The following is a 57,373-nucleotide window of genomic DNA, read 5'->3' as shown; positions in this document are numbered from 1 at the left end:
GTGCTCGCCCCGTACGGAGCCGCACAACCCGTACGGAGCCGAACAAGCGGCCGGATGTGCCCTCTTTCGGGTGAGATAGGGCTGCACCTGGGCCTGTGCTGTCCGCACTCCCCGCTCCGAAAACCTAGCGTGCCCCATGACCGATCGTCGCCGTCCTCGTTCCGCCGGACGACGGATGGCAGGGAAGCGCCGAGGCGCACCCACATCCGATCAGAACAGGAGGTGTACGCCATGGTGGCCCCGCCGGACAACGACGTGCTCTGGGCGCGTTCCCTGAACCACTCCCACAACGGATCACCCGCCCTCGACGGGATCTCGCTCGGCGTGCGCGAGGGCGAGATCCTCGCCGTGAACGGTCCACGCGGCAGCGGCAAGACGACGCTGCTCCAGTGCCTGTCGGGGCAGCTGGTCCCGCAGGAGGGCGAGGTCTGGTTCAACAGCTCGCCGGTCCACACCATGAGCCCGGTGCTGCGGGAGCGGCTGCGCCGCGACCGCTTCGGCTGGATCGGCCCCGAGCCGGCGCTCGTTCCCGAACTGACCTCGTGGGAGAACGCGGCCCTTCCCCTGCTGATGCGCGGTACGTCGCACCGTGCCGCCAAGACCGCCGCGCTGGAGTGGCTGGAGCGCCTCGATGTCGGCGCTTGCGCCCGCAAGCGGCCGTACGCCCTCTTCCGGGCCCAGCAGCAGCGCGTCGCCGTCGCGCGTGCCCTCGTCACCGAGCCCTCGGTCGTCTTCGCCGACGAGCCGACGGCGCCGCTACACCGTACGGACCGGGCACAGGTGCTGCGTACGCTGACCACTGCGGCGCGTTCGCACCAGATCACCGTTGTCCTCGCCACTCTGGACGCGGAGATCGCGACGGTCGCAGACCGCACGGTCACCCTGATCGACGGCCGGCGCGACAACTCGCCGCGATCGCCCGAGGCGGAAGGCCGGGCGGCGTGCTCGCTCTCCGTCTAGGCCGCGGCACGCACCCCGTCGTCCTGTTCCGGCGGCTGCTGGTCGTCGCGGCGTCGGCAGGGGTCGGCTTCCTGTTGCTGTGCACACTCGGCTGGGCGATGGACCACCCGGCAGGGTCGCCGATCCGGCTGGTCTGGTGTCTGATCCCGCTCGCGGCGGCGGTGCAGTTGGCCGTGGCGGTGGCGCGCGCCGAGCCGCGCACCCGCGTGCGGTCGGGGCTGTCGGCGGTGGGCCTCGGCCCGGCGCGGCTCACGGTACTCGCGGCGACGTCCACAGCGATCTCCTGCACGCTGGGCAGTTCCGTCGCGCTGCTGTTCTTCCTGCACCTGCGCGGCGATCTGACGGGCATGCCCTTCGACGGCGAAGCGGCGGAACTGCTGGCCGCGGGGCGTCCGCTGCCGCTCGGCGCGGTGTTCACCCTGCTGGGGGTCACTCCGGTCGTGGCGGTCGTGGCGACGGCTCTCGCGCTACGGCGCCGCGGATACACCGAGGCGAGGGCCGCAGGGGCCGTACAGGTCGCTCCGAGAGTCCGGGTGGCGGCGAGCGTCGGCGCCGCCAACGGTGCCTCCCTCGTGGCCGTCTCCGTCTCGGACTCACCGAACGCGGAGGGTGTCTCACCCGCCGCGGACGGCTCCGTAGTACTCACGGCCACGGCCTCCCCGGCGCCTGCGCCTGCGCCAGTGGCCGTACCGGCGCCGATGGCGGTGCCCCCGCTCGTCGTCGCGCCCTATCCCGTGACCGCGCCGAGCGGGCTGCCCTGGGGCGTCGCACTCACGGCGGTCGGCCTCGCGGTCGAGACATACGCGAGCCGGGACGGAGGCGGCTCCGCGATGCCACTGCCCGGTCAGTTCGACGGCAGCCCCACCGCGGTGCTGGCAGGCTGGGCGCTGACCGCCGTCGGCCTGGCGCTGGCAGGTCCAGGCGTGATGTACCTCTGCGGCTGGCTGCTCCAGGCCATGCGCCCCGGCGCGCTCCGTCTGCTCGCGGGACGGACTCTGATGACGGAGTCCCGAAGTATCGGCCGCCCACTGGGCGTGCTGTGCGCCGTACTGTCGGGTACGTTCGCCGCGGCGTCCCTGTACGGCCCCGCCGACGATCGCCCCTTCGGTCCGCTCACCGCTCTCGGCGCGACCCTTGTCATCGGGTGTACGGCGGCTACTGTGCTGATCGCGGCTTTGGAAGCACGGCAGGCGCGGGCATCTGTCACGGAGAACCTCCGCCTCTCGGGTACGCCGGCCTCGCTGCTGCGCACGGCGGTGGTAGTGAGGACGGCCACAGTGGTAGCGGTCTTCACGCCCTTGACCTGGGCCGTGGCGGCGCTCGCCGCGATTCCGCTGTCCAGATAGTCGAGCAGGGGCAAGGCCGACGAACACGTCGCGCCACGAGGCATGGGCTGGGCGGGGGAAGTGAGCGGCGCGAGGAAAGTGGGCGGCGAAGGCATCTCAGGCGTGCCCCGGTGGCAGGCGGGCCCCTGCCACCGGGCCCGGTTCGCGGGCGCGAGGCCGCCCGCCGCGGCGTACGGTGCGGCCGAGCGCCCTCTCGACGCCGCCCCGTACTGCGCGCAGGGATCCCACGGCGCGTCACGCTCCCGCCCCGTCCCATCGCACGGCACCGACTCGCTCGGCTCGCCTCGGCAGCCATGTCACCGGCTCCCGGACCGGGCTGGGACGGATCCCCTATCGTGAGCCCATGTCGAACGACGAGCAGCCCGCCGCGTACCGCCAGGACCGCGAGATCGAGTCCCTCGACGAGTTCGACCGCACCGTGCAGTCCGCGGGGACGCTCCGCGGATACCGTGTGCAGTCCGTCGATCTGACGGCCCGTACGCCGGAGCTTCTCCGTACCGACACCACCGATGCAGTCTTCCTCGGCTGCCCGATGGAGCCCGACGCCGCGGAGAAGGTGCGCGCCAACGGTGCCATGGTCTTCCCACCCGTGCCCAACCTGCCGTTCGATCCCTATCGAGGGTTCCTGTACTCCCCCGAACAGCTCTTCGAGGGCCTCACGGAGGGCGGCTACGAGGCCACACCCGACGCGCGTGCCTATGCCTGGTTCCAGCGGACCAAGGCCGACGGCGACATATTCGCCTCCATGCTGCGCTCGGTGCACGACGACGCGATCTCGGACGCCCTGGACGAACTGGTCGCCGGCGCGCGCGTCGTCGGCGTCATGGGAGGCCACGCCATGGCGCGGGGCACCGACGCGTATGCCGGCGCGGCGCGCTTGGGCCGCGCCCTCACCCGTACGGGACTGACCGTGGCCACCGGTGGCGGCCCGGGCGCCATGGAGGCCGCGAACCTCGGCGCGTACGCCGCCTCACACCCGGACGAGATGCTGGACAAGGCCCTCGAAGTGCTCTCCGAGGTGCCGTCGTTCGCTCCCTCCGTCTCGGCGTGGGCACGGGCCGCCTTCGACGTCAGGTCGCGCTGGCCGAAGGGCGAGGACTCCATCGGCATCCCCACCTGGTTCTACGGACACGAGCCGCCGAACGCCTTCGCGGGCCACATCGCGAAGTACTTCGCCAACGCGACCCGGGAGGACGGCCTGCTGGCCCGTTCCAACGCGGGTGTGGTGTTCCTGCCCGGCGCGGCGGGCACCGTCCAGGAGATCTTCGACAACGCGACGCCGAACTACTACGAGTCGCGCGGCGAACCGACCCCGATGGTCCTGGTCGACCGCGCCCACTGGACCGAGCGGTTCCCGACGTGGCCGCTGCTCCAAGCACTGGCGAAGGAACGCCCGATGGAGGCTCGGATCGCCCTCGTCGACTCGGTGGACGAGGCCCCCGCGGCGCTCGCCAGGCTCTCCGCGAGCTGAGGGCAGGGCGCCGCCCGTTCACCCCAGGAAGGCGGCAAGCCGCTCGTACGAACGATCCCAGTCCCACTCCGTACGGACCCAGTCGCGGCCCTTCCGTCCCATCTCACGGGCGGTTTCGCGGTCGCGGAGCAGTCGTACGAGCCGGTCGGCCACTACGTCGACGCGACGGCCGTCCACGACGTGTCCCGTCTCGCCGTCGCGCACCGCGTCGGGCGCGCCGCCCGAGTCTCCGGCGAGCACCGGCAGTCCCGCCGCAGCGGCCTCCAGGTAGACGATGCCCAGGCCCTCGACTTCCAGGCCGCCCTTTCGTGTGCGGCAGGGCATGGCGAAGACATCGGCCGCGGCGTAGAAGCGCGGCATCGCGCCGTGGGGGTGCCCGCCGGCGAAGACGACATAGTCCTGCATCCCCTCCGCCGCCGCGGTACGGCGCAGCGCGCGCTCATAGGGACCCGACCCGACCAGTAGCAGTCGGGTCCCCGGCACTGCTGCGCGCACGCGGGGCAGTGCCTGAATCAGTGTGTCCTGGCCTTTGCGCGCGACGAGCCGCGCGGCGCACAGCACTACGGGCCGGTCGCCCAGTCCGTACCGCTCCCGGAGCGCGTCGCGCTCCCCCGCAGCGGCGCGGGGGTGGAAGGCGGCGGCGTCCACGCCCGGCACGAGGCGCTCCAACCGGGCCGTTCGCCCGGCTGCCGTGACCTTCGGGGCTCCAGGGCCGGGCGTCCCTGGAAAGCGGCCGTGGCCTAGCGCCGCGGCGATCGGCTCGCGGGTGCTCGGACCGAGGTACGTGAGGGTGTCGACGCTCTCGCCGATGCGCCGCAACAGCCCTCGCGCGCCCGGTGTCCAAGCCCACCACACCTCGTGGCCGTGGGTTGTGGCAACCAGTCGCCGTATCCCCGCCTCACGCCGCAGCCGCTGCGCCATCAGTCCCAAGGGCGCGGCGGCGCCGAACCACACGCGATCGCAGTCGTACCGCCGAGCGAGCCGTACGGCGCGGGACGTGGCGCGCGGCGTCGGGAGCAGCATTCCAGCCCGGTCACGGACGACGGGATAGGGCAGCGCGGCGTCGTACGCGGCCCCTCCAGGCTCCGACGAGGTGAACACCACCACTTCGTCCGTGGGACAGCGGTCCGTCATCGCTTGGACGAAGGTTTCGATGCCGCCCTGCCGGGGCGGGAAGTCGTTGGTGATGACGAGCGTACGAGGCATGAGGACCCATTCCTCTGTGGAGCGCGGCGCGCAGGACGGGGCCCGGGAAACAGGCCACCAGCACCAGCGGATGGACGAGATAGCCGAACCGGGTCGTCGGCATGAACGCGATGGCGAGGGTGAGCCCCAGCGCGAGGCGTCGGGCCGCCGCGTCGACGGTGTGCGGTGGGCGCGTCACCAGCGACACGGCGAGCAGAACGGCACTGACCGCGAGCAGCACCATGGCGACGACGGTGCCGCCCGGCGCGTGATCGGCCAGCAGCCGGCCGGGAAACGGTGTGGCGGCGGGCGACGCGGTTGCGGTGAGACCCATGGGAAAGGAGATGACGTTCCGCCGGAACCCATCACCGTCGATGAGAGCGACGGGCGTGACCACGGCCCCGCAGACCGCGAGTGCCAGGCCCCCGCAGGTCAGTGCGCGCCGTGGGCCGCCCCGTACGGCGAGCAGCGTGACGGCCACGGGCAGCGCGGGCCAGGCGGTCCACTTGAGCGCGGCAGCCGCCCCGAGAACCAACCCTGCGCGGCCTGCCCGGCCCTGACCGGCGAGTGCCAGGCCCAGGCACATCAGTCCGGTGACCGGCAGGTCGGCGCTGCCGACGGCCAGAGGCAGCGCCACCAGAGGGCAGGCGGCTATAGCCACCACCATCGGCCCGCGGCGTACGGCGCAGCCCAGAGCCGCGAGAAAGGCGGCCCCGAGCCACCAGCGCACATCCCCTGGGAGGGCTCCGAACAGGGCCATGCCGGGCAGATACGGGTTGTAGTCGGCGAGTTCGCGGGGCTCCGGCACATACGGGTTACCGGTGGCCGTCAGCAGTTCCCCGGAGCGCCGCACGACGTCGGTCTCCAACTGTGCTCGGTCCGTGGCGACAAGGAGGAGAAGCGGCAGTGCCACCGCTCCGGTCGCCGCTACGACGGCGGGTGATATCCGCGCGGCCGGGCGCCCTGCGACCAGCGCGGCTGCCCCGTATCCGAGCGCCGCGGTGATGCCCCACACCCGGTGCGGAGCGGGACCGGAAACCATGCCGAAGATCAGCGCCACCACGCCGCAAGCCGCCGGACCCCGCACGCCGGGACGCACGCCTCGTACGCCAGGACGTACGCCCCGTACGCCGCGACGTACACGCGCCGCGAGGTCCGTTCGCGTCGCCGTCGGCCGGGCCGTCGTCTCATCGCCGGTCATCCTCTCCGCCCCCTCTCCCACCGTGATCAGGAGGCTAGGAAAGGCCGGGCCGCGGTACGTCAACCGTGGCTCCGGTCCTGAAGGTCAATCCGTGGCACGAGGAGCGTGCGGCGTATCAACCCGTGCTCCGACGCGCCGTTCCGCCTCGTGCCGAAGAATCGGCGGCATGAGCGACCATCTCCGGATCCCGTATGTCACGGAAGAACCGCCGGCCACAGGGGCCCTGCGGGCAGGGCTGCGCCGTACGGTGGGCTCCGCCGCCTATCCCTGGGTCACCGGCGCCGTGTTGACGGGGTGCGCGGCGGTGGAGCTGTGGGTGCTGCCCAACGGTCCGACGGTCTCGACCGGGACGACGATCTCCGCAGGGGTGCTGGTCTCCACTGCGACCCTCATGTGGCGCAGGGCACTGCCCGCGGTAGCGATCGTGACCGTGGCGTCGTCTCTGATCAGCTTTGCCGCGAGCGCCCATTCCAATGTCGCCTATACGACGCTGGCGGCTTTCCTGATCGGCTGCTACACCCTCGGCCGGCAACGGGTCCAGCACCCCGTGCTGATCGTCGGGGGCGGAACACTGGCGGCCCTCGCGGTGAATCTGCTCCATATCCGCACCTGGCAGAGCACCGCCCCCGGTGTCATCCCGGCGGTGCGGTCCGACGGCCCGCTCTCCGCCGCGCTCGCTTCCGGTCTCTCTCCCGGTCTGTTCGCCGAGACCTTTGTGGTGACGGCGACCATCCTGGGGGCCGTCAGCGCCGGTGACGCCGTACGCGCCAGGGAGGAGACCCGGCGCGAACGGACCTTCGCGCACGAGCGGCTCATCGCGATGGAACGCCGCCGCGCCGCGGAGGCCGAGCGCGCCGCGATCGCCCGTGAACTGCACGACGTGGTCTCCCACTCGGTCTCGATGATCGCGGTGCAGGCGGAGAGCGCTTCGTACACCACACCGGGGCTCTCTCCTCAAGCCCGGACCGCTTTCCAGGACATCGCGGGGACGGCACGCACCTCGATGGCGGAACTGCGCCGACTGCTCGGTGTGCTGCGTACCCGTCCCGAGGGACAGGCGGCGACCGCCCCGCAGCCGACACTCGACCGGCTGGACGAACTGCTGGAGCAGCACCGTGCGGTGGGCGGCGAGGCGGACCTGCGTGTCACCGGCGCGCGGGGGCACGCCGCTGAACGGGGCGGCCTGCCGGCCTCCTGGGAATTGTCGGCGTATCGCATCGTGCAGGAAGCACTGACCAACGCGCGGCGGCACGCGCCCGGCGCCCGTACGCTGGTCGAAATCGGTTATCTCGCCGACCGGCTGTCGATCCGGGTCAGCGACGACGGCCCCGGTCCCGCCGCGGGCCGTTCCCGAGGGCATGGCCTGGTGGGGATGGAGGAGCGCGCCGCGCTGCTGGGCGGGCGGCTCACGGCCGGGCCAGGGCCTGACGGCGGCTTTCTCGTGGAGGCGGAACTCCCTTGGTGATCAGAGCGATCGTGGCGGACGACCAGACGGTCGTACGGACCGGATTCGTCAATCTGTTGGCCACGCAGGGCGACATCTCCGTCGTGGGCGAGGCCGCGGACGGGGCGGAAGCGGTGCGTGTCGCCGCCGAGCACCGCCCCGACCTGGCGCTGCTCGACATCCGGATGCCACGCAAGAACGGCATCGAAGCGGCCCGGGAGATCCTCTCCGCCTCCGGCGGCGCGACGAAGGTCCTCATGCTGACCACGTTCGACCTCGACGAGTACGTGTACGACGCGCTGGCGGCCGGGGCAGGAGGTTTCCTCCTCAAGGACGCCACGTTTCCCGAACTGCTGCATGCCGTAAGGATCGTGGCGCGGGGGGACGCGCTGCTCGCTCCGGAGGTCACCAAACGACTGATAGCGGAGTTCGCACGCCAGCGGCCCCCTGTCCTGCCGGTACGCACGCTGGACGGGCTGACGGCGCGCGAGGCCGAGGTCCTCGTGCTGATCGCCCGTGGTCTCTCCAACGCCGAGATCGCCGGACGGCTCACCATCTCGGATCACACGGTCAAAACACACATCAACCGTCTGTTCGCGAAGATGCGGCTGCGGGACCGGGCTCAGGCGGTGATCCTGGCCTACGAACTCGGCCTGGTGCGGGCGGGCACGTCCGCGGCTCCGCCCACGGTGCGTCGGCCTGGCCTGTGAGGTGGCCGACGCCGCGGACCCGCGGCAGGCCTTCACGCCCCGCGCCCCGTACGGGGCGCGCCTGCTCTACGCGTGGATCCCTGGTACGGAGCACTTCCCCGGTACGGAGCGCTCCTGCGGTACGGGGTGCTCCTCCCGCCCTTCCAGGACCACCACATCCTCGCGGGTGAAGACGACCCCCACCGTCGCGCCCTCCTCGGGAGCTGCGTGCAGCCCGCACTCGGCTTCCAGGACGGGTCCGTCCCCGCGCCGTTCGGGGCGCAGCAGTACGGCGACGCGGCTGCCCCGGAAGGTACGGGCCTCGACAGTGCAGCGCAGGCCCTGCGCCGCGTCGACCAGTCGTACCCCGGCCGGGCGCACCAGCAGCAGCCGTTCTCCCCGCGCGGATCCGTCCGGCACAGGGATCCTGCCCCACGCCGTGTCCGCGGTCCCGTCGCCCACGGTCGCGTTCACGATGTTGTCGAAGCCGAGGAACCGCGCCACGAACGCGGAGGCGGGCCGCTGCCAGACCTCCAGTGGCGTGCCGCTCTGCGCAATACAACCGTCGCGCATCACCACGACGCGGTCGGCGAGAGCGAATGCCTCTCCCTGGTCATGAGTCACGGCGAGTACGGTCGTCCCCAGCCGTCCGAAGAGGCCACGCAGTTCGACGACGAGACGCTCGCGCAGGCTCCGGTCCAACTGGCCGAGCGGCTCGTCCAGCATCAACAGCCGCGGCCGCGGCGCGAGCGCCCGGGCCAGGGCGACCCGTTGCTGTTCGCCTCCGGAGAGTTCCGCGACGGCCCGGCGTCCGGCCCCTGGCAGGCCCACGAGTTCGAGCAGTTCCTCTACCCGCCGGGCCTGCTCGTCGCGTGACGCGCCGCGCATCCGCAGGCCGAAGGCGATGTTGCCCGCCACGTCGCGCTGCGGGAAGAGCTGGTGGTCCTGGAACATCAGGCCGACGCCACGCCGGTGCACCGGCACGCCGGTCTGGTCGGCACCGTCGAGGGACACTCGCCCGCCGTCCGGTGCCTGGAGACCGGCCACGACGCGCAGCAGGGTCGACTTGCCGCTGCCGCTCGGCCCGAGAACGCAGACGATCTCGTGTTCGGCGATCTCCAGATCGACCGCGTCGAGCGCGGCGTGCGCCGCGTTGCCGAACCGTACCGTGACGTCCGACAGGGTCAGCAGGGACATCAGAACTCTCCCGAGCGGTCGGTACGGATACGTTCCAGCACCAGCAGCGACACGGCGCACACCACCATCAGGACCGTGGACAGAGCCATCGCCTGCCCGTAGTTGAGCTCGCCGGGCCGGCCCAGCAGTCGCGCCACGGCCACCGGGAGTGTCGGCCGGTCGGGGCGCGCGATGAAGACCGTCGCGCCGAACTCACCGAGCGAGACGGCGAAGGCGAACCCTGCCGCCACGAGCGTGGCCCGCCGTACCAACGGCAGATCGACCTCGCGCCAGACCCGCAGCGGGGACGCTCCGAGGACGGCCGCAGCCTCGCGCAGCCGCCCGTCGACCGCACGGAGCACCGGCAGCATGGTCCGTACGACGAAGGGAACGCCCACCAGCGCCTGGGCGAGCGGCACGAGGATCCAGGAGGCCCGCAGATCCAGCGGCGGCTTGTCGAGCGTGATCAGGAAGCCGAAGCCGACGGTCACGGCGGAGACGCCGAGCGGCAGCATCAGCAGCGCGTCGAAGCCCCGTACGAGGCGTCCGGCGCGGCGTGTCAGCGCCGCTGCGGCCAGACCGCCGATCACCACCGCGATGGCCGTGGCGACCAGCGCGTACCGCAGCGAGTTCCAGATGGCCTCCAGCGGCGGCACGAGGAAGCTGCCGCCGCTCGCGTCCACCGAGGCGAGCGCCCAGTAGTAGGCAAAGCCGTAGCCGCCGGGGCCGTCGAGGGAGCGCTCGACGAGCACCCCCAGCGGCAGCAGGATCAGCAGCGCGACGGTCACGAGTACGCCGCCCAGCAGCGCCCACTGCCCGGTACCGCGCGGTCGGCGCGCGGTCTGCTCGGGGTCGACGAGCCTGAGGGCGGTCTCCCGCCTCCGTACGGTCCCGGCGTGTACGGCGAGGATCGCGCCGACCGCCGCGAACTGCACCAGCGTCAGCACGGCGGCGGTGGGCAGGTCGAGGAGTTGCGCGGTCTGCCGGTAGATCTCGACCTCAAGGGTGGCAAAGCCGGGGCCACCGAGAATCTGCACGACGCCGAAAGAGGTGAACGTGAAAAGGAAGACCATCAGCGCGGCGGCCGCGACGGCGGGAGCGAGCGCGGGCAGCGTCACGCGCCACCACGCCGCGAGACGCCCGGCGCCCAGTACGCGCGCAGCCTCCTCCTGGCGGGGGTCGAGTTGCGACCACAGGCCGCCCACGGTGCGTACGACCACCGCGTAGTTGAAGAAGACATGAGCGAGCAGGATCGCCCACACAGTGGTGTCGAGCCGTACGCCCCACAGTTCGTCGAGGAGTCCACCGCGTCCGAGCAGCGCCAGAAAGGCGGTGCCGACGACGACAGTGGGCAGCACGAACGGCACGGTGACCACGGCGCGCAGAAGCTGCTTGCCCGGGAAAGCGAAGCGCGCGAAGACATAGGCACCCGGCAGGGCGATCAGCAGGGTGAGCACGGTGGAGGCGAGCGCCTGCCAGGTGGTGAACCACAGGACGCCGAGGATGTCGGGGCGGCTCAGTACGGCGCCGACGCGGCCGAGCTGCCACGCGCTGCCCGTCGTGAGGCCGCGCCCGACAATCGCGACCACGGGGTAGGCGAAGAACACGCCGAAGAAGGCGAAAGGCCCGGCCATGAGTGCGAGGTGTACGGCGCCCCCGTGCCCACGCCGCAGCCCCCACCGCTCCCGGCACCGCGAAGGGGTCAACAGGCTGCCCCACAGGCCGCTCCGTACGTCGCCCTGTTCGCCCCCCCGTCGTCGCGGGACGCCCCGCCGGGTCCGGCCTTCCTCCACGGCCCGGCCCTCGTCCTCGGCGGTTACTTCACTACGAGTGAGGACCACGACTGGATCCACTGCTCACGGTTGGCGGCGATCCGGTCGGGCGCCACGGTCTCGGGCCGGTCGACCGTCGCGCCGAATTTCGTGAAGAGATCGGGCAGCGCGACGCCCTTGACCACCGGATTGACAAACATGTTCAGCGGCATGTCCGCCTGGAACTTCTCACTGATCAGGAAGTCCAGCAGCGCCTTGCCACCGGCCTCGTTCTTCGCGCCGTCGAGCAGCCCGGCGAACTCGGTCTGCCGGAAGCAGGTCCCGGTGGAGACCCCCGTCGGAGCCTGCTGGGGCTGCGGCTTCGCGTACAGCACCTCGACGGGCGGGCTGGAGGCGTACGAGACGACCAAAGGCCGGTCCCCCTTGGCCTTCTCGCCGCCCGCGGAGCCGGAGAAGCTCTCGTTGTACGCCTGCTCCCAGCCGTCGACGACCTGGACTCCGTTGGCCTTGAGCTTCTTCCAGTAGTCCTGCCAGCCATCGTCCCCGTAGCGCGCGACGGTGCCCAGGAGGAAGCCGAGACCGGGCGAGGACGTCGCGGCGTTCTCGGTGACGAGGAGGTTCTTGTACTGGGGCTTGATCAGGTCGTCGAAAGACTGCGGCGGCGCGAGCCTCTTGTCCGCGAAGTACTTTTTGTCATAGTTGACGCAGATATCACCGGTGTCGACCGGTGTCACCCGGTGCTTCTCCTTGTCGAGCCGCGCGCTCGCGTCGACGCGATCCAGGCCCTTCGCCTCGTACGGCGTGAACAGGCCATTGTCGAGTGCGCGGGAGAGCAGAGTGTTGTCGACCCCGAAGAAAACGTCGCCCTGGGGCGATCCCTTGGTGAGGATCTCCTTGTTGAGCGCTTCGCCGGCGTCACCGCTCTTCAGGACCTTGACGGTGTAGCCGGTCTCCTTGGTGAACTCTTTCAGCACCGCGGGGGAGGCGTTGAACGAGTCGTGGCTGACAAGGGTGACGGTCTTGGACTTCGTACCGCCGCTCCCCTCGTCACCGGACGACGCGGAGCCGTCGGAGCCGCCGCACGCGGCAAGGGTGGCGACGCCGATCGCCGCGGCGATCGCGGCGGACGCCGCGCTTCTGACGCCGGTACGGGTACGCATGGTGCCCACTGGTTTTCCTCCTGGGATGTCCAGGAGAAGACGCGGCCCCGCCCGGGGCGGGCCGTTGGCACGGACCGGCCCCCGGGCAGGGCGCAACAGCTTGAGTGATGTCCGAACTTCCTACCCAGAATGACCTGGGCAAGGTTCAGAGGGTCTGCGACCGCTGCCCGTTCTCACGGACATGTGCCGCACTCTCAGCGCTGTGGCGCTCCCCTGTCGGAAAATATGCAATATGTTTCGGCCCAAGGTTACCCCCAGGCCGCGCTAGCGCTCCGTGGCAGCCAACTGTCCACACGCACCGTCGATCTCCTGGCCCCGTGTGTCACGTACGGTCACCGGTACGCCGTGCGCCGCGATCGCCTCGACGAACTTCTTCTCGTCCTCCGGGCGCGACGCCGTCCACTTCGAGCCGGGAGTGGGGTTGAGCGGGATCAGGTTGACGTGCACCCTCTTGCCCTTGAGGAGCCTGCCGAGCCGGTCACCCCGCCACGCCTGGTCGTTGATGTCGCGGATCAGGGCGTACTCGATGGAGATTCGGCGGCCGGACTTCTCCGCGTACTCCCACGCGGCGTCCAGCACCTCCCGCACCTTCCAGCGCGTGTTGACCGGCACGAGGGTGTCGCGCAGTTCATCGTCGGGAGCGTGCAGGGAGACCGCGAGCCGGCACTTGAAGCCCTCGTCGGCGAAGCGCAGCATCGCGGGCACCAGCCCGACCGTGGAGACGGTGATCCCTCGCTGCGAGATACCCAGACCGTCCGGCTCGGGATCGGTGAGCCGGCGGATCGCGCCGACGACTCGCTTGTAGTTGGCGAGCGGCTCTCCCATGCCCATGAAGACGATGTTGGAAAGTCTCGCGGGACCGCCCGCGACCTCACCGTCGCGCAGGGCACGCATCCCGTCGACGATCTGGTGGACGATCTCCGCGGTGGACAGGTTCCGGTCCAGACCGGCCTGGCCGGTCGCGCAGAAGGGACAGTTCATCCCGCAGCCCGCCTGCGACGAGATGCACATGGTGACCCGGTCGGGATAGCGCATCAGCACGGACTCCACGAGGGTGCCGTCGTGCAGCCGCCAGAGCGTCTTACGGGTCGTGTCGTCGTCGCACGAGATGTGCCGCACCACCGACATCAGGTCGGGCAGCAGTTCCGTCGCGAGTTTCTGCCGCGCGGCGGCCGGGATGTCGGTCCACTGCTCGGGGTCGTGCGCGTACCGCGCGAAGTAGTGCTGTGACAGTTGCTTGGCGCGGAACGCCTTCTCCCCGATGGCGGCGACGGCCTCGCGGCGCTCGGCGGGAGTGAGGTCGGCGAGATGCCGCGGGGGCTTCTTGGCTCCGCGGGGCGCGACGAAAGTGAGTTCTCCGGGTGCAGGCATGGTCCGTCCAGTGTCGCAGACAGCGCCCCGTGGCCCGTTCCCCGTATTGGGTGGCATAAGAAAGGCGGTGGCATGGGAAAGGGGGTCCGCCGCCCCGTAGGCGACGCACCCCCTCCTCTGTTGCGCCCTCCGCGACCGCGCGAGCGCCCGCCCCGTACGGCGCTTGGCGCCCCGTACGGGGCGCCAAGCGCCGTACCGCCCAAGCGCCCGTATGCCTTACTAGGCGCCGTACCGGCCAAGCCGTGTGCCTTGCCTGGAAGCCCCAGTGCCTGCAAGGGCTCCTGCCTGTCAGGACCCCACGAAGAGCACCAGGAGCAGCCAGACCACCGGCGCCGTGGGCAGCAGCGAGTCCAGCCGGTCCATGATCCCGCCATGCCCCGGCAGCAGCGTGCCCATGTCCTTGATCCCGAGGTCGCGCTTGATCATGGACTCGCCGAGGTCACCGAGCGTGGCACTGGCCGCGACGGCCAGGCCGATCAGCAGCCCCTGCCACCAGGCGCCGCCGTCGATCAGGAACTCCATCAGGAGCGCGCCGGCCACCATCGCGAAGGTGACGGCCCCGCCGAGCCCCTCCCAGGTCTTGCCGGGGCTGATGCGCGGCGCGAGCTTGTGCGTACCGAAGCGCCAGCCGACGGCGTACGCGCCGGTGTCGCTGACGACGGTCAGCACGAGGAACATCAGCACGCGCTGCGATCCGTCCCCCGCCGTGAGCATCATCGCGACGAAGGTCGCCAGGAACGGTACGTAGAACGCGGCGAAGACCCCCGCGGTGACGTCCTTGAGGTAACCCTCGGGCGGCTCCGTCATCCGCCAGATCAGCACGGCGAGCGCGGTGAGGGCCATCGCGACCCAGGCGCCCTCCGCGCCGCGCGCGTATCCGGCGACGACCATCGCGGCGCCACCCACCGCCAGCGGCACGAGCGGTGCCTTGATGTCCTTCTTCTCGTCGAGCCGTGAGGTGAGCTCCCACAACCCCACGACCACGGCGATCGCAATGACACCGACGAACACGGCCTTGACGATGAAGAGCGACGCGGCGACCACCGCGCCGAGCCCGACACCGACCCCTATGGCCGCGCGCAGATCACGACCTGCCCGCTTCTTCGGCGGGGACGGCGGGGGGGCGGCCATGGGCTCCTGCGGAGTCTCGTCACGGAACAGGGGACCGCCCGGCCGAGCAGCCCCCCGGTCGTCATTCTGGTCCCCGCCGTTCGCGGGTTCGTCGGGCACGATGGGCATGGGCCGAGTCTGCTGTGCGGGATGCTCATCGTATGCGGGACCCGCCGGGGCAGCCCCCTGGTCGGTCGGTCCCCAGTAACCGGCTGTCGGCGAGGCCCCCCGGGAAGAGTCGTTCATCAGACCTCGAGCAGCTCGGCTTCCTTGTGCTTGAGCAGCTCGTCCACCTGCGCGACGTACTTCGCGGTGGTGTCGTCGAGCTCCTTCTCGGCGCGGCGTCCCTCGTCCTCGCCGACCTCGCCGTCCTTGATCAGCTTGTCGATCGTCTCCTTGGCCTTGCGGCGTACGGCGCGGATCGAGATCCTCGAGTCCTCCGCCTTGGTCTTGGCGACCTTGATGAACTCCTTGCGGCGGTCCTGGGTCAGCTCGGGGAACACCACCCGGATGATGTTGCCGTCGTTGCTCGGGTTGACGCCGAGGTCGGAGTCCCGGATGGCCTGCTCGATATTGCGCAGCGCGCTCTTGTCGAACGGAGTCACCACGGCCATCCGCGCCTCGGGTACGGCGAACGAGGCGAGCTGGTTGATCGGGGTGAGCGCACCGTAGTAGTCCGCCACGATCTTGTTGAACATCGCCGGATGCGCACGCCCGGTGCGGATCGCGGCGAAGTCGTCTTTGGCGACCAGGACGGCCTTCTCCATCTTCTCCTCGGCCTCGAGGAGGGTCTCTTCGATCACCACTTGCTCCTGCGTGTCTTGAGTGGGCCCGGCATGCTTGCCGGCCGGCGGAACCTGCGTCGCGTCTTGTCCTGCACGGTGTCCGACCGGCAGGGCTTTGTCCATCCTCCCCGTGCGGGGCAGCCCGGGATCAGCTCCGGGTGCCCTGGTCGCTCACGAGTGTGCCGATCTTCTCACCCTTGACCGCGCGCGCGATATTGCCTTCCTTCAGCAATTCGAAGACAAGGATCGGCAGCCGGTTGTCCTGGCACAGCGTGATCGCGGTCATGTCGGCGACACGCAGGTCCCCGGCGATGACCTCGCTGTATTCGAGCGCGTCGAACTTGACCGCGTCGGGGTTGGTCTTGGGGTCGGAGTCGTACACCCCGTCCACGCCGTTCTTGCCCATCAGCAGCGCCTGGGCGTCGATCTCCAGGGCTCGCTGGGCGGCTGTGGTGTCGGTGGAGAAGTACGGCATGCCCATACCCGCGCCGAAGATGACCACGCGGCCCTTCTCCAGGTGGCGTACGGCGCGCAGCGGGATGTACGGCTCCGCGACCTGGCCCATGGTGATGGCCGTCTGGACACGGGAGTCGATGCCTTCCTTCTCCAGGAAGTCCTGGAGAGCCAGACAGTTCATGACCGTACCGAGCATGCCCATGTAGTCGGAGCGGGCCCGGTCCATGCCACGCTGCTGGAGCTCGGCGCCTCGGAAGAAGTTTCCGCCGCCCAGGACGACCGCGATCTGGGCGCCGTCGCGGACGACGGCGGCGATCTCGCGGGCGATGGCGTGGACGACGTCGGGGTCGACTCCGAGCGCCCCTCCGCCGGCGAACGCCTCACCGGACAGCTTCAGCATGAAGCGGCGCTTCCTGCCGTCGTCGCTCTTCTCGACGCTCTTGTCGACCTGTTCCATGGAGATCTCCTCGTGCACATACGAAGAAGGCCATTGCCGGGGTCCTTACGGTTCCCTGTGCGGCAATGGCCTCCTCGTCAGATCTGCGGTCGCCCGGCCGCCTGCGAAGTAATGCCGTCAGGCACACGCGAGCGACTGCCTCCGACCCTATCGGGGTCTTTGGTTGATCGCGTACGGACTCAGACGCCGACCTTGATGCGCGAGAAGCGCTTCAGGGTGACGCCGGCCTCGTCCAGGATCTTCTGGACGGACTTCTTGTTGTCCTTCGCGAAAGCCTGCTCCAGAACGACGTTCTCCTTGAAGAAGCCGTTGACGCGACCCTCGATGATCTTCGGAAGGGCGGCCTCGGGCTTGCCCTCCTCGCGCGAGGTGGCCTCGGCGACGCGGCGCTCCTTCTCGACCGTCTCGGCCGGGACCTCGTCGCGGTTGAGGTACTTCGGCGCGAAGGCGGCGATGTGCTGCGCGATGTCCTTGGCGACCTCGGCGTCTTCCTTGTCCAGCTCGACCAGCACGCCGACCTGCGGCGGAAGGTCGGGCATGGTGCGGTGCATGTACGCGGCGACGTAGCCGCCGGTGAACTGCGCGAAGCGGTCCAGGACGATCTTCTCGCCCAGGTTCGCGTTCGCCTCGTCCACGTACGCCTGCACGGTCTTGCCGGCCTCGATCTCGGAGGCGAGCAGCGTGGCCAGGTCGGCCGGGGACGTCGCGGCGACGTGGGCGGCGAGCGTGTTGGCCACGGCCTGGAACTTGTCACCCTTGGCGACGAAGTCCGTCTCGCACTTCAGCTCAAGAAGGACGCCGGAGGTCTTGTCATCGGAGATGAGGGAGATGACGGCGCCGTTCTCAGCCGAACGGCCCTCGCGCTTGGCGACGCCCTTCTGACCCTTGACGCGGAGCGTCTCGACAGCCTTGTCGACACTGCCGTCGGCCTCTTCCAGGGCCTTCTTGCAGTCCATCATGCCGGCGCCGGTGAGCTCGCGGAGCTTCTTGACGTCAGCGGCGGTGAAGTTCGCCATGATCTGTAATTCTCTCTCGAAGGTCTGAAAGATCTACGGGTGAACGGCGGGGGCCGATGGGCCCCCGCCGTCAACTGCCGAACCTGGTGAGGGTCAGGCCTGCTCGGTGTCCGCGGCCGGGGCGTCGGCGGCGGGCGTCTCGGCCGGCTTCTCGGCCTCGGCGGCCGGAGCGGCAGCGGCCTCGGCCGGCTTCTCGGCGTCGTCCTTCTTCTCGCCCTCGAGCAGGTCGCGCTCCCACTCGGCGAGGGGCTCGCCGGCGGCCTTCTCGCCCGGCTTCGAGTCACCGGTGGCGACGCCCGAGCGGGCGATGAGGCCCTCGGCGACGGCGTCGGCGATCACGCGGGTGAGCAGGGTGACGGAGCGGATCGCGTCGTCGTTGCCCGGGATCTTGTAGTCGACCTCGTCGGGGTCGCAGTTGGTGTCGAGGATCGCGACGACCGGGATGTGGAGCTTGCGCGCCTCACCGACGGCGATGTGCTCCTTCTTGGTGTCGACGATCCAGACGGCGCTGGGCACCTTCTGCATCTCGCGGATACCACCGAGGGTCTTCTCCAGCTTGGCCTTCTCGCGGGAGAGAACCAGCAGCTCCTTCTTGGTGAGGCCGGAGGCGGCCACATCCTCGAAGTCGATCTGCTCAAGCTCCTTCAGGCGCTGCAGGCGCTTGTAGACGGTGGAGAAGTTGGTGAGCATGCCGCCCAGCCAGCGCTGGTTGACGTAGGGCATGCCCACGCGCGTCGCCTGCTCGGCGATGGCTTCCTGCGCCTGCTTCTTCGTACCGACGAACATGATGGAACCGCCGTGGGCGACGGTCTCCTTGACGAACTCGTAGGCGCGGTCGATGTACGACAGCGACTGGAGCAGGTCGATGATGTAGATGCCGTTGCGCTCCGTGAAGATGAAACGCTTCATCTTCGGGTTCCAGCGACGGGTCTGGTGACCGAAGTGGACGCCGCTTTCCAGCAGCTCCCGCATCGTGACGACGGCCATGGCCGTACTCCTTGAGGTACTCGGTTGTCGCGTCCGCCGGACGGCAGTCGCGCCTGACGCCCCGATTGCGCTGTGCCACGGGACAGTCCGAGACCGAGAAGCGCTGGCACCGGCGCGAAGAGGCCGATGACGGGGCGTGCGAAGTCGACCCGGTGACCCGGATCGCCACAAGAAGTGTACGGGACCTTCGCACCCTCGGGTGACGGCGTTATCCACAACCGGTCAGTTGTCCACAGATCCGGTTCATGATCAGCACGGTCGGGCTGTTCGGGGCCACCGTGTATCCCATGATCACTCGTCGCGTCACACGCCGTTCGCTGTTCCCGCGCCTCCTCGCCCGCGCCGGCGCGCATGTCCTCAAGCCGTCCTTCGCCCCTGCCCTCACGCTGGCGCTCTCACTCGTCGTGGGGCTGGTCTGGGCCGCTCCCGCCTCACCCGCCTCGACACCCGCTCCGACCGGAACGCCTTCCCCCGCCAAGCCGCCCCCCGATGTTCCGGTCGGCGTTTCCTCCGACTTTCCCGACGGCCGCCGGTTCTGGCCGGTGGGGACGCGCCCCACTGTGCTGCGCGGCTGGCAGCCGCCGGCCACGGGGTACGGGGCCGGACACCGCGGCGTAGACCTCGCGGCGTCCGCGGGTGCCCCGGTACGGGCGGCGGCGTCGGGGCAGGTCTCCTTCGCGGGCCCGGTGGCGGGGCGCGGGGTTGTCTCGATCACCCTGCCGGGCACGGGCGACCCGCCGCTGCGCACCACCTACGAACCGGTGGAGCCGCTGGTCAAGAAGGGCGACCAAGTCGTGGCCGGCCAGGTGGTCGGAGTGCTGGCGGCCGGTCCTTCCCACTGCCCGACGACCTGCCTTCACTGGGGGCTGCTTCGGGGTGAGACCTATCTGGACCCGCTGTCGCTGCTGCCCCCGAGCCTGCTCCGCCGGGGCCCCGCCCGGCTGCTGCCGGTGCTGGGTGTGCCGGAACCGCCCACGTCGACGGTCCGGACCGCTGTCGGGACACCGCGGCCGACGCGGCCCGCGCGGTCGGCCGGGGAGTCGGCCCCGGTCGGTGCGTACAGCGCCTCCTACGGGCCGTACCGGGCGTACGGACTGTACGCGCTGGCCCTACTGGCGGTGGCGGTCAGGGCACGTCGCCGCGAGCGCCACCGGTCGCCCGGCAGCCGAGGTGAGCCCGCGCCCCGTCATGTACGGCTCGCGCGTACGGGGGCAAACATGCGCCGCGCCGTACGGGGGCACCGCGCGCTCGGCAGGTTCAGCCCCGTACTCCTCGCAGCGCCATGGAGACCGCGGCCTCGGCGATCTCCGGGGGCGCTTCGGCCGCGCCGAGTTCGATCCGGCGGACCGCCGCGTCCACCACACCCTGGAGCAGCATCGCAGCCAGCCGGGGCTGCTCATGACCCAGTTCTGCCAGGGCTTCGACGATCATGGCGATCAGACCGCCGTGCGCGGCGCGGATCTTCTCCCGGGCGCCGGCGTCCAGCTCGCTCGCGGAGATGGCGACGACCGCGCGGTGACGCCGGTCACCGACCAGGGCGAGTTGCCGCCGTACGTACGCTTCGATCTTGGCCTCGGGGGTGTCCGCACTGGCCATGGCCGCCTCGACCTCCGCCGCCCAGACCGGGAAATCGACGGCGCACAGTTCCTCGACGACGGCGGCGCGCGAGCGGAAGTACTCGTAGACAGAGGACCTGGCGAGGCCCGTGCGCTCGGCGAGGGCGGGGAAGGTCAGCGCTTCCGTACCGCCTTCGGACAAGAGGGAGCGCGCGGCGTCCAGCAGGGCGCCGCGTTGCATGGTCCGGTGCTCGGCCACGGAGGCCGCTCGAATCCTGGGCACCCCTCCACTTTACGGATGCGGCCGCGGCGAAACAGCCTCAGCGTCCGACGTCGGCCAGCTTGGCCCGCAGCTGGAGGACGGATTTTGTGTGGATCTGGCTGACCCTGCTCTCGGTCACGCCGAGCACGTTGCCGATCTCGGCGAGGGTCAGTCCCTCGTAGTAGTAGAGCGTGACCACGGTTTTCTCCCGGTCGGGGAGGGTGTTGATCGCGCGCGCCAGCAACCGTCTCAGCTCACGGTCCTCGGCGACCTCCACCGGATTGTCAGCGGCGGTGTCCTCCAGGGTGTCCATGAGGCTGAGCCGCTCGCCGCCCTCACCGCCGACGTGGAGCAATTCCTCCAGTGCCACGACGTTCGCCAGGGACAACTGGCTGAAAACCGCATGCAGTTCCTCCAGGGCGATCCCCATCTCGGCGGCCACCTCACCCTCGGATGGGGTACGCCTGAGCTGGGCTTCCAGGGTGGCGTAGGCACGCTCGACGGCTCGCGCCTTCTGCCGCACGGAGCGCGGGATCCAGTCCAGCGCCCGGAGTTCGTCGATCATGGCCCCGCGGATCCGGGTGATCGCGTAGGTCTCGAACTTGATCGACCGCTCGATGTCGAACTTCTCGATCGCGTCGATGAGCCCGAAGACCCCGGAGGAGACGAAGTCCGCCTGCTCGACGTTGGCAGGCAGTCCGACACTGACCCGGCCCGCGACATATTTCACCAGCGGCGAGTAGTGCAGGATGAGCTGCTCGCGCAGCCGGCCGTCGCCCGTGGTCTTGTACGACCGCCACAACTCGTCGAGCGACGCGGGTGCGGGGGAACGCACGGCGCTCCGGGCAGCCGGGGGCGCTGCCGCGCGGTCAGACCCGGAGGTGTGCTGGGGCATGCGTCGCCTTGAGCCGTTCTGCCGTGAAGTGCGGGGGACATCTCGCTGGACCTGATTCCCGGTGAGCGTAGCGTGACTGAAGCGTCGCGCTGTGCGAGGAGCGGACGGCCGGGCCCGCGCCGGTGGATGCCGTAGGCCACGCATTCGATCGGGTGCCGACCCTGCCAGGACCTGTCCGGTTGCCGGCCTGACGGGGGTCACCGAGAGCGGTACGAGGATCATCCCTCTCACCTTTTCACCCGAATGCCCCCGGTCAAGCACCGCCTCGCCGCGCGGCGGTCTCCGGTGTGGACCGGGAGGCCAACTGCCACCGGTCACCGTGCCGTTCGACGAACCCCAACGAGTGGAGTTCGTACAGCCTGCCGAGTGCCTCGTCCGGCGTCGTGCCCGCGTCCCTAGCGATCTCCCGCCCGTAGGCGGCGCTCCGAGCCGGCAACGCCTCCAGGACCCGCGCACTGACCGGATCGAGCAGATCCCTGGGGAGTACCGGGCCCCGGCGCGCCGGGGCCAGCTCCCCGATGTCCCCCACGAGCTCGGCCACTTCGGCGGCGTCCGTGACCAGCACGCCTTCACCGCGCAGCAGTTCGTGCACGCCTGCCGAGAGCCCGCTGGTGACGGGGCCTGGAACCCCCATCGTGAATCGCCCCAGCCGCTGGGCGCAGCGCGCGGTGACCAGCGAGCCGCTGCGGTACTCCGCCTCCACCACGACGGTGCCTCTGGTGAGCGCGGCGATGACGCGGTTGCGCAGCACGAATCTGCTGCGGGTCGGATGGTCGCCCGGTGGCAATTCGCCGATGACCAGGCCCTGTTCCGCGATCCGGCTGACGAGCTCGGCATGGCCCGGCGGGTAGACCACGTCGACGCCGCAGGCGAGGACGGCCACGGTCGCCCCGTCGGCCGATAGGGCGCCGCGGTGGGCCGCGCCATCGACACCGAACGCGGCACCCGAGGTCACCACCCAGCCGCGCTCGGCGAGACCGGAGCCGATACTCGCCGCCATATGTGCCCCGTACGGAGTACACGCGCGGGCGCCGACGACGGCGACGGAGCGCAGGGACCAGATCCGCAGATCCGGTCGGCCGCGGATCCACAGGCCGATGGGCCGGGCCGCGCCGAGGTCGTCGAGCTGGCTGGGCCACTCCGCTTCACCGGGGCAGACGAACCGGCCGCCGGCCGCGGTGATCGCCGAGAGATCGCGCTCGGGGACGGCCCGCGCCGCCCTGGCGCGGTAGCCGTCGAGCCGGCGCTCGGTGGCTCCGGTGAGCTGCCCGCGCGCGCCGTCCCGGGCCCCGGCCGGTGACGACAGCAGGTCGAGCAGCCCTACGGCGCCCCAGGTGCGCAGCCAGCGGCCGCCCTGTTCGTCGCCCGGTTCGAGGATCCGGGTGAGTGCGGCGCGTGCCAGCCGCTCCTGGGTGCTGACGGGCGTCACGAGACGCCTCCCGTCACGGCCCCGGTGCCTCGGGCGACGCCGGTGCGCAGTTCCAGGGCGAGGTCCACGTGGCGGGCCTCCGGCCGGTCGCACCCGGCGAGGTCCGCGACCGTCCAGGCGACTCTCAGGACCCGGTCGATACCGCGTGCGGTGAGCAGTCCGCGCTCCAGATCCCGTTCCGCGGCGGCCAGCGCACCGGCGGAGACCGGCCAGCGGGTTCTCAGCTCATGGCCCGGAACCTCACTGTTGACCGACCAGGGCGTGGTGTCCAGCCGCGCCGCCGACCGCGCTCTGGCCTCCTGCACCCGCGCCGCGACCGCGGCGGTCGACTCGCCCCGGCCGCCCTGCCCCAGCAGATCCGCCCGGGTGACAGGCTGAACGTTCACCCGCAGGTCGACCCGGTCGAGCAGCGGCCCGGAGAGCCGCGACTGATAGCGGCGGATCGCCGAGGGCGGACACTCGCATCCCGCGCCGTTCAGAGTGTGCCGGCCGCAAGGGCACGGGTTGGCCGCGAGCACCATCAGGAAGCGCGCCGGCAACCGCACCACCCCCGCGCTGCGCGCCACGACCACATGGCCCGACTCCAGGGGCTGCCGCAGGGCATCCAGCGCCCGCCCGGAAAATTCCGGTGCTTCGTCCAGAAAAAGCACCCCGCGGTGGGCCAGCGAAACCGCGCCGGGGCGTGGCAGTCCGTTCCCGCCGCCGACCAGTGACTGCATGGTCGCCGAGTGGTGCGGTGCGCAGTACGGGGGTGTGTGGACGAGCGGTTCGCCCGGGGGGAGGATGCCCGCGACCGAGTGGACCGCTGTGACCTCCAGGGATTCCTGTTTGGTCAGCGGCGGCAGCACGGCGGGCAGCCGTTCCGCCAGTATGGTCTTGCCTGCGCCCGGCGGCCCCTGGAGCAGCAGATGATGTCCGCCCGCCGCGGCCACCTCCAGCGCCGTACGGGCAGCGGCCTGGCCCGCCACGTCCGCGAGGTCCGGCCGGTGCGCGCCTCCCGGCCCGCTCGCGGCGAGACCGGTGCCCACTCCGGCTCCAGGCATCATGAGCCCCGCCAGCATGGCGTCAGGACGGCCCTGCCCGGGCTCCTGCGGCTCTTCCGGAACCGCCTCGCCGGTCAGTACGGCGATGAGCTGGCGCAGGCTCCGTACGCCGAGGACGGAGACTCCCGGCACCAGTGAGGCCTCTCCCGCGGTCTGCTCGGGGACGACGACCTGGTGGTACCCGGCCTCCGCCGCGGCGAGCACCGCGGGGAGGACTCCGCGCACCGGTCGGACCCGCCCGTCCAGGCCCAGCTCTCCGATGAGCACCAGGTCCGCGATGGCCTTGGGATCGATGCGCTCGGCCGCGCCGAGTACGGAGCAGGCCACGGCGAGGTCGAAGCCGCTGCCGCCCTTGGGTACCGAGGCGGGGCTGAGTCCGACCGTGAGCTTCTTCTGCGGCCACTCCGCGCCGGAATTGACGACGGCGGCCCTCACCCGGTCGCGGCTCTCCACCAGGCTCTTGTCCGGGAGCCCGACCAGGGTGAAGGCGGCCACACCGGGCTCCAGATCTGCCTGGACCTCGACGACCACGCCCTCGACACCCACCAGCGCGACCGAACACGCGCGTGCGAACCCCATCAGGCCACCCCCCGCGCGTGCTCGACCTCGGGGGCGCCCCGCCGGGGCAGCACCACACCGATCAGGTCGATCCGTACGCCGCCGGGCGGTGGACCGCCGTGACGATCCAGCCAGCAGGCGGCCAGCCGCCGCAGCCGGTCGGCCTTCTCCGGTGTGACGGCCGCCATGGGATGCTCGAACGAACCCGTCCTGCGGGTCTTCACCTCACAGACGACCAGCGTTTCCCGGCCCCGCGTGTCGCTGTCCCGGGCGACGATGTCGATCTCGCCCGTCCTGCCGCACCGCCAGTTGCGGGCCAGCACGATCATCCCCGCCGCGACCAGCCGCCGCGCCGCCAGATTCTCGCCGTACCTTCCGAGTGCCCTCGTCGCGTTCATCTCGGCACCACCTCCGGCACCGACTCTGACGTGATCTCCTGATACGAGTGGATCTTGGTGGAAAACCCATCGGATGTGGATAACTCACTCACCCGTCAGAGTGATCAGTTCCGAATGATCAGCCCCGGACGAAGCGGCACGGCACGGAGCGAAGCAGCGCCGACGACCGGCCGACTCGCGCGTCTCAGCCGCCTGGCAGTTCGAGATCGCTCTTGTTCAGCTCCTCGATATTCACGTCCTTGAACGTGAGCACCCGCACCTGTTTGACGAACCTGGCCGGCCGGTACATGTCCCAGACCCACGCATCCGCCATCGTGACCTCGAAAAAGACCTCACCCTGAACCGAGTGCACCTGCATCTCGTAATCGTTGGTGAGATAGAAACGACGCTCGGTCTCGATCACGTATTTGAACAGACCGACGACATCGCGGTACTCCCGGTAGAGCTTCAGCTCCATCTCGGTCTCGTACTTTTCGAGGTCCTCGGCGCTCATGGCATGTTCCCCTTCAGCCGTACGTGCCCCTATTGTGCTCCGGCCCCCGCGCCGTTAGACGTGCTCGGGCGCGAGGTCCACCGGCGTGCCCGGGGGACCCTCGTCGAGCAGCGTGCGCAGCAGCTCGGCGAGCCTGGTCGGATACACCGTCTCACGCGCTGCCGACAGTTCGGCGGAGGTCCACCACCTCAGCCCCGCGACGCTGCGTCGCTCCAGGTCGGTGAGGTCGCCGAGGGCGGCCTCGGTCTGCGCCGTACGTGCCAGGAAGTACCACTCGTCCTGATCCCAGCGGCGGCCGTCGAACGGGAAGGAGCAGACTCTGCGCCAGAGCACGGGCCCCAGCTCCACCTGTGTGATCCCCGTCTCCTCGGCCAGTTCGCGCAGCGCGGCCGCCTCCCGGCTCTCGCCGCCCTCCAGTCCTCCGCCGGGCGTGAACCACCATTGCTGTTCGGGATGGTCCGGCTCGTACCCGTGCAGCAGCAGGATGCGGTCATCGGGGTCGAGCAGCACGACCCGTGCCACCTTCCTGACCGGGTGCGTGTCCGCCTCCGCCCCGGACCGGCCCTCAGACGGCATGTGCGGACGCCCCCTCGCCCCGGGGCTCGCTCCGGCGCCGCCGCGAGATCCACCGCACGACGGGCACGTATGCCGCACCGCCGAAGATCAGCAGCGTGCCGCCCACCACGGCCACGACAAGCGGTTCCAGCGGCCCGGGCGCGGACACGCCGCCCGGCAGCGCCGCGAAGGCCGCGGGCCGGCCGATCATGCCGCCCAGCGGCCAGGCCACGGCGTCCACGCGCGCGTCCACGGCCGTGCGCGGCACCGAGCCCTGCGTGGGGTCCTGGAGGTGCACACGGGAGTCCAGCGAGCCGCTGCGCTCGTCGCCGAGCAGGAAGAGCTGTCCCTCGGGCACGGTCGCGTCGAAGTCGGTCGTGGAGACGCGTCCGCCGAGCATGCCCTGCACATACGGTTCCTCGACCGGTTTGCCGTTGACCGTCAGCCGGCCGGAGGCGTCGCAGCAGGCGACCGTGTCGCCGCCGACGCCGACCACGCGCTTGACCATCGGCAGGTCGCCCCACTCGGAGTCCCTGAAGACGACCACGTCCCCGCGGCGCACGTCGCCACCCGAGATCCGCTGGGCCAGCACCCGGTCCCCCGCCTTCACGGTCGGGTCCATCGAATTGGTGGGCACGGTGTAGGGCCGGTATTCGACCGCGGCCCAGACGAACCCTCCGAGAAAGAGCACACAGCCGACGGCCACGGCCAGCCCCGACAACACGCTGCCGAGCCGGCCGTGGCCGCTGTTCCTACGTTCTGTTGTGCTCATCCCAGCACTCCCCCCGTTCGGAGAACGATCTGGGACGGCACCCTACCCGGCGGTGCTCCGGCGGGTCAGCCTCCTTCTGCGCCACAGCACGATCGGCACGGCTCCGGCCAGAGCGAGCGCCCCTGGTGTGGCGGCCGTCGCGACGGAGGCCGCGGCGCTCAGCCCCGACTGGTCGAATGTGTCGGGCACCGGCAGCAGGGACCAACGGTTGACCGGCCAGGCGACGACGACCGCGCGGCCCACGACGTCCTCGTTCAGGACCGTGCCGTTGCCGGGAAGCTCCTGGTGATAGCGAGAGTCCAGCGAATTCTGCCGGTGGTCACCCATCACCCAGATGCTGTCCTTGGGCACCTTGATCGGGCCGAACGGCTCGTCGTCGCACGGGGTGTTGCCGGGGTAGATGTAGTCCGTCTCGTTCAGCGCCTGCCCGTTGACATGGACCTTTCCGCCCTTTTTGCACTCCACCGTGTCGCCGCCGACCGCGATGACCCGCTTGATCAGGTCCTTCTCGTCGGAAGAAGGCATCAGGCCGATCTGGCCGAGGAACCACTGCACCGCGTTCGGCTCGGGGGTCTCGGCACCGTCCAGCCAGCCGCCCGGGTCGTTGAAGACGACCACCTCACCGCGCTGCGGTTCGGCGCCGAACCACGGCGTGAGCTTATCCACCAGCACCCGGTCACCGCGCTGCAGGGTGTCCTGCATCGAGTCCGAGGGGATCGAGAACGCCTGGACCAGAAAAGCCTTGATCAGGAAAGCCAGCAGAAGCGCGATCCCGATCAACAGGGGCAGTTCTTTCCAGAAGGAACGCGGCTTCCTCGGCGCCGTCGCACCGTCTCCGTCCGGCCCGTCCCCGCTGTCGCCCCGCTGCTCCGCCGGCTTGTCCCTCACGGCTTCGGGCGACTCGGCGAGCTGCTCGCGTCCCTCCTCGGGATCGTCGTGTCCGGATCGTGCGCCGACCGCCACATCCCCCACATCCACTCCTTACTCCGCGCGAATACTCTGTGTGATCGCCTGCCCCCGAGGAGGGACAGGCCCACCACTCCCATAACGAGCGGGAGTTCCGCAGGGGTCGGGAGCCGGACCAATCCGTTTCGATCCTGGGACGACAGACTATTCGACGGCCCCGTCGCCGTCGTCGGCGCGGCACGCGCGTCGGGTACGGAAGCGAAGGTCGACCGCTGTTCCAGCCCGCTCCAGTGGTCGAGCGGCCAGGCGATGACCACCGCGCGGCCCACGACTCCCGCCTCGGAGACCGTCCCGTTGTACTCCTCCTGGAGATGGAAGCGTGAATCGGCCGAATTCGAGCGGTGATCGCCCATGACGAAGATGCGCCCCGCAGGGACCTGCACTTCGAAGGGGATGGTGGAGGGCGCGTTGCCGGGGTTCAGGTACTGCTCGGTGAGGGGCATGCCGTTGACCGTCACCTTGCCGTTGACGTCACAGCACTTGACGGTGTCACCGCCCACCGCCACGACGCGCTTGATCAGGTCCTTGTCGTCGGCCGACGGCAGCAGTCCGATGGCCGACAGCCCTTCCTTGAGCTGCTTGACCACCACCGGGGAGTTGTCCGGCGGGGGCTGCTCGTCCTGGAGCCAGTTGCCGGGGTCCTTGAAGACCACGACATCGCCCCGCTGCGGCTTGGACCCGAACCAGGGGGTGAGCTTGTCCACCAGTACCCGGTCGCTGATCCTGATCGTCTGCTCCATGGATCCCGAGGGGATCACGAAGGCCTGCACCAGGAACGTCTTGAGGACGACGGCGATCAGCAGCGCCACCGTGATCAGCAGCGGAATCTCCTTGGCCGCGGAGCGACTGCGCCGCCGCTTCACCTTCTTGGCGAGCTTGCGCCGCTCCGCCCGGCCCGGCAGCGCCCGTCCCGTGGTGGGTCGGGAACCGGTCGGCAGTCTGGTGTCGTACCCGTGATTCGCCGGGCGTCCGCGCTTACCCATGGGCACCGCTCCCCGGCCCCGGAACCTCCGCGAAGGCGTCAGTGGGCTCCAGGCCCGACCAGCGGCCCATGGGCCAGCCGATCCAGTCCGCCCTTCCGATCACTCTCTCCACGGGCACCATCCCGCCTCCCGGCTCTCCGAGATGATCCCGGGAGTCACGCGAATTACTGCGATGATCGCCCATCACCCACAGGGTTCCCTCGGGCACGACGATGTCGAAGGGCACACGGGAGGGTGCGTCACCGGCATACAGATACCGCTCGTCGACGGCCCGGCCGTTCACTTCGACCCTGTCCCCCTTGTCGCAGCAGACCACACGGTCACCCCCCACACCGACCACGCGCTTGACGAAATCGGTCTCGGCGGGCTCGGCGAGACCAAGGGCCGCGGCCGCCCCGTGCAGCAGCCCGGTGACGGGGTTCTCACGGGCCGGCTCCTGTACGAAGGACCCGGTGCCGTCGAAGACGATCACGTCACCACGCTGCGGCTCGGTACCGAAACGGTACGCCAACTTGTTGACGAGCAGGCGGTCTCCGACATGGAGGGTGGGCTCCATCGAGCCACTGGGGATCAGAAACGGCTGGAGCACGAACGTGCTGAAGAGCAGCAGGAAGACCGTGCAGACCAGGCCGAGCAGCCCCGTACGGCGCCAGGAGAGCCATGAACTCCCCCCGCCCCCCTCGCCCCTGGCGGACCAGGGAGAACGCGAGAAGCGCGACCGCTCTTCCGCCCCCGCGGGGGTGTCGGAAGAGCGGTCGCGCTTCTCGTGCTGTGCTTCGGTGTCCATCGGGGCCAGATCTTATCCGGCGGCCCTGTACACCTGGCGTGAGAAGAGTCCCGGCCGCGGGCGTGAGAAGTATCCCGCTCGCGACCGTGGGGGCTCAGCGGTCGCGCTTCTCCTTGATCTTCGCGGCCTTGCCGCGCAGCTCACGGAGGTAGTACAGCTTGGCGCGGCGGACGTCACCGCGGCTGACCAGCTCGATCTTCTCGAAGATCGGGCTGTGCACCGGGAAGGTGCGCTCGACGCCGACGGAGAACGAGACCTTGCGGACCGTGAAGGTCTCGCGGACGCCCGAACCCTGGCGGCGGATGACAACACCCTTGAACTGCTGGATACGGGAGCGGTTGCCCTCGATGACCCGTACGTGCACGTTCACCGTGTCACCGGGGCGGAAGGCGGGGAGGTCGCTGCGGAGCGACGCGGCGTCGACGGAGTCGAGCAGGCTGGCCATGAAGGTCTGCTTCCTCGCTGATGCCACAGGTCATCAGCGGATGATCGGGAGAGTGTTGAGTGCCGTTCGGTCGGGCGGGCGTCGGTCCCCCTGTGGCAGGGGCGCACGCCGGACGTACAGCAGCGGCCTATTCTTCCACGTCGCCGGGCCTGCGCCAAAATCGGCCACCGGGCTCCGGCGCCCAGCCGAGGATGGAGAGCGTCTCCCGGTCCTTCTTGTCGAAGGCGGCGGGGTCGCACCGCTCGATCAGGTCGGGCCGGTTGAGCGCCGTACGGCGGAACGCCTCGTCGCGGCGCCACCGCGCGATCTTCCCGTGGTGGCCGCTGAGCAGGACGTCCGGGATACCGCGTCCGCGCCACTCGGGCGGCTTGGTGTAGACGGGGCCCTCCAGCAGGTCCGCCATCGCGCCGGGGGCGAACGAGTCGTCGCGGTGCGACTCGGCGTTGCCGAGGACGCCGGGCAGCAGCCGGGCCACTGCCTCCGTGATCACCAGGACCGCGGCCTCGCCGCCGGCCAGCACGTAGTCACCGATGGACACCTCGACGACGGGGATCCGCGTCGCGTACTCGTCGATGACCCGGCGGTCGATGCCCTCGTAGCGGGCGGGTGCGAAGAGCAGCCAGGGACGCTCCGAGAGCTCCACGGCGAGCTTCTGGGTGAAGGGGCGGCCGCTGGGCGTGGGGACGACCAGGACGGGGCCGTACGCGCCCGCCTCGTAGCCGTCGGCGAGCGTCTCGTCGAGGGCGTCACCCCAGGGGCCGGTCTTCATGACCATGCCCGGACCGCCGCCGTAGGGGGTGTCGTCGACCGTGTTGTGCCGGTCGTACGTCCACTCACGCAGGTCACGCACGTGCACGTCGAGGCGTCCGCGTGCCCGGGCCTTGCCGACGAGGGAGACGTTCAGCGGCTCCAGGTACTCCGGGAAGATCGTGACGACATCGATCCTCATCGGTCGTCGGCCTCTCCGCCTGGCCCGCTGGGCACGATCTCCGCGCGGTCGTCGATCAGCCCGGGCGGCGGGTCGATCACGGCCCGCTGCTCCGCCAGATCGATCTCGGTGACGATCTCCTCCACGAAGGGGATCATCACCTCGCTGCCGTCGGGGCGTTCCACGATGAACAGGTCCTGCGAGGGCAGATGCGAGATCTCGGTGATCCGGCCGACCTCTGTGCCATCGGCCAGGACGACGTCCAGGTCCATCAGCTGATGGTCGTAGAACTCCTCGGGGTCCTCGGGAAGTTCCTCCGGGTCGACCTCGGCGATCAGCAGGACGTTACGGAGCGCCTCGGCGCCCGTACGGTCGCGTACGCCCGCGAAGCGCAGCAACAGCCTGCCGCTGTGCACGCGGCCCGCCTCGATGGTCAGGGGCCCCGTCGAGGCCGGTTCCGTGGCGAGGACGGCGCCGGGGCCGAGCCGCAGCTCGGGCTCGTCCGTACGCACCTCGACGGTGACCTCGCCCTTGATGCCGTGGGCGCGGCCGATCCGCCCGACTACCAACTGCACTGCCGATCCACCCTTTGTGTGGCTGAGCCGCCGGCGCTCCCGCCGAGGTGGTCGCTCGCCGTTGCGCTTGCTCAATTGATGGTTGTGTCACTACGGAACAGCACGGGGCCGTGCAGCGTGGGGCTGAACAGCACGGGCCGGGAAGGGCCGTTGCCCTTCCCGGCCCGTGCCGGCTGTTCTGGTGTGTCAGCGGACCTGGTCCACGTCGACGAGGTCGACGCGGATGCCACGGCCGCCGAGGGCGCCCACGACCGTCCGCAGAGCACGCGCGGTGCGGCCGTTGCGGCCGATCACCTTGCCGAGGTCGTCCGGGTGCACCCGGACCTCCAGCACACGGCCGCGACGCAGATTGCGCGAGGCGACCTGCACTTCGTCCGGGTTGTCGACAATGCCCTTCACGAGGTGCTCGAGAGCCTCCTCGAGCATGCTCAGGCCCCGGTCGACTCGGCGGCGGCCGAGGACTCGGCCTCGTCGGCCTTCTTGTCGGACTTCTTGGCCTTCTGCGTGATGGCCTCGCCCTTGGGCTCGTCGCCGGCGTCCTTGGCAGCGGCCTCGAAGAGGGCGCGCTTGTCGGCCTTCGGCTCCGGCTGGAGCAGCGGCGCGGGGGCCGGGAGGCCCTTGTGTGCCTGCCAGTCGCCGGTGAGCTTGAGGATCGCGAGAACCGGCTCGGTCGGCTGGGCGCCGACGGACAGCCAGTAACGCGCGCGGTCCGAGTCGACCTCGATGCGCGAGGGGTTCTGCACCGGGTGGTACAGACCGATCTCCTCGATGGCCCGGCCGTCACGGCGGGTACGGGAGTCGGCGACGATGATGCGGTAGTGAGGCGAACGGATCTTGCCCAGACGCTTCAGCTTGATCTTGACTGCCACTGGAGTGGTGTCTCCTGGTCTTGACGTGGTTGGGCACAGCGGGATGCCGCGTGGGGTTGCGGTACCCGATCTGCCCGATGGACGCGTCAGCCGGAGGAGAGAGGGGTCCTGTGCGACTGTCGAGTACGGCTGGCCATTCTGCCACACCCCGGCGCCGGGGGTGACCCGGCCGGGGTACGGCGTACGGCTCCGGCCCCATGTGTGAACGGGGCCGTGCCGCGGTACGAGCCGTCGGCCCACGGCGGCGCGTGGCCGCCGGGGACGGGGTCCAGGGCCTCTCGTTTGGATCATGCTGGGCTCGCGTGCCCGCAGTGACATCAGCCGCTGACGCGGCGGGCGCTCCCCGATCCAACCTGATCCAAACGACAGACCCTAGCTCGCGGCGGCGACCACTTCCGGAATGCGGAAGGGTTTGCCGCAGCCGCCGCAGACGATCGGGGCCTGGGCGAGGACCGAAGGGACGACGCGCACGTTCCGGCCGCAGTCGCAAACCGCTTTGACCCGCACACCACCGCCGGAGGAGCCGTGCCGGGCGGCCGGGCCGCGGAAGCTGCGCTTGGTGTCGGCGGCCGTCGCAACCGTGTGCGCCTTGAGGGCGCGCTGGAGCCGCTCGATGGTGGGGCGGTACCGGCGCTTCGCCTCGGGGCTGAGCGAGACCAGGGAGAACCCGCTGCTGGGATGCGGCTCCTCGGGGTGGTCGAGGCCCATCTCCTCGGCGATCGCAAGGAATCGGCGGTTGTGGTAGCGGCCCGCGCGGGAGGTGTCGCGGACACCTCTGGCCGCGGCGATGCCGTGGACCGCTTCGTGAAGCAGTCGTTCGAAAGAGAGCTCGGCGCCGCAGGCGGACGACGACTCTCCGATCAGGGACTCTGGCGCGGCAAGATCCGGCAGCTCGGGGTGGGACCGCTGAATGTCGGCCCACGCCTGTGCCAGCTCTGCGGCGAGAACAGGTGGTGTCGTGCTCACGTCGTGAACAACGAGCCGGATCCCTCCCGGGTTCCATTACGGGGCATCACAAATAATTTGCACGTACCCGTCAGTTGCCGTTGATGCGTCCTGACGAGGGCGGGTGCGCCGATCTGCGGAGAAGGCTCACAGCTCGCACCAAGGTGGTACGTAGCGTCGGATACGCATCGACGCGTAGACGATCTACGTCTACCCCCACGCACGACGGCGAGAGTACCGGGACGGGCACCTTCTTCCCGCACCGCCCCCGCGGGGTCCTACTGCCCCGAATGGCTCAATCGGGGCCGGACCGCGCGCCGCTCCACCGTCGGCCCGCTCGACCGTCCTGCTCAGATCCTGGTACCCGTTCCGGAGCCGGGAAAAGGAATCGGCCATCCACGCGGGGGCGTACGCCGGGGGCACGCACGCTTTGCCCGTCACCCACTGGACGTGGGCACGGATGGGGAGTTCCCTGACATACGGGGGATGTGTGCACGCACGTACAGGGGGGCTGTCAATCAGGGTACGAACGACCTCTCGGCGGATTGGGGCGCTATCCATGACACGTACGCTCGCCCAGCACTCTCAGCTCCCTTCGGGCACGACCGCGGACCCGGCGCACCCGGCGCCGTCAGAAGTCCGCACGCGCGCCCGCGACTGGGCCGAGATCCAGGAGCGGATGCTGGTGCCGCTCTACGAAGCGGTGTACGAGCGTCTGGAGGTCCGCGCCGGGACCCGGGTGCTCGGTCTCGGCTGCGGCTCGGGGCTCGCACTGCTGCTGGCCACCGCACGGGGCGCGCGGGTGACCGGTGTCGAGGCGGACCGGGAGCGGCTGGCCCTGGCCCGCGAGCGGCTGCTCGCGGAGGACGGACGGGGCGGAGCTCCGCGCCGGCCGGACGGCACCGGGGGCGGGACACTGCTCCCCGCCGACCGCATGGCCGACGCCGTGACGGGGCCGGACCGGACCGGGTACGACCTGATCACCGCCTTTCAGCCGATCGGCTCCGTGGCGGGCGACGCGAAAGGGCTCGATCCCGCCCTCAGAACAGCCATACCGCTGGCCGGGCACGGCACTCCGGTGGTGCTGGCCGGCTGGGGTCCGCCGGAGCGCTGCGCGACGGACGCGGTGCTGCGGGTCGCGGGCCGGCTGGCCGACCGGCTGCGCAAGGGCGCCCGACGCCCCGCACACCGGGACGATCTGGAGGATGTCGCGGCGCGAGCCGGGCTGAAACCGGACGGTTCGGGGCGGGTGGCCTGCCCGTTCGGGTACGCGGACCAGGAGAGCGCGGTGCGCGGACTGCTGTCGACCGGAGTGTTCGACGGCGCGATCCGGGCGACGGACCAGCGGCAGGTGGAGAAGGAGATCGGCGAGGCGCTCCATCCGCATCTGCGACGGGACGGCACGGTCTGGATGCCGAACGTCTTCCGGTATCTGATCGCCCGCACGCCCTGACGGCGGGCGCGGTGACGACGGCTCGCCGCGAGACGCGAAATGGCGTGGAGACGCCAGAGCATCGCGGAAGCCTTGTCAATATCCAGAATCCTGTTTACTGTCATTTCCGTGACAGACTTCGACGAGCGCTTCCTGACCCGCAACGGCCTCGCGGCCCGGCAGCTCGCGGTTCTCCTGCTGAACCACGAGCCGGACACCCGGCTTCCGCGCGTCCGGGACTTCGCCGAAGAGCTGGGCGTGGGGAACGGCACGGTGCAGGCGGCGCTCCAACTCCTGGAGGACGCCGAAGCCATCGAGACGACAGCGCGGGGCCACCTCGGCACGTTCCTCGTCCGGTCCGACCGCTCGACGCTCTGGCGGCTCTCCGGGCTCGGCACCCTGCTCGCCGCCATGCCGCTGCCGTATTCCCGTCGTTACGAGGGGCTGGCCACCGGGCTGCGCTCCGCGTTCGAGGAGGCGGGGGCGCCTTTCGCGTTCACCTTCATGCGTGGCGCCGGCGCCCGCACCACCACACTGCTCGAAGGCAAGGTCGATCTCGTGGTGCTCTCCCGCTTCGCCGCCGACCGGCTGATCGAGGAGTATCCGGTCGAACTCGTCGCGGACCTCGGCCCGATCACCTATGCCGGGGCGCACGGCATACTGCTGCGCCACGGCTCGGACCTGGCGAGCCCAGGGCTGCGCGTCGCGGTCGACCACACTTCGGAGGATCAGCGCATACTCGCGGAGCGCACGTTCGCGGGACGGGACGACGTCACGTGGATCGAAGCCTCGCACATGCAACTCCGTGAGCTGTTCGAGCACGGCGGCGCGGACGCCACCGTCTGGAACCTGGACGAGGCGCAGGGCCTGCTCGGCACGGATGTGGACGTCCTGCCCCTCGGCGACGAGGTCACCCGCGACCTGTCGCTGCGCAACTCCAGCGCGGCGATCATCGGCAGAGCCGAAGGAGCCGGGGCCCTCGGCGCCGTACGCGGATCCCTCGACCTGTCCGTCGTCACCACCCTCCAGGCGGAGGTGCTGCGGGGAGAGCGCACTCCCTCGTACTGACCCCCCAGCCGGCCCCAAGTGCGATGAGCGCGCCCACCGCGCCGCATCACACCCGCTTCAATATACAAAATTCTGGTTACTGGATTCACTTGTTTGGATTGCGCACGAAAGGACGAAAGGAGCTCCATGGACAGCCAACTGTCCCTTCGCCTCCGGCTTTTCCGCGAGACCGGCCAGGCAGGTCCTGAGGTTGTCGCGTTCGTCGCGGCCGAGCTGGACACCCTGGCTGCCGAAGGCCTCACTGTCACCGAGGGCACGGCGGGGCCGCTCACCAGCCACCTGATGGCGGCGCTCACCCGTCTGCTGAACGGCGAGCCGGTCGAGGCCTTCGGCACCGACGAACAGGTCGCGGCCGAGCTGGCCGGACATCCCGAGGCGGTCGTCAGAGCACGTGGCGTGGCGATACGTGCCGAACAGACACTCGGCGCCCCGCTGCCCAGCTCCGAAGTCAACTTCCTGGGCCTGCACCTCGCCGTACTGGCCCAGAACTCACCTGCCCGGCACCACCCGTCACAGCGAAGGACCCCGTCATGACGAAGATCCTCACCGGCGGCATCGGGAAGACCGAGGTCGCGGACACTCTCTCCCGGCTCGGCCTCGACGGCTTGGAGATCACGGTCTCCAACGACATGGACGCCGCGATGAAGCTCCGGGCCGGCCGGGCCGACTACTACCTGGGCACCTGCCACACAGGAGCCGGTGCCTCGCTCGGCCTTCTCGTCGGGTTACTGGGCAGCCCCGTCTGCCACACCTTCGGCCGCTCCGTACCGACGCAGGAACAGGTGGCCGCGCTGCTCTCGGACGGCAGGAAGGTCTTCGGCTTCGCCGTCGACCGGATCGACGTGGTCGCCCCGCTCATGGCCCACGCGATCGCCGCGCACGGCTGACCTCGACGACCTGCCGGACCGCGGAGGAGACCACCCTGTGCACACCGTCCTCGCAGCCAGTACGCGTCTGGATCTCTCGCTGACGCAGCAACTGTTCGTCATAGCGCTCTGCGCGCTGACCGCCTTCGTCTCGCACCTGGCGCTGGCCGTCTTCAACGACGGCGTACGTCCCTTCATGCTCGACTTCATCCAGGGACGCGCCAAGCGTTCCGCCACCACGGCGGTGTCCTTCGGACTCTCCGCGGGCTTCATCTTCGGCCTCGGTGCGCCGATGGCCCTCGCCAGCGGTGTCCTCAACCCCTGGCTGCTCTTCCTTCCCACCGACATCCTGGGCATCCTCGCGCCCCGGAAGTGGGCAGCACCACTGCTGGGAGGCGCCTGGGGCGCTGTGGTCGTCTTCGGTCTCGGCGGCGCCAACGACCTGGCACACGATCTGCCCGTCGACTTCCTGACCGCGATGCAGCAGATGTCGACGCCGATCCTTTTCCTGTTCACGCTCTTTCCGGTGCTCGCCATCACCCAGCAGTTCGGACGGCTGCGCGGCGGCCTCGCCGCCGTGCTGGAACTGGCGCTGGTCCTCATGACGATGAAGCTCTGGCCGAAGGTCTTCGCGGGTTCCCTCGCGATGGCGGCGGGGGTGCTGCTGCTCATCGCGTTCGCCGTCAGGAAGGACCTGCTCCAGCGGAAGCAGGAGCAGCAACGGGAGCGGGAGCTGGGGCAAGCGCAGGCTCCGGCCCAGGGACAGCCGCGGGAAGACACCGGGGACGACCCGATGGCCTCCCTCTTCGGTACCAGCGCCCTGCGGCTGCGCCGTCATCTGCCACTCTTCATGGTGCTGGGTGCCGGGGTCTGCGTCCTGTCGCAGATGCACATATTCGGCGGCGGGGAGGCCACCAGCTTCCTGATCGCCAAGGGCCAGTACAGCGAGGCCGCCCAGGTCGACTTCTACCGGATGTTCGGCTTCATACCGCTGATCGCGACGACCGCGCTCGCCTCCGGCGCGTACGGCACAGCCGGATTCACGCTCGTGTATCCCCTCGGCTACGTGCTGCCGAACCCGTTCCTCGCGGCGGTTGTCGGCGCCGTGGTCTTCGCACTCGAAGTGCTGGCGCTCTCCTCCATCGGAAGGGTCCTCGGCAAGCTCCCGAGCGTGCGCGACTCCTCCGAGCATCTGCGGGCCGCGATCACGGAGACGCTGGGGCTGGCCATCCTCTTCGGCTCCCTGCTCGCGGCGCATGTGATGGGCGGCGGACCGGCGATCCTCGTCGTCGGTGGGCTCTACCTCCTCAACGAGGCGATGGGCAGACCGGTGGTGCGGATGGCGGCGGCACCGGCCGCGGTCGTCGTCGGTGGCGTCCTGCTCAACGTCCTCCACTGGCTCGACCTGTTCACGCCGCTGAAGAGTTGACCACCGGCGTCCCGGCGCGAACGGCCCCATCCGGAAGGCACCCGTACCCATGCACTCCCCGCTCCTCGATCCGTCCTCCATCACCCCATGTCTCACCACGGTCGCCGGGCCGCTGCCCGTCTCCGCCGTGCGCGGTCCGGCGCTCGCCCATGAGCATCTCGTGCTCGATCTCGACCGTGCGGGCGACGGCGCCGCCGTGCTCGACGCCGGGCGCCACCGGTCCGCGGTCGTCGCCGAACTGACCGCGTTGTCGGCCCGGTTCGGGCTCGCCCTCGTCATCGAGCTGACCTGCCGGGGCATGGGCCGCGATCCGCGCGCGCTGATGCGTTTCTCCGAGGAGTCCGGCGTCGCCGTGGTCGCCGCCACCGGCTGGTACTACGAGCCGTTCCACCCCATGGAGACGGCGGAGGCGAGCGTCGCGCAGCTCACGGAGATCCTGGTGCGGGAGATCGAGGAGGGTATCGACGGAAGCGGTGTCCGACCCGGCGTGCTCGGGGAGATCGGCAGCCATGGCGACCGGCCGAGCGGGCGCGAGAGCCGGGCGCTGCTCGCCTCGGCCCATGCCGCACGCGCCACCGGTCTGTCACTCGCCACTCATGCCCAGTCAGGCCGCGGCGGGCTCGCCCAACTGGAACTGCTCGCCGGTACGGGGCTTCCCCCGTGCCGGATCTCGATCGGCCACCAGGACCTGCTGGACGATCCGGGAACCCACCGTGAGCTCGCGGCAAGCGGCGCGTACGTCGCGTTCGACACCGTCGGCAAGGAGCACTACCAGAGCGATGGCACCCGCTTACGGCTGCTGCTGGCCCTGTTGGAGGCGGGACACGCCGACCGGGCCCTGCTGAGCTGCGACATCTCCCGCCACGGCTATCTGACGGCGGAGGGTGGCCAGGGGTACGGACATCTCTTCCGCTCCTTCCTGCCGGCAGCGCGCGCGGCGGGCGTGGACGACGACCTGATCGACCTGATGACACGCCGCAACCCCCTGCGTTTCCTGACCGGCGCCGGCACCGACAACACCCGCGCCGCAGACACTGCCCACGCCACAGGCACCACAGGCACCGCCCGCGCCACCGACGCCGAGGAGATCTGAGATGCCTCCACTGCCTCCACTGTCTCCACCGCTTCCCCCAACCTTCCCGCTGCCCACGATCACGCTGGAGGACGCCATCCGGCTCCAGTTCCGGCTGCTGGAGCACACCGCCGCCCACTTCGAGGGACCGCAGCTCTTCGAGGCGGACGCCGGTGTGGTCACCGGGCTCGGTCGGCCCCGTACGACGGCACGGGTCGAAGCCGTGCTCGCCGATTGGTTCGGCGCGGAGGAGGCCACGCTGGTGCAGGGGGCCGGTACCGGCGCGATCCGGGCCGCGCTCCAGGCGGCCGTCTCTCCCGGCGATCCGCTGCTGATCCACCGGGCCCCGGTCTACCGGACGACGGCCGTCACCCTGCGCGGACTCGGTGTCCGTACATCCGAAGCCGACTTCAACGACCGTACGGCCCTCCGGCAGTCCCTGGCGACCACCGGCCTCACCTGGGCGTACGTCCAACACAGCAGACAGCGGCTCGGGGACTCCTACGACCCGGGCGAAGTGCTGGCGGCCTGCCGCGCCGCAGGGGTGCGAACGGTCGTGGACGACAACTACGCGGTGCTGCGCGTGCCCGCCTGCGGCGTCCAGCTCGGCGCGGACGCCTCCTGTTTCTCGCTCTTCAAGCTGCACGGCCCGGAGGGCGTGGGCGCCGTCGTCGGCGCCCGTGATCTCGTCGGCCGGGTCCGCGCCGACAACTACTCGGGCGGCGGCCAGGTCCAGGGCTCCCAGGCGCTGGAGGCGCTGCGCGCCCTCACCCACGTGCCTGTCATGTGGGCACTCCAGTCCCTAGTGTCCGCCGAGGTCGCGGCGCGCCTCGGCGCCGGCGAGGTGCCGGGTGTCGCCGAGGTACGGATCGCCAACGCGCAGGACCGCTGCGTGCTGGTACGGCTCGACCGCCCCGTGGCCCGTCAACTGCCCGCCGTCGCCGCGCGGTACGGAGCCACGCCGTATCCCGTGGGTTCCGACTCCCGCTACGAGATCGCCCCGCTCGTCCACCGAATGTCCGCCTCGTCGCTCGACGACGCTCCCGAACTCGCCGACTGGACCGTACGGATCAACCCCATGCGGGCGGGCGCGGACCTGGTGATCGAGATCCTCCGCCGTTCGCTGCACGATCTGAAGGGCTGACCGTGTTCCTGGATACCGTCCTCACCCGCAACCCCGCACTCGTCGACGCGGCGACCGCGCTGCACGCCTCGGGCGCCGTTCCGCCCGACACCTATGTCCTGGACGCCGACGCCGTGGCGGCCAACGCGGGGTTGCTGGCGGACGAGGCGGAGCGGCTGGGGCTATCGCTCTGGTTCGTGGCCAAGCAGTTCGGCCGCAACCCCGCGCTGGTCCGGGCGGTCGCCCGGCACATCCCCCGATTCGCCGCGATCGCCCCGGACGAGGCCAGGACGCTGCACGCGGCGGGGGCCGGGGCGGGCAACCTGGGTCATCTCGTGCAGATCCCGCGTCGCGCGCTGCCCGAGATGCTGGCCTGGCGGCCCGAGGCGGTCACGGTCTTCGACCTCGCCAACGCGCGGGCGGTCTCGGAGGCGGCGGGCCGGCTCGGCCTCGTCCAGGACGTGTTCGTACGGATCGAGGCGGCGGCCGGGTCCGGCCATCCGGGCCAGGAGGGCGGCGTACCGCCGGCCGCCCTGGACGGCTTCGCCGCCGCGGTCGAGCGGCTGCCGTCGGTCCGGATCGCCGGGGTGACGGCGTTCCCCTGCGTGGTGTGCGACCCGGACACGGGACGGCCGGCGCCGACGGCCACCTTCGGGCGCGCCCTCGAAGCACGTGAGGTGCTGACCGCACGCGGTCATCAGGGGCTGAGCCTCAGCGCCCCGGGCGCGACCTCCGTGGCGACGCTGCACCTGCTGGCCCGGCTGGGCGCCACCCATGGCGAGCCGGGCCACGCCCTCACCGGCACCACGCCGCTGCACGCGGCGGATCCGCACCAGCCGGAACGGCCCGCGTATGTGTACGTCACCGAGGTCGCCCACACGCTCGCGGACGGCCGGCCCGCGCTCTTCGGTGGCGGGTTCTACGCCAGGGGCGGTGTCCGCGCCGCCCTGCTGCCCCGCACGGGGCTGCGCCTCCGGGTGGGCGACGCCCCCGCGGAGCACATCGACTACTACCGGCTGCTGGACCCGCCCGCCACGGGATCGGGCGGGGTCACTGTCGGGGACGCCGCCGTCCTGGCGTTCCGTACGCAGATCTTCGTCACCCGTTCGACCGTCGCGGTCGTCACCGGTCTCACCGAGGGAAGGCCCCGGCTGACGGGGCTGTACGACGCACGGGGCCGGGCCCTGGGAGGAGCCACCTCATGAACAGGACCGTCATGAGCAGGAACGCCCCGAGCAGGGCCGCCATGGGCACGAGCGTCACCGACGGCTCGGGCGGTGGTGGTGCGCCGACCACCGCCGGGGCCGCACCACCCTCCGTACACGGACGGCTAGCCCATGAACTTCTTGAACTCGTCGGGCAGTTCGAAGTTCTTGTCCTGGCCGCCCGCAGGCAGTCCGAACGCACTGCCCGACTGCGCCGCCTCCTCGCGCCGCGCCAGCGCCGCCTGCTCCTCGGCCTTGCGCTTCATCGGGTTGCCGGAGCGCTGCTTGCCCTTGGCCTGCTTGGCCTTCTTCTTCGTACGTCCGGGGCCGCCGCCCATGCCCGGGACGCCCGGCATGCCCGGCATGCCGCCGCCCTGCGCCATCTTCGACATCATCTTGCGCGCGTCGAAGAAACGCTCCACAAGGTTCTTCACCGCGCTGACCTCGACACCGGAACCCCGGGCGATACGGGCCCGCCGCGAGCCGTTGATGATGACGGGGTCCTGGCGCTCGGCCGGGGTCATCGACTTGATGATCGCGGCCGTGCGGTCCACGTCCTTCTCGTCGATGTTGTTGATCTGGTCCTTGATCTGCCCCATCCCGGGCAGCATCCCGAGCAGCTTGGAGATGGAGCCCATCTTCCTGACCTGCTCCATCTGCGCCAGGAAGTCGTCGAGCGTGAAGTCCTTCCCGCCCTTGCTGCTCGCCAGCTTGGAGGCCATCTTCTCGGCCTCGGCCTGGCTGAACGTCCTCTCCGCCTGCTCGATGAGGGTGAGCAGGTCACCCATGTCGAGGATGCGGGACGCCATCCGGTCGGGGTGGAACGCGTCGAACTCGTCCAGCTTCTCGCCGTTGGAGGCGAACATGATCTGCTTGCCGGTGACATGCGCGATGGAGAGGGCCGCACCGCCGCGGGCGTCGCCGTCGAGCTTGGAGAGCACCACACCGTCGAAGCCGACGCCGTCGCGGAACGCCTCCGCGGTATTGACGGCGTCCTGGCCGATCATCGCGTCCACGACGAAGAGAACCTCGTCGGGGCTGACGGCGTCGCGGATGTCCGCGGCCTGCTTCATCAGCTCCTCGTCGATACCGAGGCGTCCCGCGGTGTCGACGATGACCACGTCGTGCTGCTTGGTCCTCGCGTACTCGACCGAGTCCTTGGCGACCTTGACCGGGTCGCCGACGCCGTTGCCCGGCTCCGGCGCGTACACCGCGACGCCCGCGCGGTCGGCGACGACGGAGAGCTGGGTGACGGCATTGGGGCGCTGGAGGTCACAGGCGACGAGCAGCGGGGTGTGGCCCTGGCCCTTGAGCCAGAGACCGAGCTTTCCGGCCAGGGTGGTCTTACCGGCGCCCTGCAGACCCGCCAGCATGATCACGGTCGGCGGCTGCTTCGCGAAGCGCAGGACGCGGGTCTCACCACCGAGGATGCCGACCAGTTCCTCGTTGACGATCTTGACGACCTGCTGTGCCGGGTTCAGCGCCTGGGAGACCTCGGCTCCGGCCGCGCGCTCCTTGACCTTGGCGATGAAGGCGCGGACGACGGGCAGCGCCACGTCGGCCTCGAGCAGGGCGATACGGATCTCGCGGGCCGTGGCGTCGATGTCCTCCGGGCTGAGGCGCCCTTTGCCCCGGAGGCTCTTGAACGTGGCTGCGAGGCGGTCGGAGAGAGTATCGAACACGGCGGTCGCGGATCCTCAGGTCGGGAGCGGATGAGGGGGCTGTCCCGCGCGGTGAAGGACAGACCGTCCCCCAGGGTATCCGGCCTCGCGCGGTGGGGTCTGCCCCCTGGGTGGCGCGGCCGTACGGGAGGCGTACGCGCCCCGTACGGCCGGATGCCACCCGGCGGCCGGAAGCGTCACCGCCGGGGAGGCCCCCGCATCCTCAGCGGTACGCGGCGGGCCTCAGCGCAGCGCGGTCTCCACCGCGCGTGCCAGCTCGGCCGCGGCCTCCGCCGTCAGCGGGCGTCCACGGTCCGAGGTGACGTAGAAGGCGTCGACGGCGTTGGCGCCCAGTGTGGACACATGGGCGCTGCGCACCATCACCCGCGCGTCGTCCAGAGCGCGGCCGATGCGGTGGAGCAGCCCCGGGGCGTCCTGGGCCCGTACCTCGATGACGGTCGCGTGCCGGGAGGCGGTCGGTGCCACGGTCACCCGGGGCGGCGGGGCCTTGACGCCACGGCGACGCGGGTAGGCGGCCTCCCGCTCGGCGAGCCTGGCCGGGATGTCCAGGGAGCCGTCCAGGGCCCGTACGAGGTCGGCGCGGAGCCGGGCGGCCTGCGGCAGCGAGCCGTACGCCGCGGCGACGCGCCAGCTCAGCAGCAGGACGCCGACGCTCCGCTCCGGCCCGGCCCCCGCGCCCGGCCCGCCGCCGGCTCCGTCAGCCGGCTCGACCGGCAGGTCGCCCAGTCCGGCCGGCAGTTCGACGGCGCGCAGTTCGGCGGCGCGTACGGTGAGCCGGTGCAGCGCGAGCACCCCGGCCGCCGCGGGCAGCACGCCGGGCCGGTCGGGCAGGGCGATGAGCAGCTCGACGCCGACCGGTTCCGGCGCGCTGTCCTCCGGCCCGTCCTCCCACCCGTCCCGCGCCGCGCCCTCCGCGGGCTCCGGCCGCGCGGATTCGGGGCGCGGGGCGTGGGGCTGCGCGCGCAGGGCCAGTACGGGGCCCCCGGTGCGCAGTGCCTCCACGGCGAGGCGTTCCTGCTCCGCGCTGGGCGCGGCCGGCTCGGGCTCCGCCGGATCGTCGCCCGCGAGCACGGCCGCGACGCGTGCGACCAGGTCGGCGACGAGGGAGGAGCGCCACGACGACCAGGCGGCGGGGCCGGTGGCGAGCGCGTCGGCCTCGGTGAGCGCGTGCAGCAGCTCCAGCGTGGCGAGCGAGCCGACGCGGCCGGCGACGGAGCTGACGGTCGCCGGGTCGTCCAGGTCGCGCCGGGTCGCGGTGTCGATGAGCAGCAGGTGGTGGCGTACGACGGTGGCGATGACGGCGACGTCCTCGCGGTCGAACCCGATCCGGGCCGCCATGTCGCGAGCGATGACCTCGCCGGCCACCGAGTGGTCGCCCGGCCAGCCCTTGCCGATGTCGTGCAGCAGGGCGCAGACGAGCAGCAGGTCGGGGCGGCCGACGCGGCGGGTGAGCGAGGACGCCCGGACGGCGGCCTCGACCAGGTGGCGGTCGACGGTCCAGGTGTGGACGGGGTTGCGCTGGGGCCGGCACCGTACCCGCTCCCAGTCGGGCAGGAGCTGGGTGATGAGCCCTTCGGCTTCGAGCGCCTCCCAGACGGGGACGGTCGGCTCGCCGGCGCCGAGCAGGGTGACGAGTTCCTCGCGGGCCTCGGCCGGCCAGGGCACCGGCAGGGGTTTGCCGGTGCGGGCGAGGCGGCGTACGGCGTGCAGGGAGATCGGCAGTCCGGCCTGCGCGGCGGCGGCCGCGGCCCGCAGGGGCAGCACGGCGTCGCGTTCGGGCCGGGCGGTGCGGGCGAGGACGACCTCGCCGTCCTGCTCGACGACGCCCTCGGCGAGCGGGGTGCGGTCCGGGGCGGGCCTGCCGCCCAGCATGGCGCGCAGTTTGGGGCGTACGGAGCGGGAGCGCAGCACGCGGTTGACCTCGCGCCAAGTGACGTCGGAGGCGTACGAGACGGTGCGCGCGGCCTCGTACACCTGGCGCAGCAGGGCGTCGGCGTCGAGCAGCCCGAGTTCGGCGGCGACCGCGTCCTGTTCTTGGAGGGCGAGCCGGTCGGTGGCGCGTCCGGTGGTCAGGTGCAGGGCGTCGCGGGCGTCGAGCAGCGCCCGGCGGGCCTCACCGAGGCCCTCACGGGGCGCGTCGGCGAGCCAGGAGGCGGCGACGGCGCGCAGCGCGGTGGCGTCGCGCAGTCCGCCCCTGGCCTCCTTGAGGTCGGGCTCCAGGAGGAACTGGAGCTCGCCCTGGCGCTCGGCCCGTTCCCGGCACAGGTCGTCCAGTTGGGGCAGGCGCTTGGGCGCGGTGTTGCGCCAGTCGGCGAGGATCGCGGTGCGCACGCCGGTGACCAGCCCGAGGTCTCCGGCGACGTGCCGGGCGTCGAGCAGGCCGAGCTGCACCTTGAGGTCCTCGGCGGCGGTCCTGCGCGCCTCGGCGGGGGTGCGTACGGAGTGGTCGAGGGCGAGTCCGAGGTCCCAGACGGGGTACCAGACGCGGTCGGCGAGGGCGGCGACCGCCTGTGCGGAGGCCTTGCCGTCGTGCAGGAGCAGCAGGTCGAGATCGCTGCGCGGGGAGAGTTCGCCCCGTCCGTAGCCACCGACGGCGACGAGCGCCGCGCCGCGCACCCCGGTCTCCCGGGCGGCGGCGGTGAACAGCGCGTTGAGCCAGTCGTCGGTCAGGCGGGCCAGGGCGGCACGGCGCGGCGGCCCTGGCCGCGCCTTCTCCTGGAGGAGGCGCAGCCGGGCCGCCGCATAGCCGCTGGGTCCCGAGTCTGCCTTTTCGGTGGTCTCTTCGACGCTCGTCACCCAGTCGTTCCCGTCTCTAGAGGGCGTCCGGGCCGCGCTCGCCGGTCCGGACCCGGACCGCCGTGTCGACCGGAACGCTCCATACCTTCCCGTCACCGATCTTGCCGGTGCGGGCGGCCTTCACCACGACGTCGATGAGCTGTTCGGCGTCGTCGTCCTCGACCAGTACCTCGATACGGATCTTCGGTACGAGGTCGACGGTGTACTCCGCACCCCGGTAGACCTCGGTGTGGCCGCGCTGCCGGCCGTATCCGCTGGCCTCCGTGACCGTGAGGCCCTGGACGCCGAAGCCCTGGAGGGCCTCCTTGATCTCGTCCAGCCGGTGTGGCTTCACGACTGCGGTGATGAGCTTCATGCGTCCACCTTCTTGGTCTTCGCCGCGGCGGCGTGGGTCTCGTCGTGGTGCGGGGCGGCGGCGATGCTGCTGCGGCCCGACGGGGAGCCGCCGACCGCGCTGTAGTCGTACGCCGACTCCGCGTGGTACGCCATGTCGACACCGCTGGTCTCGTCGTCCTCGGAGGCCCGGAAACCGATGGTGACATCGACGATCTTGGCGAGGATCCAGGAAACCACGAAGGAGTACGCCATCACGGAGAAGGCCCCGGTGGCCTGCTTTCCGAGCTGCGTGAGGCCGCCGACACCGTCGACCGCGAGGAGACCGACGAGCAGGGTGCCGATGACACCGCCGACCAGGTGGACGCCGACCACGTCGAGGGAGTCGTCGTAACCCAGCTTGAACTTGAGGCTGACGGCCCAGGAGCAGACCAGACCGGCGACGAGGCCGATGAGGATCGCGCCGAAGGGGCTGACGTTCGCGCCGGACGGGGTGATGGCGACGAGGCCCGCGACGGCGCCGGAGGCGGCGCCCAGCGTGGTGAACGCGCCGTGCCGGATCCGCTCGTAGATCAGCCAGCCGAGCATGGCGGCGCCGGTGGCGATCTGCGTGTTGAAGGCCATGATCGCGGAGGTGCCGTTGGCGGCGAGCGCGGAGCCGGCGTTGAAGCCGAACCAGCCGAACCACAGCAGGGCCATGCCGAGGACGACGAGCGGCAGGCTGTGCGGCCGCATCGGGTCCTTCTTGAAGCCGATGCGCTTGCCGACGACGAGGACCGCGGCGAGCGCGCCGACGCCGGCGTTGATGTGGACCGCCGTACCGCCGGCGAAGTCGATCACACCCAGCTTGAAGAGCCAGCCGTCGGACTGCCAGACCCAGTGCGCGATCGGGAAGTACACCACGGTCACCCAGAGCGTGATGAAGAGCGCCCAGGCGCTGAACTTCACGCGGTCGGCGAGCGCGCCGCTCATCAGCGCGGGGGTGAGGATGGCGAACATCAGCTGGAAAAGAGCGAAGGCGAAGACGGGGATGCCTTCCTTGCCCCCGGTCAGCGTGTCGACCGAAATGCCCTGGAACCCGATGTGGTCGAAGTTGCCCAGGAGACCGCCGCCGATGTCGTCGCCGAAGGCCAGTGAGTATCCGTAGAGGACCCACAGCACGCTGACGATCCCGAGCGAGATCAAGGACATCATGAGCATGTTGAGGGCGCTCTTCACCCGCACCATGCCGCCGTAGAAGAATGCCAGGCCGGGCGTCATCAGCATGACGAGCGCGGCACTGATCAGTACGAATGCGGTATCTGCGCCATTCAAGGCCAGCGTCTCCTCGTGGGTCGGATACGGCCCGTGCGGATGCTCAAGCGGGTATGGGGCCGACTGTGCTCAGGAGATTGACGCAGCGCGGTTTCAGCCAGTGCCGCTCGATGTTTCGCGGGGGTGACGAAGGCGTCCCGCGTGTTACACCCCGATGAACCGGCCCCTTTCGTCAGGTGGCCGCGGATATCCTCCGCGGACGTCCCGTGGGCGTGTCACGGGCCGCTCGGGGCTTCTCGCGGACGGCGGAGACCGGCCGCGGCACCCACCCTGCTGTCCTGGCGGCGGGGGAGCCGTGTCGGGCTGTACGGGGTGGTTGCCGCGGCCGGAGCTGGGGCGCGCCGGGCACGACCGGATAGGGCCGGGCTCGGCGCCGGGCGGGGTGCGAGGGATCGGGCCGGGTACGGCGCGGTCGGGCTGTGTACGACGTCAGGGTGTGTACGGCGGGGCGGCTGTGTACGACCGGGATGGGACGCCCACGACCGGGGTAGGCCCGCGGTTCAGACGGCCTCCGCGGACTCGGGCAGCTTCTTGGCGAGCACTTCGGTGAGATCGACGACCTCGGCGACGTCACCGAAGTCCCGGGCGGCGGTGTCGAGCGTCTTGCGCAGCCGGGTGTTGACGCGCTCCGAGCGCACGCTGCGGGCGACGTCGAGGGCCTTCTCCGCCAGGGCCGTGGCCTGCTCGGGCTCGCGGTTGAGGAGGTGGACGGTGGCCATGCCGATCAGGTTCAGCGCGTACGACCGCTGGTGGTCGTCGTCCTTGGCGAAGAGTTCCACGGCGCGCCGCATGACGGGCTCGGCGAGGGAGGCGTAGGTGGGGCTGCGGCCGGCGACATAGGCCAGATCGCGGTACGAGTGGGCGTTCTCCCCGTTGAGCTCGGCCTCGGAGAAGAAGCGGATCCAGTCGGGCTCCGGCCCGCCGTCGAGCCCGGCGTCGGAGAAGGAGTCCTCGGCCATTCTCACGGCGCGCTTGGTCTTGCTCGGCTGCCCCATGTTGGCGTACGCCCTGGCCTCCATGGCATAGAGCATCGCCTGGGTCCTGGGGGTGGCGCTGTCCCTGCTGCCGTACTGCGCGAGATGGATGAGTTCGAGCGCGTCGTCGGGCCGTCCCAGGTGGATCATCTGGCGGCTCATGGAGGAGAGGATGTACGAGCCGAGCGGCTTGTCCCCGGCCTCCTTCGCGGCGTGCAGGGCCAGCACGAAGTACTTCTGGGCGTTGGGGTGGAGGCCCATGTCGTAGCTCATCCAGCCGGCCAGCTCCGCCAGCTCGGCCGCGCACCGGAAGAGCCGCCGGGAGGTCGCCTGGGGCTGCGGCTCCTGGAGGAGTTCGGTGACCTCGTGGAGCTGGCCGACGACCGCCTTGCGGCGCAGGCCGCCGCCGCACTGGGCGTCCCACAGCCGGAAACAGGCCGTGGTCGACTCCAGCAGATCCAGCTCAGGGCCGGAGAGTCGGGTGGCGCGGGAGGGAGCGACGGGATCGGGGGCCGGCTCGCCGGGGTCGGCGGCGGGGGTGGGCACCAGCCAGCGCTGCATCGGCTCGACGAGGGCGGGCCCGGCGGCCAGCCCCAGGGACGTACCGAGGAAGCCGCGGCGCGCCAGCATCAGGTCGCTGCGGGAGAACTCGCTGATGAGCGCGACGGTCTGGGGGCCGGCCCAGGGCAGGTCCACCCCGGACACCGAGGGCGAGCGGTGGGCGGAGCGCAACCCCAGCTCCTCGACGGCCACCGCGGCGCCGAAGCGCTCGGAGAACAGCTCGGAGAGGATGCGCGGGATCGGCTCGCGCGGCTGCTCGCCGTCGAGCCAGCGGCGTACGCGCGACGTGTCCGTGCTGATGTGATGCGCACCCATCTGGCGCGCACGGCGGTTGACCTGGCGCGCCAGCTCCCCCTTCGACCAGCCGCTGCGCAGGAACCACGAGTTGAGTTGCCCATTCGGACGCTTGCCGGTATCCGTACCGCCTGCGCCGCTGCCGCCCACTGGAAAGCCCCCATCCGACGAATGCCGTTGTCTCGCGAACCGCTATCAGAATGCCGTGGGTGACCGCTCCGTGTCCGGCAGTTGCACCCCTTCGAACAGGAAACCGAGTTGCCCTTGGCATACCCGCGAGACTGTCTTACCCGAGGTTCGTGCACCGAAAGTAATCCTGCCATCACCCGTCCGGCGAGGGTGATTCCACAAACGCCACCATTCGCCACCCCTTCGAATGAACGCGCCCCGCACGGGGCGCGATTGACTTGACGTACGACGTTCAGGGGGTGGCGAAGGATGCATATGGGGGCGCGCGAATCGGATCGCACTACCCCCAATGCCACTTCGCGCCACTCGAATGGCTTAAGTGACGACGGAGCGTCACAGGCAGACTGCGAGTCGTAACCACCGGCGAGTTCGACCCGTTGGAGGGGGCATGGGCTTCACGATCGGCGGCATCCGGGAGATGCGGTCCGGCTCGCGGCGCCGCGGTCGCACCACAGAGTGCACCGCGGTGGCGGAGTACACCGGACTCTGGGGCTGGGACGTCGTGCCCGGCGCGCGGGCCTCGGGCGGACGGTGCTCCTGCGGTGACCCACGGTGTGCGGCGCCCGGCGCGCACCCGCTCGACTTCTGCCCCGAGGTCCCGGCGGGCGCCACGGTGGACGACGCCACCAAGGCATGGGCGGAGGTGCCCGGCGCGGCGGTGCTGCTCCCGGTGGGCCGGGGCTTCGACATCATCGACGTCGCGGAGCCGGCGGGCAGCCGCGCGCTGGTGCGGCTCGAACGGATGGGGCTCCCGCTGGGCCCGGTGCTGGCCACACCGACGGGCCGCGCCCACTTCTTCGTGGCGCCGGGCGCGGCGGCGGAGCTGCCCGAGCTGCTCTACCGGATGGGCTGGGACGACGCGGACCTGGATCTGCACGGCCTGGGCCCCGGCGCGCACGTCACGGCTCCGCCGTCGGACCTGGCGGGTCTCGGCCCGGTCCGCTGGCTGCGGGCACCGTCCCTGGACACGGCGGCACCACCCCCACAGGCCCGGCTGCTGCTCGGCACCCTGGCGTACATCTGCCACCGCTCGATGCCGCCGCCGTAGCTGCGGGCGGGCCGTACACGGGCCGTAAACGGGGGGGCGTCGCCCGTCCCACGGGGGCAAGCGGCGCGGGTACGGGGGGCGCCCCCGCCCCGTGGCGGCGCCCCGAGGCCCGCCCGGGGGGCGCCGCCACGGGCGGGCGCCGCCGACGGGCCCCGGCCGGGCGCCGCGCCGTTCCGTACGGCCCGCGAACCGGCCGGGTCAGTCCGCGGTCAGTCAGTCCCCGATCAGCGCGTCGACGAAGGCGCCCGGCTCGAACGGCGCCAGATCGTCCGGGCCCTCGCCCAGGCCCACCAGCTTCACCGGCACGCCCAGCTCCCGCTGGACCGCGATCACGATGCCGCCCTTGGCCGTGCCGTCCAGCTTGGTGAGCACGATCCCCGTGATCTCGACGACCTCCGAGAAGACCCGCGCCTGCACGAGGCCGTTCTGTCCGGTCGTCGCGTCGAGGACGAGCAGCACCTCGTCGAGCGGACCATGCTTCTCCACGACGCGCTTGACCTTGCCCAGCTCGTCCATGAGGCCGGTCTTCGTGTGCAGCCGCCCCGCCGTGTCGATGAGGACGACATCGGCGCCCTCCGCGATGCCCTCCTTGACCGCGTCGAAGGCGATCGACGCCGGGTCGCCGCCCTCGGGGCCCCGTACGGTGCGCGCACCGACACGCTCGCCCCAGGTCTGGAGCTGGTCGGCGGCGGCGGCGCGGAACGTGTCCGCCGCTCCGAGGACGACCGACCGGCCGTCCGCGACGAGCACCCGCGCCAGCTTGCCCGTGGTCGTGGTCTTGCCGGTGCCGTTGACCCCGACGACCATCACGACGCCGGGCGTCTCCAGACCGCTCTCCGTCTTCACCGCCCGGTCGAGAGCGGGGTCGAGGAGAACCAGCAGCTCCTCCCTGAGCAGCGTGCGCAGCTCCGCCGGGGTCCGGGTGCCCAGCACCCGGACGCGCTCGCGCAGCCGCTCGACCAGCTCCTGGGTCGGGGCGACGCCGACATCGGCGGTGAGGAGGGTCTCCTCGATCTCCTCCCAGGTCTCCTCGTCCAGGTGCTCACGGGAGAGCAGGGTGAGCAGCCCCTTGCCGAGGGAGTTCTGCGAGCGGGCGAGCCGCGCGCGCAGCCGGACCAGCCGGCCGGCCGACGGCTCGGGAATCTCGATGGCGGGCGCCTCGACCGCCTCGGCGGGCTCCTCGACGGCGACCGGCGCACCGGTGGTATCGGGGAGCCCGACCTCCTCGATCGTGCGGCGCGACTCGTCGCGCGGTGTCTCCGCCTCGTCACCGACGTGCGGTTCGGCGGGTGGGGCTGTGATGGTCGGCGTGCTCGACGGTGCCGAGGGCGGCAGCTTCTTCTTGCGGCTGCCGACCACGAGCCCGCTGATCGCGCCGACCGCGACCAGGGCGATGACTACAACAAGGATGACGATTTCCATAACTCTCCCAGTATCGGCCACGGCCAGGCGCGGCTCCCGGCCACGTCGGGGCGCGTCCTGGCGCGATCCGCCCCGGCCATGACTTCAGAGGTTCACACGAAGACCCTCGTGACGATTTGGACGTTTTACCCCGAACGCGCGATGGTCGTGGTTCCGGTTTCGCCCGGAATCCACTCCCCCAGGAGCCCCCACCTCTGTACGGAGCCCGTTCATGCCCCACGCCTCCGCCCCCGAAGGCGCGCTGGAGACCCGCGGTCTGGAACCCGTCCCCGACGCCGAGCGCACCGGCCGCGTGCGGGGACTCTTCCCCACCTGGGTCGCCGCCAACATCAGCGTGCTGCTCCTCACGATGGGCGCCGGTCTGATCGTCCTCAACGGACTCAACTTCTGGCAGGCGCTGGTCGTCGGGGTCGCGGCGCCCGTCGTCTCGTACGGCACGGTCGGGTTGATCTCCATCGCGGGCAAGCGCGGCGGAGCGCCCGGGATGGCGCTCTCGCGGGCGGTCTTCGGCCAGCGCGGGAACCTCTTCCCGGGGTCGCTGATCTGGGTCGCTCGCTGGGGCTGGGAGACGATCAACGCGGTGACCGGGGCGTACGCCGTGCTGACGGTGCTCGATCTGCTCTTCGGGATCAAGCGCAGTACCCCGCTCGTCGTGATCACCCTGCTGCTCTTCGTGGCCGGGACCTTCCTGGTCTCGGGTCTGGGCATCAAGGCGCTGCGGGTCTGCAGCACCTGGTCGGCGTATCTCTTCGGCGCGTTCAGCGTGCTGGTGCTGGTCCATCTCGTCGCGGAAACCGACTGGTCGGCGGTCTTCGGCAAGCCGGCCGGCCCGACGGCGATGATGATCGCGGGCATCGGCACGATCGCGGCGGGCGGCCTCAGCTGGGTCCCCTCGGGCCCGGACTTCACCCGCTATCTGCCCCGGTCTGCCTCCGGCCGGGCGATGGTCGGCACGACGGTGGGCGGCGCGGGGATCACCGTGGTGCCCCTGGTGCTGATGGGCGCGGTGATGGCGGTGGGCGCCCCCGATCTCGCCACGGCGCGGGATCCCGTCTCCTTCATCGGCGCGCTGCTGCCCACCTGGATCTCCGTACCGTATCTGCTGATCGCGCTGGTGGGGATGGTGCTGATCAACTCGATGTCGATGTATTCGGCGGGGTTCACGGCGCAGACCCTGGGCATCAAGGTGCCTCGCGCCTGGGCGGTCAGCGTGAACGCGGTGATCAGCCTGGTCCTCGGCTTCCTGCTGATGGTGATCGCCACGAGCTTCATCGGCTCGTTCGTCTCGTTCCTCACGCTGCTCGCGGTGGCGTTCTCCGCGTGGATCGGCGTCTTCGGCGTGGACATGCTGCGGCGGCGTACGTACGACGCCACGGCGCTGATGGACACGACCCGCACCAGTGGCTACTGGTACCGGGGCGGCTTCGCCCCGTCGGCCATGGCCGCCTGGGGTACGGCGCTGGTGGTGGGGGTGCTCTTCACGTCGGTGGAGTGGTTCTCGGGCCCCCTCGCCGGTACCTGGGTCGGCGAGAACGGCCTGGGCTGGGTGGTCACCGTCCTGGTGGCGGCGGGGCTGTACGGGGTGCTGCCGCGCGAGCGCGCGAAGACCCCGGCGCCCGCGGAAGCGGAGAGCGGCGCCGGGTCCGGTGAGCGGATGGGGGCGGGTACGGACGGCGCCGGGTCCGCGTCGGCGAGGCTGCCCGTCTGACCTCCGGCGCCTTCACGCGGGGGCGGAGCCGGGGCCGGCTCGGAGACCGGTCCGCGGCCCCGCGTGCCGGGACAGGCCCTACCCCATCTCCTCCAGCGTCTTTCCCTTCGTCTCCTTCACGAAAAGGATCACGAAGGGAATGGAGAGCGTGGCGAAGCAGGCGTAAATGATGTACGTACCCGAAAGGTTCCAGTCGGCCAGGCTCGGGAAGCTCGCCGTGATGGCCCAGTTGGCGATCCACTGCGCCGAGGCGGCGACGCCGAGCGCGGCCGCGCGGATCCTGTTCGGGAACATCTCGCCGAGGAAGACCCAGACGATGACACCCCAGGAGAGCGCGAAGAAGAGCACGAACACGTGCGCCGCGATCAGGGCTACGGTGCCCTCGGTGCTGGGCAGCTTGCCGTTGACCAGGTGCGCGGAGAACGCCCATGCCTCGCAGGCGAGCGCGACGGCCATACCGGCGGAGCCGACGAGCGCGAGCGGCTTGCGGCCGACCCGGTCCACCAGGACCATCGCGATCACGGTGCCGATGATGTTGACGATCGACGTCGTGAACGAATAGAAGAACGAGCTGGACGGGTTGATCCCGACGGACTGCCAGAGCGTCGCCGAGTAGTAGAAGGCGACGTTGATGCCGACGAGCTGCTGGAAGACCGAGAGTCCGATCCCCACCCACACGATGGGCAGGAAGAAGAAGCCGCCACCGCCCAGCAGGTCCTTGAAGGTCGACTTGTGCTCACGGCGCATCGCGTGCTCGATCTCGGTGATCCGCGCGTTCAGATCGACGCCGTTGCTCTCGACCTCGGCGAGCACCTCCTTGGCGCGGTCCACCCGGCCGACGGAGATCAGGAAGCGCGGGGACTCGGGGATCGCGAAGGAGAGGAGACCGTAGAGCAATGCCGGTACGACCATCACACCGAGCATCCACTGCCACGCCTCGAAGCCCAGCAGCTTGCCACGCTGGTCACCGTCGGCGAGTTGGAGGATGCCGTAGTTGACGAGCTGCGAGATGGCGATGCCGATGACGATCGCGGCCTGCTGGAAGGAGCCGAGCCGGCCGCGGTAGGCGGCCGGGGAGACCTCCGCGATGTACGCGGGGCCGATCACCGACGCCATGCCGATCGCGAAGCCGCCGATGATCCGCCAGAACGCGAGATCGTAGATGTTGAACGGCAGGGCCGAACCGACGGCGCTGACCGTGAAGAGGGCGGCGGAGATCTGCATGCAGCGGATCCGGCCGATCCGGTCGGCGATCCGGCCCGCCGTGGCGGCCCCGATCGCACAGCCGATCAGCGCGATGGCGATGACCTGGGCGAGGGCCGCGGAGCCGATGTCGTACCGGTCACGGATGGCCTCGACGGCGCCGTTGATCACCGAGCTGTCGTAGCCGAAGAGGAAGCCGCCCATCGCGGCGGCGGCCGTGATGAAGATGACATGGCCGAGATGTTCGGGGTGGGCCGCTCGACCTCCTGTCGGCGGAACCTGCGCTGTGCTGGTCACGTGTACTCCTGAAGCCGCCCGGCTGCGTCGCCGGGCGTGGGGTGGGGGGGAGCCCTACAAGTGAGGCATAACGTCCTGTCAGCCACCACTTGAAGGCAAAAGCAACGCGAAAGAGCGTATGCCTTCACCTTTCGAATGGACAGAGCGGGGGTTACGCGCGGCACCATGCGACAAAATGGGCTACCCACCCTCCCCTCATCTTCAAGATGTGAAAGTGGCCGGAGCCTCGGCACGGTGATGCCCTCAGCGGAGCCGCTGGCTGATGACTTTGGATACCCCGTCGCCCTGCATGGACACCCCGTAGAGCGCGTCGGCGACCTCCATCGTCCGTTTCTGATGGGTGATCACGATGAGCTGCGAGCTCTCCTGGAGCTCCTGCATGATGCGGATCAGCCGCTGGAGATTGGTGTCGTCGAGCGCCGCCTCGACCTCGTCCATCACGTAGAACGGGCTCGGACGCGCCTTGAAGATCGACACCAGCAGCGCCACCGCCGTCAGGGACCGTTCGCCGCCGGAGAGCAGCGAGAGCCGCTTGACCTTCTTGCCCGGCGGCCTGGCCTCCACCTCCACGCCCGTGGTCAGCATGTTCTCCGGGTCCGTCAGGATCAGCCGCCCCTCGCCGCCGGGGAAGAGCCGGGAGAAGACACCCTCGAACTGGACGGCGGTGTCCCGGAACGCCTCGGTGAAGACCTGCTCCACCCGCTCGTCGACCTCCTTCACCACGCCCAGCAGATCGGCCCTGGCCTTCTTCAGGTCTTCGAGCTGCGCGGAGAGGAACTGATGGCGCTCCTCAAGGGCGGCGAACTCCTCAAGGGCCAGCGGATTCACCTTCCCGAGCTGCTGATACGCCCGTTCGGCGGCCTTGAGCCGCTTCTCCTGCTCGGCCCGCGCGTAGGGCCGGGGCCGGTTCCGCGGGTCCTCCGGGTCCTCCGGCAGCTCCTCGCCCTCGGCCGCCGGCGAGGGCGGCACGGGCTGGTCGGGGCCGTACTCGGCGATCAGCCCGGCCGGCTCCACGCCCAGCTCCTCCAGCGCCTTCGCCTCCAGCTGCTCGATCCGCAACCGCTTCTCGGCGCCGAGCACCTCGCCCCGGTGCACCGAGTCGGTGAGCTTGTCCAGCTCGCTCTTGAGGTCGCGGCCGGTGTTCCGCTCGGCGGTCAGCTCCCGGTCGCGTACGGATCCGGCCTCCTCGGCCGCGGCGCGCTCCGCCTCGGCCCGGACGACGGACACCTCCACATGCGCGAGCAGCTGCCGGGCGCCGGCCGCGACCGCCGCGGCGGTCCGGGCCTCGTGACGGAGCCGGGCGCGCCGCCGCTCCGCGCGGGCCCGCGCCTCGCGCTCGGCGCGCGCCGCCCGGTCGAGACCGTCGGCCCGGCCCGCGAGTCCTTTCACGCGCTCCTCGTGGGTACGGACCTGGAGCCTGGCCTCCATCTCGGTCTGCCGGGCGTTGGCCCCGTCGGCGGCGAGCCGGTCGCGTACGGAGGTGTCCGGCTCCTCCTGCCCCTCCCCGAAGGGGGACTCCTCCTCCGCGACGAGCAACCGCTCCGTCAGCTCCTCCGCCTGCTCCGTGGCGCGCTCCAGCGCCTCCTGCGCCTCGGCGGCGGCCCCGGCGGCCCGTTCGGCCTCCGCGGCGGCGGCGCGGGCCTGTCCGGAGAGCCGGCCGAGCCGCCCGGACACGGCGGACTTCTCCCGGTCGGCGGCGCGCCGGCGCTCCCCCAGCTCCTCCACGAGCGCGACGTGTTCGGCGCGGCGCCCGGTGGCGGCGCGCTGGGCCCCGGCCAGTTCCTCGCACCGTACGGCGAGCAGCGCCAGCTCGGCGGCGGCCTGGTCGACGGCGGCCTGCGCCTCCAGCAGGCTGGGCGCCCCCGCGGAGCCGCCGTGCGCGAAGTGCGCCCCGAGCACATCCCCTTCGGCGGTCACGGCGGTGAGCGTGGGCCGCGCGGCGACGAGTTCCTCGGCGTCCTCAAGGGTCGCGACGACCACCATGTCGCGCACGAGGCGGCGTACGGCGCCCATCAGCTCGGCGGGTCCCTGGACGAGATCGATCACGTACGGCGCGGCGACAGCGGTCCGTACGGAGCCGGCGGGGCCGGGCACCGCGCCCGCCGGCTCCGCACCGGGGCCCCCGCTCTGTGCGGGAACACCTGCCGACGGGGCGGACGGAGCCGGAGGCGCGGGCGGTACGGGCGGCGTGGTGGCAGCGGGCGCGGCGGCGCGGCTGGGAGCGGGGGCGCGGGCGGGAGCGGGTGCGGGGGCGTCGGGGCGGGCCATCCTGATGTTGTCGGCGACGGTGGCACGCAGCAGACGGACGTCCT

At 70.9% G+C, this 57,373-nt stretch carries 50 protein-coding genes, 2 pseudogenes and 1 riboswitch; of the genes and pseudogenes, 16 read left to right on the top strand and 36 right to left on the bottom strand.

Annotated features, from left to right (window positions below; genetic code table 11):
* Positions 1 to 231: 231 nt before the first annotated feature.
* The 3 genes from AB0P17_RS25005 (at position 232) to AB0P17_RS24995 (ending at position 3,777) form a co-directional block, all read left to right on the top strand.
* Entirely contained in the window at positions 232 to 960 is a 729-nt protein-coding gene (locus AB0P17_RS25005; RefSeq protein WP_365814134.1) for an ATP-binding cassette domain-containing protein, read from the top strand.
* Positions 942 to 2,306 carry a hypothetical protein gene (locus AB0P17_RS25000; protein WP_365814133.1) on the top strand — a complete coding sequence of 455 codons (1,365 nt, stop codon included), beginning with the start codon at positions 942 to 944 and terminating at the stop codon, positions 2,304 to 2,306. Before AB0P17_RS25005 ends, AB0P17_RS25000 begins: the two co-directional genes overlap by 19 nt.
* Positions 2,307 to 2,649: 343 nt before the next feature.
* A complete protein-coding gene (locus tag AB0P17_RS24995) occupies positions 2,650 to 3,777 on the top strand; it encodes a Rossmann fold nucleotide-binding protein (protein WP_365814132.1) in 1,128 nt (375 codons plus the stop codon).
* An 18-nt stretch (positions 3,778 to 3,795) separates the two neighbouring features.
* Here the strand turns inward: AB0P17_RS24995 and AB0P17_RS24990 are convergent, their stop codons facing one another.
* Together AB0P17_RS24990 and AB0P17_RS24985 are read right to left on the bottom strand one after the other, a co-directional pair.
* Positions 3,796 to 4,878 (bottom strand): glycosyltransferase family 4 protein, encoded by a 1,083-nt coding sequence (locus AB0P17_RS24990; protein ID WP_365814131.1) that lies wholly within the window; start codon positions 4,876 to 4,878, stop codon positions 3,796 to 3,798.
* Positions 4,811 to 6,004, bottom strand: a complete 1,194-nt coding sequence (locus tag AB0P17_RS24985; protein ID WP_365814178.1) for a hypothetical protein — start codon at positions 6,002 to 6,004, stop codon at positions 4,811 to 4,813. Before AB0P17_RS24985 ends, AB0P17_RS24990 begins: the two co-directional genes overlap by 68 nt.
* A gap of 325 nt (positions 6,005 to 6,329) precedes the next feature.
* Here AB0P17_RS24985 and AB0P17_RS24980 point away from each other — a divergent pair, with 325 nt between their 5' ends.
* Together AB0P17_RS24980 and AB0P17_RS24975 are read left to right on the top strand one after the other, a co-directional pair.
* Positions 6,330 to 7,628: a histidine kinase gene (locus AB0P17_RS24980; protein WP_365814130.1), complete on the top strand. Its 1,299-nt coding sequence runs from the start codon at positions 6,330 to 6,332 to the stop codon at positions 7,626 to 7,628.
* A complete protein-coding gene (locus tag AB0P17_RS24975) occupies positions 7,622 to 8,317 on the top strand; it encodes a response regulator transcription factor (RefSeq protein WP_365814129.1) in 696 nt (231 codons plus the stop codon). Before AB0P17_RS24980 ends, AB0P17_RS24975 begins: the two co-directional genes overlap by 7 nt.
* Before the next feature lie 66 nt (positions 8,318 to 8,383).
* Here AB0P17_RS24975 and AB0P17_RS24970 read toward each other — a convergent pair whose 3' ends face one another.
* The 9 genes from AB0P17_RS24970 to rpsB all read right to left on the bottom strand — a co-directional run bounded on the left by AB0P17_RS24970 (position 8,384) and on the right by rpsB (position 18,586).
* Positions 8,384 to 9,493, bottom strand: a complete 1,110-nt coding sequence (locus AB0P17_RS24970) for an ABC transporter ATP-binding protein (protein ID WP_365814128.1) — start codon at positions 9,491 to 9,493, stop codon at positions 8,384 to 8,386.
* Positions 9,493 to 11,106: an iron ABC transporter permease gene (locus tag AB0P17_RS24965; protein WP_365814127.1), complete on the bottom strand. Its 1,614-nt coding sequence runs from the start codon at positions 11,104 to 11,106 to the stop codon at positions 9,493 to 9,495. The genes AB0P17_RS24970 and AB0P17_RS24965 overlap by 1 nt, the downstream gene beginning before the upstream one ends.
* 182 nt (positions 11,107 to 11,288) lie before the next feature.
* Entirely contained in the window at positions 11,289 to 12,404 is a 1,116-nt protein-coding gene (locus AB0P17_RS24960) for a thiamine ABC transporter substrate-binding protein (RefSeq protein ID WP_365814177.1), read from the bottom strand.
* A 99-nt stretch (positions 12,405 to 12,503) separates the two neighbouring features.
* Positions 12,504 to 12,629, bottom strand: a riboswitch (TPP riboswitch).
* Positions 12,630 to 12,668: 39 nt separating this feature from the next.
* Complete coding sequence (rlmN, locus tag AB0P17_RS24955; RefSeq protein ID WP_365814126.1) at positions 12,669 to 13,775, bottom strand: 23S rRNA (adenine(2503)-C(2))-methyltransferase RlmN; 1,107 nt, start codon at positions 13,773 to 13,775, stop codon at positions 12,669 to 12,671.
* 288 nt (positions 13,776 to 14,063) lie between these two features.
* Entirely contained in the window at positions 14,064 to 15,131 is a 1,068-nt protein-coding gene (locus AB0P17_RS24950; protein ID WP_365814125.1) for a phosphatidate cytidylyltransferase, read from the bottom strand.
* Entirely contained in the window at positions 15,131 to 15,688 is a 558-nt protein-coding gene (gene frr / locus AB0P17_RS24945) for a ribosome recycling factor (protein ID WP_351393766.1), read from the bottom strand. The genes AB0P17_RS24950 and frr overlap by 1 nt, the downstream gene beginning before the upstream one ends.
* A 130-nt stretch (positions 15,689 to 15,818) precedes the next feature.
* Complete coding sequence (gene pyrH, locus AB0P17_RS24940) at positions 15,819 to 16,583, bottom strand: UMP kinase (RefSeq protein WP_365814124.1); 765 nt, start codon at positions 16,581 to 16,583, stop codon at positions 15,819 to 15,821.
* 179 nt (positions 16,584 to 16,762) lie between these two features.
* Entirely contained in the window at positions 16,763 to 17,599 is an 837-nt protein-coding gene (tsf, locus tag AB0P17_RS24935) for a translation elongation factor Ts (protein ID WP_365814123.1), read from the bottom strand.
* Positions 17,600 to 17,692: 93 nt separating this feature from the next.
* Positions 17,693 to 18,586 (bottom strand): 30S ribosomal protein S2, encoded by an 894-nt coding sequence (gene rpsB, locus AB0P17_RS24930; RefSeq protein ID WP_365814122.1) that lies wholly within the window; start codon positions 18,584 to 18,586, stop codon positions 17,693 to 17,695.
* A 386-nt stretch (positions 18,587 to 18,972) separates the two neighbouring features.
* Between rpsB and AB0P17_RS24925 the strand changes: the two are divergent.
* A pseudogene (locus AB0P17_RS24925) lies at positions 18,973 to 19,557 on the top strand (peptidoglycan DD-metalloendopeptidase family protein); the annotation flags it as partial.
* Between the two features lie 286 nt (positions 19,558 to 19,843).
* Here AB0P17_RS24925 and AB0P17_RS24920 read toward each other — a convergent pair.
* The 17 genes and pseudogenes from AB0P17_RS24920 to AB0P17_RS24840 form a co-directional block, all read right to left on the bottom strand.
* Positions 19,844 to 20,383: a TetR/AcrR family transcriptional regulator gene (locus AB0P17_RS24920; RefSeq protein WP_365814176.1), complete on the bottom strand. Its 540-nt coding sequence runs from the start codon at positions 20,381 to 20,383 to the stop codon at positions 19,844 to 19,846.
* A 79-nt stretch (positions 20,384 to 20,462) separates the two neighbouring features.
* Positions 20,463 to 21,299 (bottom strand): RNA polymerase sigma factor WhiG, encoded by an 837-nt coding sequence (gene whiG / locus AB0P17_RS24915; protein WP_365814121.1) that lies wholly within the window; start codon positions 21,297 to 21,299, stop codon positions 20,463 to 20,465.
* 253 nt (positions 21,300 to 21,552) lie between these two features.
* Entirely contained in the window at positions 21,553 to 22,728 is a 1,176-nt protein-coding gene (dprA, locus tag AB0P17_RS24910) for a DNA-processing protein DprA (protein ID WP_365814120.1), read from the bottom strand.
* The gene (locus AB0P17_RS24905) at positions 22,725 to 24,350 is read right to left on the bottom strand and encodes a YifB family Mg chelatase-like AAA ATPase (RefSeq protein WP_365814119.1); all 1,626 of its coding nucleotides are present in this window, start codon (positions 24,348 to 24,350) and stop codon (positions 22,725 to 22,727) included. Before AB0P17_RS24905 ends, dprA begins: the two co-directional genes overlap by 4 nt.
* Positions 24,350 to 24,727: a YraN family protein gene (locus AB0P17_RS24900; protein ID WP_365814118.1), complete on the bottom strand. Its 378-nt coding sequence runs from the start codon at positions 24,725 to 24,727 to the stop codon at positions 24,350 to 24,352. The genes AB0P17_RS24905 and AB0P17_RS24900 overlap by 1 nt, the downstream gene beginning before the upstream one ends.
* A gap of 184 nt (positions 24,728 to 24,911) precedes the next feature.
* Positions 24,912 to 25,220, bottom strand: a complete 309-nt coding sequence (locus tag AB0P17_RS24895; protein ID WP_014675276.1) for a DUF2469 domain-containing protein — start codon at positions 25,218 to 25,220, stop codon at positions 24,912 to 24,914.
* A gap of 54 nt (positions 25,221 to 25,274) precedes the next feature.
* A complete protein-coding gene (locus AB0P17_RS24890) occupies positions 25,275 to 25,796 on the bottom strand; it encodes an NUDIX hydrolase (RefSeq protein ID WP_365814117.1) in 522 nt (173 codons plus the stop codon).
* The gene (lepB, locus tag AB0P17_RS24885; RefSeq protein ID WP_365814116.1) at positions 25,786 to 26,547 is read right to left on the bottom strand and encodes a signal peptidase I; all 762 of its coding nucleotides are present in this window, start codon (positions 26,545 to 26,547) and stop codon (positions 25,786 to 25,788) included. Before lepB (AB0P17_RS24885) ends, AB0P17_RS24890 begins: the two co-directional genes overlap by 11 nt.
* 42 nt (positions 26,548 to 26,589) lie before the next feature.
* Entirely contained in the window at positions 26,590 to 27,510 is a 921-nt protein-coding gene (lepB, locus tag AB0P17_RS24880) for a signal peptidase I (RefSeq protein ID WP_365814115.1), read from the bottom strand.
* A pseudogene (gene lepB, locus AB0P17_RS24875) lies at positions 27,452 to 28,496 on the bottom strand (signal peptidase I); the annotation flags it as partial. The pseudogene lepB (AB0P17_RS24875) and the gene lepB (AB0P17_RS24880), both read right to left, overlap by 59 nt.
* Positions 28,489 to 29,283 (bottom strand): signal peptidase I, encoded by a 795-nt coding sequence (lepB, locus tag AB0P17_RS24870; protein WP_365814114.1) that lies wholly within the window; start codon positions 29,281 to 29,283, stop codon positions 28,489 to 28,491. The pseudogene lepB (AB0P17_RS24875) and the gene lepB (AB0P17_RS24870), both read right to left, overlap by 8 nt.
* A 94-nt stretch (positions 29,284 to 29,377) precedes the next feature.
* The gene (gene rplS, locus AB0P17_RS24865; RefSeq protein WP_365814113.1) at positions 29,378 to 29,728 is read right to left on the bottom strand and encodes a 50S ribosomal protein L19; all 351 of its coding nucleotides are present in this window, start codon (positions 29,726 to 29,728) and stop codon (positions 29,378 to 29,380) included.
* 127 nt (positions 29,729 to 29,855) lie between these two features.
* On the bottom strand, positions 29,856 to 30,677 hold the full coding sequence (gene trmD, locus AB0P17_RS24860) for a tRNA (guanosine(37)-N1)-methyltransferase TrmD (protein WP_365814112.1): 822 nt from the start codon (positions 30,675 to 30,677) through the stop codon (positions 29,856 to 29,858).
* On the bottom strand, positions 30,674 to 31,231 hold the full coding sequence (gene rimM, locus AB0P17_RS24855; protein WP_365814111.1) for a ribosome maturation factor RimM: 558 nt from the start codon (positions 31,229 to 31,231) through the stop codon (positions 30,674 to 30,676). Before rimM ends, trmD begins: the two co-directional genes overlap by 4 nt.
* A gap of 186 nt (positions 31,232 to 31,417) precedes the next feature.
* A complete protein-coding gene (locus AB0P17_RS24850) occupies positions 31,418 to 31,657 on the bottom strand; it encodes an RNA-binding protein (RefSeq protein ID WP_329823028.1) in 240 nt (79 codons plus the stop codon).
* Positions 31,658 to 31,659: 2 nt separating this feature from the next.
* Entirely contained in the window at positions 31,660 to 32,100 is a 441-nt protein-coding gene (gene rpsP, locus AB0P17_RS24845; RefSeq protein ID WP_365814110.1) for a 30S ribosomal protein S16, read from the bottom strand.
* A 372-nt stretch (positions 32,101 to 32,472) separates the two neighbouring features.
* Positions 32,473 to 33,066: a hypothetical protein gene (locus AB0P17_RS24840; protein WP_365814109.1), complete on the bottom strand. Its 594-nt coding sequence runs from the start codon at positions 33,064 to 33,066 to the stop codon at positions 32,473 to 32,475.
* A 538-nt stretch (positions 33,067 to 33,604) separates the two neighbouring features.
* Here AB0P17_RS24840 and AB0P17_RS24835 point away from each other — a divergent pair.
* The 8 genes from AB0P17_RS24835 (at position 33,605) to AB0P17_RS24800 (ending at position 41,240) form a co-directional block, all read left to right on the top strand.
* Complete coding sequence (locus tag AB0P17_RS24835; RefSeq protein WP_365814108.1) at positions 33,605 to 34,498, top strand: SAM-dependent methyltransferase; 894 nt, start codon at positions 33,605 to 33,607, stop codon at positions 34,496 to 34,498.
* 108 nt (positions 34,499 to 34,606) lie between these two features.
* A complete protein-coding gene (yhfZ, locus tag AB0P17_RS24830) occupies positions 34,607 to 35,545 on the top strand; it encodes a GntR family transcriptional regulator YhfZ (RefSeq protein WP_365814107.1) in 939 nt (312 codons plus the stop codon).
* 126 nt (positions 35,546 to 35,671) lie between these two features.
* Positions 35,672 to 36,079 (top strand): transcriptional antiterminator, encoded by a 408-nt coding sequence (locus tag AB0P17_RS24825; protein WP_365814106.1) that lies wholly within the window; start codon positions 35,672 to 35,674, stop codon positions 36,077 to 36,079.
* Positions 36,076 to 36,432 (top strand): DUF2620 family protein, encoded by a 357-nt coding sequence (locus AB0P17_RS24820; protein ID WP_365814105.1) that lies wholly within the window; start codon positions 36,076 to 36,078, stop codon positions 36,430 to 36,432. Before AB0P17_RS24825 ends, AB0P17_RS24820 begins: the two co-directional genes overlap by 4 nt.
* Positions 36,433 to 36,469: 37 nt before the next feature.
* Positions 36,470 to 37,840: a YhfT family protein gene (locus tag AB0P17_RS24815; RefSeq protein ID WP_365814103.1), complete on the top strand. Its 1,371-nt coding sequence runs from the start codon at positions 36,470 to 36,472 to the stop codon at positions 37,838 to 37,840.
* 49 nt (positions 37,841 to 37,889) lie between these two features.
* Entirely contained in the window at positions 37,890 to 38,933 is a 1,044-nt protein-coding gene (locus AB0P17_RS24810; RefSeq protein ID WP_365814102.1) for a phosphotriesterase, read from the top strand.
* Between the two features lies 1 nt (position 38,934).
* A complete protein-coding gene (locus AB0P17_RS24805) occupies positions 38,935 to 40,056 on the top strand; it encodes an aminotransferase class V-fold PLP-dependent enzyme (protein WP_365814101.1) in 1,122 nt (373 codons plus the stop codon).
* A 2-nt stretch (positions 40,057 to 40,058) separates the two neighbouring features.
* Entirely contained in the window at positions 40,059 to 41,240 is a 1,182-nt protein-coding gene (locus AB0P17_RS24800) for an alanine racemase (RefSeq protein ID WP_365814100.1), read from the top strand.
* A 125-nt stretch (positions 41,241 to 41,365) separates the two neighbouring features.
* Here the strand turns inward: AB0P17_RS24800 and ffh are convergent, their stop codons facing one another.
* From ffh to AB0P17_RS24775, 5 genes are all read right to left on the bottom strand, one after another.
* Positions 41,366 to 42,922 (bottom strand): signal recognition particle protein, encoded by a 1,557-nt coding sequence (gene ffh / locus AB0P17_RS24795; protein ID WP_365814099.1) that lies wholly within the window; start codon positions 42,920 to 42,922, stop codon positions 41,366 to 41,368.
* Between the two features lie 222 nt (positions 42,923 to 43,144).
* Positions 43,145 to 45,718 (bottom strand): [protein-PII] uridylyltransferase, encoded by a 2,574-nt coding sequence (locus AB0P17_RS24790; protein WP_365814098.1) that lies wholly within the window; start codon positions 45,716 to 45,718, stop codon positions 43,145 to 43,147.
* Positions 45,719 to 45,734: 16 nt separating this feature from the next.
* Complete coding sequence (locus AB0P17_RS24785) at positions 45,735 to 46,073, bottom strand: P-II family nitrogen regulator (protein ID WP_365814097.1); 339 nt, start codon at positions 46,071 to 46,073, stop codon at positions 45,735 to 45,737.
* On the bottom strand, positions 46,070 to 47,365 hold the full coding sequence (locus tag AB0P17_RS24780) for an ammonium transporter (protein ID WP_365814095.1): 1,296 nt from the start codon (positions 47,363 to 47,365) through the stop codon (positions 46,070 to 46,072). Before AB0P17_RS24780 ends, AB0P17_RS24785 begins: the two co-directional genes overlap by 4 nt.
* A gap of 500 nt (positions 47,366 to 47,865) precedes the next feature.
* Positions 47,866 to 49,344, bottom strand: coding sequence for a hypothetical protein (locus AB0P17_RS24775; protein WP_365814094.1), 1,479 nt, complete (start codon positions 49,342 to 49,344; stop codon positions 47,866 to 47,868).
* A 427-nt stretch (positions 49,345 to 49,771) separates the two neighbouring features.
* On the opposite strand from AB0P17_RS24775, the gene AB0P17_RS24770 reads away from it, so the two are divergent.
* Positions 49,772 to 50,431, top strand: coding sequence for a bifunctional DNA primase/polymerase (locus AB0P17_RS24770; RefSeq protein WP_365814093.1), 660 nt, complete (start codon positions 49,772 to 49,774; stop codon positions 50,429 to 50,431).
* Positions 50,432 to 50,644: 213 nt separating this feature from the next.
* On the opposite strand, the gene ftsY is transcribed toward AB0P17_RS24770, so the two are convergent.
* Positions 50,645 to 51,853: a signal recognition particle-docking protein FtsY gene (gene ftsY / locus AB0P17_RS24765; protein ID WP_365814092.1), complete on the bottom strand. Its 1,209-nt coding sequence runs from the start codon at positions 51,851 to 51,853 to the stop codon at positions 50,645 to 50,647.
* A gap of 211 nt (positions 51,854 to 52,064) precedes the next feature.
* Between ftsY and AB0P17_RS24760 the strand changes: the two genes are divergently transcribed.
* The gene (locus AB0P17_RS24760) at positions 52,065 to 53,561 is read left to right on the top strand and encodes a cytosine permease (protein ID WP_365814091.1); all 1,497 of its coding nucleotides are present in this window, start codon (positions 52,065 to 52,067) and stop codon (positions 53,559 to 53,561) included.
* 78 nt (positions 53,562 to 53,639) lie between these two features.
* Here the strand turns inward: AB0P17_RS24760 and AB0P17_RS24755 are convergent, their stop codons facing one another.
* Positions 53,640 to 55,061, bottom strand: coding sequence for a sugar porter family MFS transporter (locus AB0P17_RS24755; RefSeq protein WP_365814090.1), 1,422 nt, complete (start codon positions 55,059 to 55,061; stop codon positions 53,640 to 53,642).
* A gap of 243 nt (positions 55,062 to 55,304) precedes the next feature.
* On the bottom strand, positions 55,305 to 57,373 hold a 2,069-nt coding region (locus AB0P17_RS24750; protein ID WP_365814089.1), incomplete at its 5' end, for an AAA family ATPase.

It is taken from the genome of Streptomyces sp. NPDC088124, from assembly GCF_040685895.1.
GTDB lineage: Bacteria > Actinomycetota > Actinomycetes > Streptomycetales > Streptomycetaceae > Streptomyces.
Note: the sequence above shows the minus strand (reverse complement) of the source record. Positions and strands in the feature narration are given on the sequence as shown.

What these genes read in the sequence shown, in the direction of transcription:
- AB0P17_RS24890 (WP_365814117.1), bottom strand. Translation starts at nt 25,796, where the DNA reads ATGCCGTCTGAGGGCCGGTCCGGGGCGGAGGCGGACACGCACCCGGTC.
- rpsB (WP_365814122.1), bottom strand. Translation starts at nt 18,586, where the DNA reads ATGGCCGTCGTCACGATGCGGGAGCTGCTGGAAAGCGGCGTCCACTTC.
- whiG (WP_365814121.1), bottom strand. Translation starts at nt 21,299, where the DNA reads ATGCCCCAGCACACCTCCGGGTCTGACCGCGCGGCAGCGCCCCCGGCT.
- AB0P17_RS24850 (WP_329823028.1), bottom strand. Translation starts at nt 31,657, where the DNA reads ATGCTCGAGGAGGCTCTCGAGCACCTCGTGAAGGGCATTGTCGACAAC.
- ftsY (WP_365814092.1), bottom strand. Translation starts at nt 51,853, where the DNA reads ATGGAAATCGTCATCCTTGTTGTAGTCATCGCCCTGGTCGCGGTCGGC.
- rplS (WP_365814113.1), bottom strand. Translation starts at nt 29,728, where the DNA reads ATGGCCAGCCTGCTCGACTCCGTCGACGCCGCGTCGCTCCGCAGCGAC.
- AB0P17_RS24980 (WP_365814130.1), top strand. Translation starts at nt 6,330, where the DNA reads ATGAGCGACCATCTCCGGATCCCGTATGTCACGGAAGAACCGCCGGCC.
- AB0P17_RS24970 (WP_365814128.1), bottom strand. Translation starts at nt 9,493, where the DNA reads ATGTCCCTGCTGACCCTGTCGGACGTCACGGTACGGTTCGGCAACGCG.
- trmD (WP_365814112.1), bottom strand. Translation starts at nt 30,677, where the DNA reads ATGAGGATCGATGTCGTCACGATCTTCCCGGAGTACCTGGAGCCGCTG.
- AB0P17_RS24760 (WP_365814091.1), top strand. Translation starts at nt 52,065, where the DNA reads ATGCCCCACGCCTCCGCCCCCGAAGGCGCGCTGGAGACCCGCGGTCTG.
- AB0P17_RS24950 (WP_365814125.1), bottom strand. Translation starts at nt 15,131, where the DNA reads ATGAACGACTCTTCCCGGGGGGCCTCGCCGACAGCCGGTTACTGGGGA.
- AB0P17_RS25005 (WP_365814134.1), top strand. Translation starts at nt 232, where the DNA reads ATGGTGGCCCCGCCGGACAACGACGTGCTCTGGGCGCGTTCCCTGAAC.
- AB0P17_RS24900 (WP_365814118.1), bottom strand. Translation starts at nt 24,727, where the DNA reads ATGAACGCGACGAGGGCACTCGGAAGGTACGGCGAGAATCTGGCGGCG.
- AB0P17_RS24905 (WP_365814119.1), bottom strand. Translation starts at nt 24,350, where the DNA reads ATGGGGTTCGCACGCGCGTGTTCGGTCGCGCTGGTGGGTGTCGAGGGC.
- AB0P17_RS24835 (WP_365814108.1), top strand. Translation starts at nt 33,605, where the DNA reads ATGACACGTACGCTCGCCCAGCACTCTCAGCTCCCTTCGGGCACGACC.
- AB0P17_RS24825 (WP_365814106.1), top strand. Translation starts at nt 35,672, where the DNA reads ATGGACAGCCAACTGTCCCTTCGCCTCCGGCTTTTCCGCGAGACCGGC.
- AB0P17_RS24920 (WP_365814176.1), bottom strand. Translation starts at nt 20,383, where the DNA reads ATGCAACGCGGCGCCCTGCTGGACGCCGCGCGCTCCCTCTTGTCCGAA.
- AB0P17_RS24960 (WP_365814177.1), bottom strand. Translation starts at nt 12,404, where the DNA reads ATGCGTACCCGTACCGGCGTCAGAAGCGCGGCGTCCGCCGCGATCGCC.
- AB0P17_RS24965 (WP_365814127.1), bottom strand. Translation starts at nt 11,106, where the DNA reads ATGGCCGGGCCTTTCGCCTTCTTCGGCGTGTTCTTCGCCTACCCCGTG.
- lepB (WP_365814114.1), bottom strand. Translation starts at nt 29,283, where the DNA reads ATGGACACCGAAGCACAGCACGAGAAGCGCGACCGCTCTTCCGACACC.
- AB0P17_RS24805 (WP_365814101.1), top strand. Translation starts at nt 38,935, where the DNA reads ATGCCTCCACTGCCTCCACTGTCTCCACCGCTTCCCCCAACCTTCCCG.
- tsf (WP_365814123.1), bottom strand. Translation starts at nt 17,599, where the DNA reads ATGGCGAACTTCACCGCCGCTGACGTCAAGAAGCTCCGCGAGCTCACC.
- AB0P17_RS24895 (WP_014675276.1), bottom strand. Translation starts at nt 25,220, where the DNA reads ATGAGCGCCGAGGACCTCGAAAAGTACGAGACCGAGATGGAGCTGAAG.
- rlmN (WP_365814126.1), bottom strand. Translation starts at nt 13,775, where the DNA reads ATGCCTGCACCCGGAGAACTCACTTTCGTCGCGCCCCGCGGAGCCAAG.
- lepB (WP_365814116.1), bottom strand. Translation starts at nt 26,547, where the DNA reads ATGAGCACAACAGAACGTAGGAACAGCGGCCACGGCCGGCTCGGCAGC.
- AB0P17_RS24820 (WP_365814105.1), top strand. Translation starts at nt 36,076, where the DNA reads ATGACGAAGATCCTCACCGGCGGCATCGGGAAGACCGAGGTCGCGGAC.
- AB0P17_RS24785 (WP_365814097.1), bottom strand. Translation starts at nt 46,073, where the DNA reads ATGAAGCTCATCACCGCAGTCGTGAAGCCACACCGGCTGGACGAGATC.
- AB0P17_RS24770 (WP_365814093.1), top strand. Translation starts at nt 49,772, where the DNA reads ATGGGCTTCACGATCGGCGGCATCCGGGAGATGCGGTCCGGCTCGCGG.
- AB0P17_RS24985 (WP_365814178.1), bottom strand. Translation starts at nt 6,004, where the DNA reads ATGGTTTCCGGTCCCGCTCCGCACCGGGTGTGGGGCATCACCGCGGCG.
- pyrH (WP_365814124.1), bottom strand. Translation starts at nt 16,583, where the DNA reads ATGGAACAGGTCGACAAGAGCGTCGAGAAGAGCGACGACGGCAGGAAG.
- AB0P17_RS24995 (WP_365814132.1), top strand. Translation starts at nt 2,650, where the DNA reads ATGTCGAACGACGAGCAGCCCGCCGCGTACCGCCAGGACCGCGAGATC.
- AB0P17_RS24810 (WP_365814102.1), top strand. Translation starts at nt 37,890, where the DNA reads ATGCACTCCCCGCTCCTCGATCCGTCCTCCATCACCCCATGTCTCACC.